The sequence below is a fragment of the Lysinibacillus piscis genome, assembly GCF_026012395.1.
GTDB classification, from domain to species: Bacteria; Bacillota; Bacilli; order Bacillales_A; family Planococcaceae; genus Lysinibacillus; species Lysinibacillus piscis.
Genome location: NZ_BRZA01000001.1, coordinates 1,153,431 through 1,211,101 on the forward strand (window position 1 = coordinate 1,153,431; position 57,671 = coordinate 1,211,101).

General features: G+C 38.5%; 53 protein-coding genes and 1 riboswitch (2 of these 54 cut by a window edge). Of the genes, 14 read left to right on the forward strand and 39 right to left on the reverse strand.

Annotated features, from left to right (window positions below):
- Window positions 1-877, forward strand: partial view of a threonine ammonia-lyase IlvA gene (gene ilvA / locus OPF91_RS05615; protein ID WP_264987709.1) — the 3' portion only. The gene continues 386 nt to the left of window position 1, outside the view; 877 of the gene's 1,263 nt are visible here — the last part of the coding sequence; its start codon lies beyond the left edge, outside the window; its stop codon occupies window positions 875-877.
- An 87-nt stretch (window positions 878-964) separates the two neighbouring features.
- Here the strand turns inward: ilvA and OPF91_RS05620 are convergent, their stop codons facing one another.
- The 3 genes from OPF91_RS05620 to OPF91_RS05630 all read right to left on the reverse strand — a co-directional run bounded on the left by OPF91_RS05620 (window position 965) and on the right by OPF91_RS05630 (window position 3,823).
- On the reverse strand, window positions 965-1,759 hold the full coding sequence (locus OPF91_RS05620; RefSeq protein ID WP_264987710.1) for an ABC transporter ATP-binding protein: 795 nt from the start codon (window positions 1,757-1,759) through the stop codon (window positions 965-967).
- On the reverse strand, window positions 1,752-2,756 hold the full coding sequence (locus tag OPF91_RS05625; RefSeq protein ID WP_264987711.1) for an ABC transporter permease: 1,005 nt from the start codon (window positions 2,754-2,756) through the stop codon (window positions 1,752-1,754). Before OPF91_RS05625 ends, OPF91_RS05620 begins: the two co-directional genes overlap by 8 nt.
- Before the next feature lie 68 nt (window positions 2,757-2,824).
- Entirely contained in the window at window positions 2,825-3,823 is a 999-nt protein-coding gene (locus OPF91_RS05630; RefSeq protein WP_264987712.1) for an ABC transporter substrate-binding protein, read from the reverse strand.
- Between the two features lie 266 nt (window positions 3,824-4,089).
- Window positions 4,090-4,134: riboswitch (PreQ1 riboswitch) on the forward strand.
- Between the two features lie 6 nt (window positions 4,135-4,140).
- On the opposite strand from OPF91_RS05630, the gene OPF91_RS05635 reads away from it, so the two are divergent.
- Complete coding sequence (locus OPF91_RS05635; protein WP_264987713.1) at window positions 4,141-4,623, forward strand: QueT transporter family protein; 483 nt, start codon at window positions 4,141-4,143, stop codon at window positions 4,621-4,623.
- A 54-nt stretch (window positions 4,624-4,677) separates the two neighbouring features.
- Here OPF91_RS05635 and OPF91_RS05640 read toward each other — a convergent pair whose 3' ends face one another.
- From OPF91_RS05640 to OPF91_RS05655, 4 genes are all read right to left on the reverse strand, one after another.
- Window positions 4,678-5,631 (reverse strand): L-threonine 3-dehydrogenase, encoded by a 954-nt coding sequence (locus OPF91_RS05640; protein ID WP_264987714.1) that lies wholly within the window; start codon window positions 5,629-5,631, stop codon window positions 4,678-4,680.
- A gap of 318 nt (window positions 5,632-5,949) precedes the next feature.
- Window positions 5,950-7,560 (reverse strand): methyl-accepting chemotaxis protein, encoded by a 1,611-nt coding sequence (locus OPF91_RS05645; protein WP_264987715.1) that lies wholly within the window; start codon window positions 7,558-7,560, stop codon window positions 5,950-5,952.
- A gap of 91 nt (window positions 7,561-7,651) precedes the next feature.
- A complete protein-coding gene (locus tag OPF91_RS05650; RefSeq protein ID WP_264987716.1) occupies window positions 7,652-8,443 on the reverse strand; it encodes a carbon-nitrogen family hydrolase in 792 nt (263 codons plus the stop codon).
- Window positions 8,444-8,572: 129 nt separating this feature from the next.
- Window positions 8,573-11,998 (reverse strand): S-layer homology domain-containing protein, encoded by a 3,426-nt coding sequence (locus OPF91_RS05655; RefSeq protein WP_264987717.1) that lies wholly within the window; start codon window positions 11,996-11,998, stop codon window positions 8,573-8,575.
- 248 nt (window positions 11,999-12,246) lie between these two features.
- Here OPF91_RS05655 and OPF91_RS05660 point away from each other — a divergent pair, with 248 nt between their 5' ends.
- Window positions 12,247-13,410, forward strand: a complete 1,164-nt coding sequence (locus tag OPF91_RS05660) for a pyridoxal phosphate-dependent aminotransferase (RefSeq protein WP_264987718.1) — start codon at window positions 12,247-12,249, stop codon at window positions 13,408-13,410.
- A gap of 313 nt (window positions 13,411-13,723) precedes the next feature.
- On the opposite strand, the gene OPF91_RS05665 is transcribed toward OPF91_RS05660, so the two are convergent.
- The 19 genes from OPF91_RS05665 to OPF91_RS05755 form a co-directional block, all read right to left on the reverse strand.
- Window positions 13,724-14,923 carry a glycine C-acetyltransferase gene (locus OPF91_RS05665; RefSeq protein WP_264987719.1) on the reverse strand — a complete coding sequence of 400 codons (1,200 nt, stop codon included), beginning with the start codon at window positions 14,921-14,923 and terminating at the stop codon, window positions 13,724-13,726.
- Between the two features lie 48 nt (window positions 14,924-14,971).
- Complete coding sequence (locus tag OPF91_RS05670; protein WP_264987720.1) at window positions 14,972-16,048, reverse strand: nucleotide kinase; 1,077 nt, start codon at window positions 16,046-16,048, stop codon at window positions 14,972-14,974.
- 60 nt (window positions 16,049-16,108) lie between these two features.
- Window positions 16,109-16,741 (reverse strand): YczE/YyaS/YitT family protein, encoded by a 633-nt coding sequence (locus tag OPF91_RS05675; protein WP_264987721.1) that lies wholly within the window; start codon window positions 16,739-16,741, stop codon window positions 16,109-16,111.
- Window positions 16,742-16,824: 83 nt separating this feature from the next.
- Window positions 16,825-17,319, reverse strand: a complete 495-nt coding sequence (ybaK, locus tag OPF91_RS05680) for a Cys-tRNA(Pro) deacylase (protein ID WP_264987722.1) — start codon at window positions 17,317-17,319, stop codon at window positions 16,825-16,827.
- Between the two features lie 26 nt (window positions 17,320-17,345).
- The gene (locus OPF91_RS05685; RefSeq protein WP_264987723.1) at window positions 17,346-18,029 is read right to left on the reverse strand and encodes a hypothetical protein; all 684 of its coding nucleotides are present in this window, start codon (window positions 18,027-18,029) and stop codon (window positions 17,346-17,348) included.
- Window positions 18,030-18,224: 195 nt separating this feature from the next.
- Window positions 18,225-19,727: an acyl-CoA carboxylase subunit beta gene (locus tag OPF91_RS05690; protein WP_264987724.1), complete on the reverse strand. Its 1,503-nt coding sequence runs from the start codon at window positions 19,725-19,727 to the stop codon at window positions 18,225-18,227.
- A 21-nt stretch (window positions 19,728-19,748) separates the two neighbouring features.
- Window positions 19,749-20,531 (reverse strand): enoyl-CoA hydratase, encoded by a 783-nt coding sequence (locus tag OPF91_RS05695; RefSeq protein WP_264987725.1) that lies wholly within the window; start codon window positions 20,529-20,531, stop codon window positions 19,749-19,751.
- Window positions 20,528-21,445: a hydroxymethylglutaryl-CoA lyase gene (locus OPF91_RS05700; protein ID WP_264987726.1), complete on the reverse strand. Its 918-nt coding sequence runs from the start codon at window positions 21,443-21,445 to the stop codon at window positions 20,528-20,530. Before OPF91_RS05700 ends, OPF91_RS05695 begins: the two co-directional genes overlap by 4 nt.
- A gap of 13 nt (window positions 21,446-21,458) precedes the next feature.
- Window positions 21,459-21,671 carry an acetyl-CoA carboxylase biotin carboxyl carrier protein subunit gene (locus OPF91_RS05705; protein WP_264987727.1) on the reverse strand — a complete coding sequence of 71 codons (213 nt, stop codon included), beginning with the start codon at window positions 21,669-21,671 and terminating at the stop codon, window positions 21,459-21,461.
- A 12-nt stretch (window positions 21,672-21,683) separates the two neighbouring features.
- Complete coding sequence (locus tag OPF91_RS05710; RefSeq protein WP_264987728.1) at window positions 21,684-23,033, reverse strand: acetyl-CoA carboxylase biotin carboxylase subunit; 1,350 nt, start codon at window positions 23,031-23,033, stop codon at window positions 21,684-21,686.
- Window positions 23,034-23,046: 13 nt separating this feature from the next.
- Entirely contained in the window at window positions 23,047-24,189 is a 1,143-nt protein-coding gene (locus OPF91_RS05715) for an acyl-CoA dehydrogenase family protein (RefSeq protein ID WP_264987729.1), read from the reverse strand.
- A 78-nt stretch (window positions 24,190-24,267) separates the two neighbouring features.
- Window positions 24,268-24,897 carry a TetR/AcrR family transcriptional regulator gene (locus OPF91_RS05720; RefSeq protein WP_264987882.1) on the reverse strand — a complete coding sequence of 210 codons (630 nt, stop codon included), beginning with the start codon at window positions 24,895-24,897 and terminating at the stop codon, window positions 24,268-24,270.
- A 123-nt stretch (window positions 24,898-25,020) separates the two neighbouring features.
- Complete coding sequence (locus tag OPF91_RS05725; protein ID WP_264987730.1) at window positions 25,021-25,860, reverse strand: alpha/beta fold hydrolase; 840 nt, start codon at window positions 25,858-25,860, stop codon at window positions 25,021-25,023.
- Window positions 25,861-25,943: 83 nt separating this feature from the next.
- On the reverse strand, window positions 25,944-28,136 hold the full coding sequence (locus OPF91_RS05730; RefSeq protein WP_264987731.1) for a DNA topoisomerase III: 2,193 nt from the start codon (window positions 28,134-28,136) through the stop codon (window positions 25,944-25,946).
- A 153-nt stretch (window positions 28,137-28,289) separates the two neighbouring features.
- Window positions 28,290-29,366, reverse strand: a complete 1,077-nt coding sequence (locus OPF91_RS19135) for a CAP domain-containing protein (protein ID WP_264987732.1) — start codon at window positions 29,364-29,366, stop codon at window positions 28,290-28,292.
- 131 nt (window positions 29,367-29,497) lie between these two features.
- On the reverse strand, window positions 29,498-30,241 hold the full coding sequence (locus OPF91_RS05740; RefSeq protein ID WP_264987733.1) for a hypothetical protein: 744 nt from the start codon (window positions 30,239-30,241) through the stop codon (window positions 29,498-29,500).
- Window positions 30,210-34,022 carry a DEAD/DEAH box helicase gene (locus OPF91_RS05745; protein WP_264987734.1) on the reverse strand — a complete coding sequence of 1,271 codons (3,813 nt, stop codon included), beginning with the start codon at window positions 34,020-34,022 and terminating at the stop codon, window positions 30,210-30,212. The genes OPF91_RS05740 and OPF91_RS05745 overlap by 32 nt, the downstream gene beginning before the upstream one ends.
- A gap of 127 nt (window positions 34,023-34,149) precedes the next feature.
- Entirely contained in the window at window positions 34,150-34,704 is a 555-nt protein-coding gene (locus OPF91_RS05750) for an NADPH-dependent FMN reductase (protein WP_264987735.1), read from the reverse strand.
- A gap of 79 nt (window positions 34,705-34,783) precedes the next feature.
- Entirely contained in the window at window positions 34,784-35,605 is an 822-nt protein-coding gene (locus tag OPF91_RS05755) for an NAD-dependent epimerase/dehydratase family protein (RefSeq protein WP_264987736.1), read from the reverse strand.
- 172 nt (window positions 35,606-35,777) lie between these two features.
- Here OPF91_RS05755 and OPF91_RS05760 point away from each other — a divergent pair, with 172 nt between their 5' ends.
- From OPF91_RS05760 to OPF91_RS05780, 5 genes are all read left to right on the forward strand, one after another.
- Window positions 35,778-36,839, forward strand: coding sequence for a PseG/SpsG family protein (locus OPF91_RS05760; protein ID WP_264987737.1), 1,062 nt, complete (start codon window positions 35,778-35,780; stop codon window positions 36,837-36,839).
- Between the two features lie 92 nt (window positions 36,840-36,931).
- The gene (locus OPF91_RS05765; protein WP_264987738.1) at window positions 36,932-37,117 is read left to right on the forward strand and encodes an SE1832 family protein; all 186 of its coding nucleotides are present in this window, start codon (window positions 36,932-36,934) and stop codon (window positions 37,115-37,117) included.
- Between the two features lie 44 nt (window positions 37,118-37,161).
- Window positions 37,162-38,727: an ABC-F family ATP-binding cassette domain-containing protein gene (locus tag OPF91_RS05770; protein WP_264987739.1), complete on the forward strand. Its 1,566-nt coding sequence runs from the start codon at window positions 37,162-37,164 to the stop codon at window positions 38,725-38,727.
- A gap of 317 nt (window positions 38,728-39,044) precedes the next feature.
- Window positions 39,045-39,449, forward strand: a complete 405-nt coding sequence (gene spx, locus OPF91_RS05775; protein WP_264987740.1) for a transcriptional regulator Spx — start codon at window positions 39,045-39,047, stop codon at window positions 39,447-39,449.
- Between the two features lie 23 nt (window positions 39,450-39,472).
- Window positions 39,473-39,910 carry a MarR family winged helix-turn-helix transcriptional regulator gene (locus OPF91_RS05780; protein WP_264987741.1) on the forward strand — a complete coding sequence of 146 codons (438 nt, stop codon included), beginning with the start codon at window positions 39,473-39,475 and terminating at the stop codon, window positions 39,908-39,910.
- Window positions 39,911-40,000: 90 nt separating this feature from the next.
- Here the strand turns inward: OPF91_RS05780 and OPF91_RS05785 are convergent, their stop codons facing one another.
- From OPF91_RS05785 to OPF91_RS05795, 3 genes are all read right to left on the reverse strand, one after another.
- Window positions 40,001-40,180: a hypothetical protein gene (locus OPF91_RS05785; RefSeq protein WP_264987742.1), complete on the reverse strand. Its 180-nt coding sequence runs from the start codon at window positions 40,178-40,180 to the stop codon at window positions 40,001-40,003.
- 233 nt (window positions 40,181-40,413) lie between these two features.
- Window positions 40,414-40,962, reverse strand: a complete 549-nt coding sequence (locus OPF91_RS05790; protein WP_264987743.1) for an RNA polymerase sigma factor — start codon at window positions 40,960-40,962, stop codon at window positions 40,414-40,416.
- A 138-nt stretch (window positions 40,963-41,100) separates the two neighbouring features.
- On the reverse strand, window positions 41,101-42,201 hold the full coding sequence (locus OPF91_RS05795; protein ID WP_264987744.1) for a LuxR C-terminal-related transcriptional regulator: 1,101 nt from the start codon (window positions 42,199-42,201) through the stop codon (window positions 41,101-41,103).
- Window positions 42,202-42,399: 198 nt separating this feature from the next.
- Between OPF91_RS05795 and OPF91_RS05800 the strand changes: the two genes are divergently transcribed.
- Window positions 42,400-43,143: an SDR family NAD(P)-dependent oxidoreductase gene (locus tag OPF91_RS05800; protein WP_264987745.1), complete on the forward strand. Its 744-nt coding sequence runs from the start codon at window positions 42,400-42,402 to the stop codon at window positions 43,141-43,143.
- A 46-nt stretch (window positions 43,144-43,189) separates the two neighbouring features.
- On the opposite strand, the gene OPF91_RS05805 is transcribed toward OPF91_RS05800, so the two are convergent.
- Window positions 43,190-43,816: a nitroreductase family protein gene (locus OPF91_RS05805; protein ID WP_264987746.1), complete on the reverse strand. Its 627-nt coding sequence runs from the start codon at window positions 43,814-43,816 to the stop codon at window positions 43,190-43,192.
- Window positions 43,817-43,971: 155 nt separating this feature from the next.
- Here OPF91_RS05805 and OPF91_RS05810 point away from each other — a divergent pair, with 155 nt between their 5' ends.
- Window positions 43,972-44,547 (forward strand): TetR/AcrR family transcriptional regulator, encoded by a 576-nt coding sequence (locus tag OPF91_RS05810; RefSeq protein WP_264987747.1) that lies wholly within the window; start codon window positions 43,972-43,974, stop codon window positions 44,545-44,547.
- A gap of 15 nt (window positions 44,548-44,562) precedes the next feature.
- The gene (locus OPF91_RS05815) at window positions 44,563-45,393 is read left to right on the forward strand and encodes a CPBP family intramembrane glutamic endopeptidase (RefSeq protein ID WP_264987748.1); all 831 of its coding nucleotides are present in this window, start codon (window positions 44,563-44,565) and stop codon (window positions 45,391-45,393) included.
- Window positions 45,394-45,652: 259 nt separating this feature from the next.
- On the opposite strand, the gene OPF91_RS05820 is transcribed toward OPF91_RS05815, so the two are convergent.
- The gene (locus OPF91_RS05820) at window positions 45,653-46,342 is read right to left on the reverse strand and encodes a hypothetical protein (protein ID WP_264987749.1); all 690 of its coding nucleotides are present in this window, start codon (window positions 46,340-46,342) and stop codon (window positions 45,653-45,655) included.
- 133 nt (window positions 46,343-46,475) lie between these two features.
- Between OPF91_RS05820 and OPF91_RS05825 the strand changes: the two genes are divergently transcribed.
- On the forward strand, window positions 46,476-46,775 hold the full coding sequence (locus tag OPF91_RS05825) for a hypothetical protein (protein ID WP_264987750.1): 300 nt from the start codon (window positions 46,476-46,478) through the stop codon (window positions 46,773-46,775).
- A 210-nt stretch (window positions 46,776-46,985) separates the two neighbouring features.
- Here the strand turns inward: OPF91_RS05825 and OPF91_RS05830 are convergent, their stop codons facing one another.
- Together OPF91_RS05830 and OPF91_RS05835 are read right to left on the reverse strand one after the other, a co-directional pair.
- Window positions 46,986-47,753, reverse strand: coding sequence for a hypothetical protein (locus OPF91_RS05830; RefSeq protein WP_264987751.1), 768 nt, complete (start codon window positions 47,751-47,753; stop codon window positions 46,986-46,988).
- Window positions 47,746-48,285 (reverse strand): sigma-70 family RNA polymerase sigma factor, encoded by a 540-nt coding sequence (locus tag OPF91_RS05835; protein ID WP_264987752.1) that lies wholly within the window; start codon window positions 48,283-48,285, stop codon window positions 47,746-47,748. Before OPF91_RS05835 ends, OPF91_RS05830 begins: the two co-directional genes overlap by 8 nt.
- 184 nt (window positions 48,286-48,469) lie before the next feature.
- Here OPF91_RS05835 and OPF91_RS05840 point away from each other — a divergent pair, with 184 nt between their 5' ends.
- Window positions 48,470-49,849 (forward strand): dipeptidase, encoded by a 1,380-nt coding sequence (locus OPF91_RS05840; protein WP_264987753.1) that lies wholly within the window; start codon window positions 48,470-48,472, stop codon window positions 49,847-49,849.
- Between the two features lie 40 nt (window positions 49,850-49,889).
- On the opposite strand, the gene OPF91_RS05845 is transcribed toward OPF91_RS05840, so the two are convergent.
- Together OPF91_RS05845 and OPF91_RS05850 are read right to left on the reverse strand one after the other, a co-directional pair.
- Window positions 49,890-50,462: a nitroreductase family protein gene (locus OPF91_RS05845; protein WP_264987754.1), complete on the reverse strand. Its 573-nt coding sequence runs from the start codon at window positions 50,460-50,462 to the stop codon at window positions 49,890-49,892.
- 68 nt (window positions 50,463-50,530) lie between these two features.
- A complete protein-coding gene (locus OPF91_RS05850; RefSeq protein ID WP_264987755.1) occupies window positions 50,531-51,040 on the reverse strand; it encodes an amidase domain-containing protein in 510 nt (169 codons plus the stop codon).
- Between the two features lie 111 nt (window positions 51,041-51,151).
- Between OPF91_RS05850 and helD the strand changes: the two genes are divergently transcribed.
- Window positions 51,152-53,401, forward strand: a complete 2,250-nt coding sequence (helD, locus tag OPF91_RS05855; RefSeq protein WP_264987756.1) for an RNA polymerase recycling motor HelD — start codon at window positions 51,152-51,154, stop codon at window positions 53,399-53,401.
- 26 nt (window positions 53,402-53,427) lie between these two features.
- Here helD and OPF91_RS05860 read toward each other — a convergent pair whose 3' ends face one another.
- The 4 genes from OPF91_RS05860 to OPF91_RS05875 form a co-directional block, all read right to left on the reverse strand.
- Window positions 53,428-53,550 (reverse strand): hypothetical protein, encoded by a 123-nt coding sequence (locus tag OPF91_RS05860; protein WP_264987757.1) that lies wholly within the window; start codon window positions 53,548-53,550, stop codon window positions 53,428-53,430.
- 104 nt (window positions 53,551-53,654) lie between these two features.
- The gene (locus OPF91_RS05865) at window positions 53,655-54,518 is read right to left on the reverse strand and encodes a GNAT family N-acetyltransferase (protein WP_264987758.1); all 864 of its coding nucleotides are present in this window, start codon (window positions 54,516-54,518) and stop codon (window positions 53,655-53,657) included.
- A 9-nt stretch (window positions 54,519-54,527) separates the two neighbouring features.
- Complete coding sequence (locus OPF91_RS05870) at window positions 54,528-56,360, reverse strand: ABC transporter ATP-binding protein (RefSeq protein WP_264987759.1); 1,833 nt, start codon at window positions 56,358-56,360, stop codon at window positions 54,528-54,530.
- Window positions 56,360-57,671 carry the 3' portion of an ABC transporter ATP-binding protein gene (locus OPF91_RS05875; RefSeq protein ID WP_264987760.1) on the reverse strand. Its footprint extends 410 nt past the window's final position, so only the last 1,312 of its 1,722 coding nucleotides appear in the window; its start codon lies off the right edge, out of view — the gene reads right to left on this strand; it ends in the stop codon at window positions 56,360-56,362. The genes OPF91_RS05870 and OPF91_RS05875 overlap by 1 nt, the downstream gene beginning before the upstream one ends.

Genomic DNA, 57,671 nt, shown 5'->3' on the forward strand with positions numbered 1-57,671 from the left:
ATCAGGTGATACATTTGATGATGCTGCGGAAAGTGCCTTCACTTATTGCGAAGAGCATGGCAATATTTTCATCCATCCATTTGATGATTTTGATGTCATCGCTGGACAGGGCACTGTTGCTGTCGAAATCATGAATGATATTGAAGAACCGATTGACTATGTATTCGGTAGCATCGGTGGTGGCGGACTAATGTCAGGCGTTTCGGCTTATGTGAAAAATCTTTCCCCTTCTACCCAACTCATCGGTGTAGAGCCTGCTGGTGCTGGAAGCATGAAAGCAGCCTTTGCGGAGGGTAATGTCGTAGCACTTGATTGGATTGATAAATTCGTGGATGGTGCAGCAGTAAAGTGTGTTGGCAACCATACGTATGATGTATGCCGTCGCTATTTAGATGATATTGTACTTGTACCAGAAGGCAAAGTATGTACAACCATTTTAGATTTATACAATAAACATGCGATAATCGCAGAACCTGCTGGCGCATTACCTGTAGCAGCACTTGATTTTTATCAGGATGAAATTAAAGGGAAATCAGTCGTTGTTATTATTAGTGGCGGCAATAATGATATCGGACGTATGCAGGAAATTAAGGAGAAATCTTTAATCCATGAAGGTTTACTGTACTATTTCATTGTTAGTTTCCCACAGCGTGCAGGTGCATTACGTTCATTCCTAACAAATGTACTTGGTCCAGATGACGATATTACGACATTTGAATACACAAAGAAAAATAATAAAGAAAGTGGTCCTGCTCTTGTCGGTATTGAGCTTGGCAATCGTGAAGATTATGAAGGACTATTAGCTCGTATGAGTGAATTCGGCTTCAAATATAAAGAAGTAAATAATGATTTGCAACTATTTGGCTTACTTGTTTAATGAGACAGTCACACTTTGCCCTAGCGAAGTGTGGCTTTTTTGCTATTTATCTACATACAAAAAAACACCCATACAAATGTATGAGTGTCACCCTAGTAGTGCACGGTCTGAATTCATTTTCTCGCCACGAATTCGCTCAAATTCTGCCATTAAATCTGGAATCGTCAATGTATGCTTACGATCCTCGCCTACCTCTAAAATGATTTGTCCTTTATCCATCATAATTAAGCGATTTCCTAAATCTAAGGCTTGTTGCATATTATGTGTCACCATTAATGTCGTTAAATTGTCTTTCTCTACTAAATATTTCGTAATGCGTGTAATTAGCTCTGCACGTGACGGATCAAGTGCAGCTGTATGCTCATCTAACAATAAAATCGATGGCTGAGTAAACGTCGCCATTAATAAAGATAATGCCTGACGTTCTCCACCAGATAATAAACCCACTTTTGCGGAGAGGCGACTTTCTAAATTCAAGCCTAGCATTTCCAATGATTCCTTAAAAAAGGCACGTCGTTTTTTATCAACACCGATACGCAAGCCGCGACTTTTATTGCGAGAATAAGCTAATGCTAAATTTTCTTCAATGGTCATTGCTGGCGCTGTACCCGCCATCGGATCTTGGAATACTCGCCCAATATAATGAGAACGCTTATATTCAGGTAAGCCCGTGACATCAGTACCATCGATTCTTACGGCACCAAAATCAGGTGTTAACGCACCCGAAATCATGTTCATCATCGTTGATTTCCCTGCCCCATTACTACCAATAATCGTCACAAAATCGCCCTGCTTTAAATGTAAATCAATATGTGAAAGTGCTATCTTTTCATCAGGTGTACCTTCATTAAAAATTTTATTAATGCTATCTAGTTTAAGCAATGCCTTTCCCTCCCTGCAATTGCGCACGTTTCTGCTTACGTTTACGCTCCTTATTTTTGCTTACGATTTGAGGGAGTATCAATGCTAAAATCACGATAATGGCTGTAATTAATTTCATATCTCCTGGATCTAAGAAATCTACACGTAACGCCAACGCTAAAATAATTCGATAAATAATAGCTCCTGCAATAACCGCCAGCGTTGTGCGCATAATTGTTTTTGTGCCAAAAATAGCTTCTCCGATAATCACAGATGCTAAACCAATAACAATCATCCCAATTCCCATACTAACATCCGCAAATTTTGAATACTGAGCAATTAAAGCTCCTGAAAATGCAACAAGTGCATTAGAAAGCCCTAGCCCTAAAATAATCAATGTATCTGTGTTGGCAGAAAAGCTACGAATCATGCGCTTGTTATCACCTGTCGCACGAATCGCAAGGCCAACCTCTGTTTTTAAAAACCAGTCTGTCACAATTTTAATCAGCACGGTCATCATGAGCACGACCATTAATGTTCCCCAAGTAGCTGGTACCTGTGCAACACCTATACTCTGTAACATATTATTTAATGCGCCATCAATGCCTAAATTGCTCCATACTTCTTGGAATTTTGTAAACATTGTCTCAGAGTTTAATAACGGGATATTTGGACGGCTAATTGCACTATCCGATGTTAGCCCCATAATACGCAAATTAATTGAATATAAAGCAATCATCATTAAAATACCTGATAATAAAGGGTTAATTTTCCCTTTCGTATGAAGAAATCCTGTCATACAACCCGCTACAAAGCCTGCTAAAATAGCAATCACTGTTGCTAAAACCGGTGAATAGCCAAGTAAAATCATTGTTGAGGCTGTCGCTGCTCCTGTCACAAAGCTCCCATCAACCGTTAAATCAGGAAAATCTAATACACGGAATGTTAAATAAACACCTAACGCCATAATGGCATAAATAACACCTTGCTCCACTGCTCCAAATATTGATAAAAACATGCTTCTATCCTCTCCTACTCTAAATGAAGATAAAGCGGGGGATTATGCTCCTCCCGCTTTACATTCAACTATTGTTCAAATAACTCTGCACCCCAAGAATCTTTAATATCGATTCCTAAGTCATCCGCTACTTTTTTATTAATTAGTAATTTTAAATTTTGAGGATATTGTGCAGGTGTATCAGCAGGTGTCGCTTCACCTTTCAAGATTTTCACAGCCATTTGCCCAGCCTCATAGCCTATATCGAAATATTCAAAGCCATATGCTGCTAAACCACCTCGTGCTACTGAATCTAGCTCCCCTACAATAAGAGGTAATTTATTATCATTCGCTACACCAATGACAGATTCTAAAGCGGAAACAACTGTATTATCCGTAATGATATAGAAAGCCTCTACTTTACCAAGTAGTGATTCTGTCGCTTGCTTCACATCCGCTGAAGTAGCTGCAGAAGCCTCTACCACTGATAATCCTTGCTCACTCATAATTTTTTTCACTTCTGCCACTTGTGCTACCGAATTTTGTTCGCCTGCATTGTACACCATACCTACTTTTTTCGCACCTAAGTCATTTAAAAATGCTACTGTTTTTGAAATCGTCTCAGGATGCAGGTCGATTGTGCCTGTAATATTCTTACCTGGTTTGTCCATTGAGTCGATTAACTGTGCACCAACAGCATCTGTGACAGATGTAAAGATAATTGGAATCTCACCTGTTGCTGTCGCTGCTGCCTGTGCAGACGGTGTAGAGTTTGCAAAAATTAAATCAACATTTGCACTAACAAAATTATTAGCAATCGTTGTATTCAAGCTATTGTCGCCCTGTGCAATTTGTGTATCATATTCTACGTTTAAGCCTGATTCTTCAATGGCTTTTTTGAAGCCCTCTGTTGCAGCATTTAATGATGGATGCTCAACAATTTGTGTAATACCAATTTTGTAGGATTTACCTACTGACTCACTACTCTCATTCTCTTTTGGTTCAGACGAGCTTTTGCCACCACAAGCGGCTAATAATAGCAATAATCCTACTAATAGAAATGACAGCTTTGTTACCTTGTTTTTCACTATGAATCCCCCCGACTATTGCACTTCGCTCAGGCAAAGTATAAATGTATCGCTATCTTATCGTCATTAAAATAGTTCGTCAATAACATTATGAATGTTCTGATTCTTTAACACGCTGTGTTTCAATCGATTTCGCGCTTTAAACCGCTAAACTAAGCGCTTTTTCTCAGCACACAAATAATGTGACAATTTTATGACATTTCAATTTTTTAGTTTTATTATTTGATTTTCTAGATTCCATACATTAGAATATTATCTTGTGCAAAATCACCGTGGTTCGTAACCATCCCACGCAAAAAAACTAAGGAGAAATAAATATGAAGTTAAAATTTTTGACAACTAGTAGCATTTTGGCGGCACTCTATGTTGCTGTCACACTATTAGTTACACCCTTTGGCTTTACTGAGGTACAATTCCGTATATCAGAAATGTTCAATCATCTTGTAGTCTTTAACCCACGCTTTGCTGTCGGAATTATTATTGGTGTGTTCATCTCCAATTTATTTTCACCTCTTGGCGCTTACGATTTACTATTCGGGGTTGGACACTCCATCATTACACTGGGATTATTCATCCTTATTTGTAAATTTATCAAAAACATATGGCTACGTTTAGTTATCAACACATTACTATTTACGTGTACAATGTTTATTATCGCCTTTGAATTGAATTTAGCACTAGAGCTACCATTCTTCTGGACATGGCTCACTGTAGCAGCAGGTGAATTTGTTGTATTAGCTATTGGTGCACCTATTATGTGGTTATTAAATAAACGCTTAAATTTTGAGAAGTTAATATAATCTCATATAAACGAAAGGCTACTCGAAAAATAAAATTTCGAGTAGCCTTTTATATTAAGAAATTGCCTTTGGTTGTAATTGCTTAGATAGCTTCTCTAGCATATCCACTGTCATTTTCGCTAAGTCGTACTGTGCCGTAAAGCCCCATTCTTGCTGTGCTGCCTCTATATTAATAGAATTTGGCCAGCTATCCGCAATCGCTTGGCGCACAGGATCTACCTGATATTTCATATTAAAATGCGGTAAATGCTTTTGAATTTCTGCTGCAATTTCTGCTGGTCCAAAACTCATCGCTGTAATATTAAACGCATTACGATGGACTAATTTCTGTGCATCTGCTTCCATTAAATCAATAATAGCCTGCAATGCATCTGGCATATACATCATATCCATATAAGTACCTTCCTGAATATATGATATATAGCTTCCTTGTTTAATCGCTTCATAATAAATTTCCACTGCATAATCTGTCGTCCCACCACCAGGAGGTGTCACATACGAAATCAGCCCTGGGAAACGCACACCACGTGTATCTACACCAAAACGGTTAAAATAATAATCACATAATAATTCCCCTGCTACTTTATTCACGCCATACATCGTTGTTGGGCGTTGCAAAGTATCTTGCGGTGTATTTTCTTTTGGTGTTGATGGACCAAATGCACCGATTGAGCTTGGCGTGAAAAATTGCAAATCCAATTCTCTTGAAACTTCTAAAGCATTCATCAAACCGCCCATATTTAAATTCCATGCTAATAGTGGATTTTTTTCTGCTGTCGCTGATAGTAATGCAGCCAAGTGCATCATCGTATCTGCTCCAAAATCCTTTGCTAATGCGTGCATTCTTTGTCCATCTGTCACATCTAATAATTCAAAAGGTCCACTTGTTTGTTCACTTTTGCGTATATCTGTCGCTAAAATATTGTCCTCTCCATAAACACTACGAAGTTTTTCTACAAGCTCCGAACCAATTTGGCCAAGTGCCCCTGTTACCATAATTTTTTTCATTTCTCCAAACCTCCACCTATGAACAATTGTACGTGTAGAAAACACAAAAATACACTTATAAATACCGTTATATCAATACTTTATACCGAATTCAATTATAGTTTGTTCACATAAAAAACACAATAGTTATCTTTAAAGCCAAAAATGAAAACCTTTTCATTATTAGTATATGACAACTGTATTTTATTGTACTGAAAAAATATATAAAATACATTTGTACATCTATAAAACACAAAAATCCTTATCAACATGGACAAGGATTTCATAGTAAGTGTGAGAAAATGAGTGAAAAATCATCATTGTTATAGACTCTTTTTATTATATTGAAAAACGTTTCACAGCAATTTGTAATACATTCGATACTTTGCGTAATTCCTGCATATAATGATGGAATTGCTGTTGGGTTGTTAATTGTGCTTCGACAGATGCAGCGACTTGTTTAGTAGATGTCGCATTTGTATTAGAAAGCGTGGTTAATATCATTGCATCAGCATTCACCTGTTCTGTGTAGTTCGCAATTTCCTGTACAGTTGATGATACTTCCATCATATGAGGCTTCATTGTATGTACCTTTTCTAAAATTTGTTCAAAGCTAGTAGCTGTTGTTTCTGTGACAACAACTCCTTTTTCTGTTGCAGCCAATACTTCGTTCATCATATGCACGGCATCATTAGAATCGTGATGAATATTTTGTACAATGGTTGTAATCATCTTTGTGGAATTGACCGTTTGCTCTGCCAATTTACGCACTTCATTCGCCACTACCGCAAAGCCTTTTCCATGTTCACCTGCACGTGCAGCTTCAATAGAGGCATTTAAAGCAAGTAGGTTGGTTTGTGCCGTAATTCTTTCAATTTCTTCTACCATTTGGTCAATAGAAGATGCTCGTTCTACGAGATGAGCAATCGCCACATTCGATTTTTCAGCAGTTTGTTTAATATGCTGCATTTGTAGCAAGTTTGCCTGTACGATTTCTGTACCGCTTTCTGCCTCAGTGGTCGTCTGATAAGTTAAGTTTTCCACGACCTGTACTTTTTCTAAAATCACTTGTACGTCATTCAACACTTCCTCTAAAGAAGCTGTATTTGAGGCTAATTTTTCAGTAGAAGCTGTTGTTGAATGTGAAATATCCTGAATATCCTTAGTGATTTTTTTCGTAGCCTCTGAGGATTGCATGGAAGAGATTTGTAAATTCTCTGTCATTCTCTCTACCTCATGTGCACTCGTTGTCACAGTCGTCAACAATCTCTTCACTTCTGTTACCATCTGATTGTAGGAAAGCATTACTTCCCCAAGCTCATCCTTCGCTATATAATGAGCACTTGCTGTAAAGTCGCCTTGTTCTGCACGTTTTAATAAAGATTTTAATTGCTTTGTTGGTTTATTGACAGCCTTCGTTGCAACAGTTCCCACGATTCCAATCAATATCACAACCATTAAACAGACACTACCTAGTAGCCAATAGCCAAAATGTACATCTTCCTGATAGTGTGCTTGCTTATCATGTGCTCTTTGCACTAAATAATTTTGCATACCTTCTAATAAGGTATAGCTTTGTTCACTTAATTGTTGATAAGCTGTTGGCGATTTTTGAATTTGCGCTAGCAACGCTTTGTACTTTTTCATCTCATGTGTCATTTTAGAATCCATTGTGACATTCGCTAATTCATTCATCGGCTGCTCCATCTTTTTAACGATGGCATCCACTTCCCCTATCGTTGTGGATTCATCTAATTGCCTTTGTAGCATAATAAGCTCTGTCAGTTGACCAGTTGGTACAAGTCCTTCCGTATAACTTGCATCTGCATACCATGACATTTTCCGTAAATAATCTATACTAAATATACCTAATAATACATTGGATAAAATACAGACAAGCATTAACACTGCCAATTTATCCCTCACCATAACATAACGAAAAAAACGCATTATCCTAGCTCCTTCTTCAACTTTCTTTCATCATCATAGTGCATAGGTATAAAGCCTGTGTTATGTTTTTGTAAAGATTTATTGAAGATGATTATTGATTCAGCAAACCACTGTATAAATTAGGTCTACGGTCATCGTACACAGGAATTCTCTCTCTTATTTCATCGACTACTGAAAAATCCACATCAATCACAGCTACTTCCTCATCCTTCGCACCAATCCATAGCACCTCACCCCATGGCTGGATAATCATTGACTGTCCATTGAACTCTTCTTCCTTATCTGCAATGCGATTCACTGCAATCACAAAGCATTGATTTTCAATAGCACGTGCTTGGAGCAATGTTTTCCAATGATCAATACGTGGTGTTGGCCATTGCGCAGGCACAAATAAGACCTTTGCACCAGCTAATGCATGTGCACGTAGCCATTCAGGAAAACGAATATCATAACAAATGACTCCCGCTGCCTCAATATCACCAAATGCAAAACGATTCATAGCATCTCCTGCCTCTAAATACAAATGCTCATCCATCAAACGGAAAAGATGTGCCTTACTATATTCACCAGCAAGCTCCCCTTCGTTTGTCACTGTGTACATCGTATTGTAAAATTGATTGCCTTTTTTTGTTGCCACGGAGCCACCCACAATATGTACATGAAGCTCTTTTGCTAAACCTTGTAAAAATGCTTTAGTACGTTCTCCTTCAGCATCTGCAAGTGCCGATAATTGCTCTAAAGCATAACCTGTGTTCCACATTTCAGGAAGCACAATGATTTCTGCACCTAGCTTTGCTGTCTCACGAATTTTTGTTTCTGCATGTGCAAAATTCGCTTCTACTGTACCTAAACCTATATTTAATTGAATACAACCAATTTTCATCATGATTCCTCCTTAGATAATTGTTCTATATTAATTTCATTATATTCTGAAAAGAGTGATTGTATATAATTTCTCTCAAAAATACAAAAGCAGACGTAGAGAATTCTCCACGCCTGTTGTATTTATTATTTATTTTACTAATTGTTCATCCCCATTTGTGTCTACCACATAAATATGAGTACTTGCTGCTTCTTCAATTTCTTTAAATGCCCAATGTGTTGTTTTCACATCTACAAAGCTTGGTACCGTGACACCCTGCAATGGGCCACGCTCAAACATACGATTCATCATGACAACGGCTTGTGCTCTTGTTAAAGGAGCATCTGGTGCAAAGCTGCCATCTTGACGGCCATTAATGATTCCTGCTATACGATTCGCTTCAATAATCCACTGTGCCCAATGTCCTTTTGTATCATTAAAGGTAATCGCTACATTTTCTTCAACGTACAGCTCTTTAAAGTTCGCAACTACTGTAGCCATTTGTGCACGTGTAATATTTTCCTCTGCTCGGAAGTTGCCATTCATATCACCATTCATTATGCCTTGTTCTTTCACAAAGGCAATCGCTCCTGCTGCATAATGCGTACTCGCTATGTCTTTAAATGGTGCTATGTCTTCCATCGAACCATCTGTGTACCCTAAAATACGAGCAATCATTGTCGCTATTTGTGCACGTGTTACATTTTGCTCTGGAGCAAATGTACCATCTTGGAAGCCTTTAATATAGGCTGTATGTGTATCTTGTGTGACTCCTTCTGATTTAACCTCTTCTTGGATTTGAATAATTGTAAAGGTACTGAATTTGTCTACTACAAAGCTTAAACCGACTAAGCCATTTCCTAGTGTCGTCACTTCTGGTTGCACAATTTTATTTTCGCCATCAGAGTGTTCAATAAATATACATTCTGCTCCATTATTAGAAAGTAATGCACTTTGCATTGGCAATGTTACTGTCACTGGATTTTGTGACATAGTCGTTTCAATCACTACTGGTCGACCTACTACAGAGACAGTGCTAGTAGGTAATGTTTCATGTACAAAAGCCTGTGCACGTGTTTCTATCATTTGCTGCTCTAATGTCGTTCTTAAAGGTTTTAATTGGAAATTAAACCCTTGTTGCATCCCATTTAATGACGTACTTGGTATCATAACTTGTGCATTGTTCGATATAATTTCTAAGGATGTACTATTATTACGCAATAATTGTAATGATGGCAATGGCACATCTACTGTTGCTCTTGTCACTTCATCCTTATCATCTGGCAAAAACATACGAATAGTATTGATACCACTTGTATTTGCTTCTACTAATGCTTCTCTCGTCCGTTCCTCAGTTAGTGATACAGTATCTGTAATATCACCATTCGTTTGTTTTGTACGCAAAAGCTCTAGTAATTTATTTTTCGCTGAATTTTTATCATCTACTCCAATTGGTATAGGTATCCTCTGTGTTGGTGGTAGTAATGATGGTAAGGTTGGTCGTGGTAAAGTCGGCCCTAAATCTGGATAAACCACTGGCGCTATCACCAATGCATTTTGTGCCAATGTCAGCTGTGTTAATGCTTCATTGACAACGAACTGCGTTGCATCTGGATTATTCATGACATTTTTAGCCTCTGCTAACTTAGCTTGATATGTCAACCAACTTGCTGGTGTATATACACTTGCAGTGAAATTTCTTTCCTCTGCTATTTTTTGTTGCAATAATGTTTTGTCCGCTACCAATACAGTAAATGCCTTTATTTTTGTTGCTGTTTGGCTATTATTTACCGCTTGAACTGTTAATGTATATGCACCATCTGCCAACACATTCATCGGTGTAAATGTCCATTCTCCTGCCACTGAATTAACCATTGCTTGCCCTTGAATTGGTGTATTTTCTGCATCAGTTAATACCACTGTCATTGCATCTGGTGTCGTATTCAGAGCAACAGTACCACCGAATATGGGTGTAGCTGTCGAAATTCTTGGTGTGCCTTGTTGTAATAACTCAGTTGGCTTCGTAATTTGTAATGCTAGGCTAAAGGGATTTTCCATTACGACAGTAAAATTGCCAACAGCTTTGCTATGTGGACCAATTAAATTTGCTAGCAGTGGAGCTGTATATTCTACTGTGATTTGACTATCCGATGACAAGTCAAGAGTAGATGCTAGCTCCAATTCTAATTGCTTAGAACTTGCTCCAACCGTGATGTTAACAATATCATTTAAATCGATAGCCAGATTATTATGTTTTACTGTAAAACCGTTTTTTCCAACATTTGTGATAGCGTAATTAAATGGAATCATGACCGTACGAGTAGCTAAATTGAATATACCTGTTGTTGGTACATTTAACACTAAGTTTGCTTCATTTGTTTGTAAAGCTAGCAGTGCATCATTTATTTCTTGCTGTGTAGCTACTGGATTTGCTAATACTAATTGTGCCATATCTAAAGCTGTCTTATATGGTCCCCAAGTTGTTGCTGTATAATCTGCCTCTTGTAAAGCAGGGATACTTGGCATTTGTCCTGTCACTGTTTTCACTTTATTGTTTAACGCCGTTTTATCCATAAAGACAATCGTTTTGGATGCACTTAATGTAAATGTGGCATCACCTGACATGCCACCATATTCGATAGCATAACCTGCTACTGTGCCATTACCAGTTTCATTAAAATCATTCCATTGTCCATTTGTTCCATCTATGAACCCTAAATATTCAGTGCCACCACTACTATTATTTGGCTCGCTCCATTTCCAGTTAGTATACATACCTAATACAGGTGAACCACTTAAATGATAATAATTATCGTAAAATTTTAATCCTTTTCCCCCATCGACTAACCCTTCTGGTCCTGTTACCCAACGCCAATCACCAGGAGGATTTAGAGGAATATTTATAGGTGAACGTTTAATATCCTGCGCGCCAATCCATGTACGATTGCCTGCTCTCCTAGCTACAATGCTATTTTCATCTGCATCAGTAATTGTAGCTAAATATCCTTTACGACCAAAGTAAGTTTTTCCCTCTGCTTCCGTTTTCGCAGCAGACCAATTTAAATTGCTATTTACATAATCATAAAAATGTCCATTATAAGGTAATGCCTTCCCTAAATTGAACGTAATCGTACGCGGTGTCCAATCTGTTGCAGTGGTTGAAAATTTCACATTACGCAATGCTGTTTGATAGTTTGCAATAGTCGTTGTACCACTTAATGTTAATTCCCCTCTAGTGGCATCGAAAGTTCCTGTAATACCATTTGCATTCGTAAATTCCAATTTATCGCCTGTTTGGAAATTATCAATTGTAATAATCGCACCATTCACATCATTTTCATAGCCCGTTAAAACAGTTGCGTCAAGCGTTACATCTGCATCCACCATAACCGAATTAGCTGTCTCAATTACTGTAGCTATTGTAGCATTTGAAGATGTTGTCAATGCTGGTGTTGTAGGTGGTGCTGCTTGTACTTGCTGTGTTGTGCCTACAAAAGACAAGCTACTTACTATTAATAATGTGGCAGCTATTGCACTAAATGAACGTTTCCACTTGGATTGCTTTGTATTCTGCACAAATTCTCCTCCAATCACTTCGATACTTTAAAATCCATATTAATACATAATAAAACAATAATATACACTTTAAAATTAATACTAGCCAAATTAACCTTTTTACAGCAAAACTAGCCATATTATGTACATAAAGTTCTCTACAACTAAATTAATGAAAATTACTGCTCGTTTTCCTCTCCTCCTCACTAGACAAATATACCAAAAAATAATACATTAATTTCATTATATTCTGAAAAAGGTGATTGTATATGAAATTCTCAAAAAAACTACAGCAACTTCCCCCGCAATTTTTTGCGACACTTGTCCAAAAGGTAAATGCCGCACTTGCAGAAGGGCGCGATATCATTAATCTGGGACAAGGTAATCCAGACCAACCAACACCCTCTCATATTGTGACAGCATTACAAGAGGCAGCTACAAATCCACAGCATCATAAATATCCGCCATTTCGTGGTATTCCAGAGCTACGACAAGCGGCGGCTGATTTTTATAAACGTGAGTATAATGTAGAGATTGATCCACAGACAGAGGTCGCTGTACTTGGTGGCACTAAAATCGGACTGGTCGAATTACCTTTAGCTGTCTTAAGTGCTGGTGACACAATACTCCTGCCTGACCCTGGCTATCCTGACTATTTATCAGGTGTTGCCTTAGCAGATGTTCATTTGGAAACAATGCCATTGCTAGCTGAAAATGATTTCCTGCCCAATTATTCTGCGTTGACAGAGGATGTGAAAGAGCGAGCAAAGCTTTTATATTTAAACTATCCAAACAATCCAACAGGTGGCACAGCAACACTCGAATTTTTTGAAGAAACTGTACGATTTGCAAAGGAGCATCAAATTATCGTTGCCCATGACTTCGCCTATGGTGCCATTGGCTTTGATGGTCAGAAGCCTGTGAGCTTTTTACAGGCAGAAGGAGCTAAAGATGTTGGGATTGAAATGTATACATTATCTAAAACCTATAATATGGCTGGGTGGCGTATTGGTTTTGCAGTGGGGAATGCACAAATCATCGAAGCTATTAATCTAATACAGGATCATCTATTTTGCAGTCAATTTCCTGCTGTTCAACAAGCTGCTGCTGTCGCACTGACATCCTCTCAGCAATGTACAGAGGAATTACGTGAAACCTATGAACGTCGTCGCAATGTACTAATTGAAGAAGCTAAACGGATTGGCTGGCAGGTGACAGCTCCAAAAGGTTCATTTTTTGCATGGCTTCCTGTTCCAATAGGTTATACAAGCGAGCAATTTACTGCCTTATTATTAGAGAAAGCCGATATTGCGGTTGCGTCGGGCAATGGCTTTGGACAACATGGAGAGGGTTATATTCGTGTTGGTTTACTTGTTAGTGAAGAACGCTTACGTGAAGCCATTCAACGGATTGAAAAGCTACAATTATTTTAAATAATGAAAAAAGAGCTTGTTTTGATTCATCTTTGTCAAAACAAGCTCTTCTATTAGTTTTGTACAAAAAATTGCGAGTCTATTTGGTTTAGAACAGATGTCGCTGGATAAAAATAACCCAATTCACTTTTGTCTTTTGTTGTGAGTTCAGGCTGATTATGCTGAATAAATACCATCCACTACACTTTTTCCGTAGACATCTTCTATTTTTCGAGCTAACTTCCGTTCATTATATATTAGCCCGAATTTACCCAATCTATATGTATAAATAAAAGCAGAGGATGGTTTTATATACCAATTCCTCTGCTTCATCTTATTGAATAACGCCTAATTCACGACCAACCTTTTCGTAAATAGCTAATGCATCATCCAACATTTCCTTCGTATGTGCCGCTGTTGGCATATTACGTACACGCCCTGTTCCCTTTGGCACAGTTGGGAAGACGATTGATTTTGCATACACGCCTTCTTCAAATAGACGACGTGAAAATTCCTGTGTCAGCTTTTCATCGCCAATAATACATGGCGTAATTGGTGTTTCAGATGCACCAATATTAAAGCCTAATTTCGCAAGACCAGCTTTTAAATAATCACCATTTTCCCACAGCTTATCGTGTAGCTCTGTAGAATCAATTAACATTTGGACTGCTGCTGTAATCGCTGCTACATCACCTGGTGGTAATGCTGTAGAGAATAAGAATGGCCGAGAGCGAACCTTCAACCAATCAATTAAATTTTTCTTCCCTGCGACATAACCACCGACAACACCGATAGCCTTTGATAGCGTACCAATTTGGAAGTCGATTTCATTCTCTAAGCTAAATTGTTTCACTGTGCCTTTGCCTTTACCTGTTACACCAGAACCATGTGCATCATCGACATAGGTGATTAAATCAAATTCTTTCGCAATCTCTACAATTTCAGGTAATTTGGCAATATCACCATCCATAGAGAACACACCATCTGTAATAACCATAATTTTATTGTATAACCCTGACTCTTGTGCCGCTTTTGCTTTAACACGTAAATCATCCATATCAGAGTGATTATATGCAATAATTTTCGCTCTTGATAAACGACAGCCATCAATAATAGAGGCATGGTTTAATTGATCTGAAAGAATTGCATCATTTTTATCCATAACAGCGGAAATCGCCGCCATATTACAGTTAAAGCCCGATTGGTACGAAATCGCCGCTTCTGTTCCTTTAAACTCTGCCAATTTTTCTTCTAATTTTACATGCAAATCGAGTGTACCGTTAATTGTACGCACAGCACCTGCGCCCACACCATATTTTTCAATCGTATCCTTAGCAATTTGTTTTAATTTGTCATTTGTTGCTAAGCCAAGATAATTGTTTGATGATAAATTGATTAAATTTTTGCCACGTACCTGAATGATCGGTCCGTTTGCGCCTTCTACTGGATCAATTTCATTGTATAAGCCTTGTTCATGTAAGGCTTGTAGGTTTTCATCTAAAAATGCATTCAATACTTTAGACAACTGTATCATCCTCTCCTAAGAACACTATTCCATCCTCTAGTGTAGCATATGCACGAATTACTTTGTTAATCTTTCAAATAGAGGCGCTGTTTTTTCTCGCCATTGTGCTATAGAAATACATGAATCTATTAATTGGCGTATTTCATATTCGGCTTCTGCGTAATTTTTAGCATAATTGAGTGCCTCTTGTATGGCTGCCTTATAGTTTGCTTGAATGACCACGAGCTGCGTTTCTGCCTCAGGCGTTAATACACAGTGTTTCTCCATATCAAAAATACAGTCACCTTGTCGATTTTCTTGTGGATAAAAAATATGTGGATCTGTACTATCAAAAATACAGAATTTAAGCTCTGGGATAATGACCATATCCACAGACTTTGCATCCAAGCCACACCAAATAAGCTGGGCATCTAACCCTCTAGCATTCGCTTCCTCTGCTAATTTTTTCATCAATGAGGATTTTCCAGTACCTGGCTTCCCTTTAATCATATATCTGTGCACAATATCCTTTGTAATGCTATCCACTGTATTGTCTGCGCCCTTTGGTGTGAGTGTGCCTAATAAACGATGTGTGAGTGAGCCCTCTTTATTTAAAGAAATTGATTGAAAAACATCTTCCTTGAACTTTTCCACCTGCTCATTCAAGCCCTGCCAATTCATACAGCTTTGCGTCACAACTTCCCATTCATCATGAATATGAATGGCATGACGAAGTGCTCCAATACACTTTTCCTGCCATACTGCCCGCTCTTTTGTGGCATTCGTCAGTGCTGTACCTATCTTTTCAAGCTGCTGTGTCTCCAAACAATCATAAAAAGAAAGAACATGATGCTTTGTGCCAAGCAATGTCGGTTCAATACCCCATTCCGATGACCATATAAAGAGTCGATTGCAACCACGAATATAAACAGCCTCTACTACATCCTCCAGCAAAGCATGCTTATACCATTCGACCTCAAAACCTTGCTTGACATAAAAATAACCAAGTTCCTTTAAAAGCTCTGAATTTTGCCAAGCTGCTGCCCCTTGTAACAAATAGACCTGTTCAGCTTCCTCCATCATTTCACTGTACAAATGCTTTACACCTTGCCCTGTTAATGCATGCCCAAAGTAATAGGTTACTTGCCCATTCACTAGCACTCCTCCTTCGCCATGCATTATATGTATAGAACATTAAAAAAATGAAGCCCTTTTTCAAAAAAATGGCTTCATCCCCTCTATTTGACCAATACACTTCATCAATATTTTACGACAATATGGCAAAGAATATTGCACAATATAGCCTGATAAAAGCGCAATAGCAATTGTCCCGACACCAACAGGTCCACCAAGGAGCCAGCCAATAATCGTTACACCTACCTCAATACCCATTCGAGCTGTCTTAATCGTCCCACCAAAGCGCTCAACAATGAGCATCATTAAAGTATCACGTGGTCCCGCCCCCATATTAGGCGCAATATACATGCCACAGCCAAAGCTTAAAACAAATAGACCGACAATGAAGTAAATGACTTGTAACCCTTCATTCATTGTAGTTGGTAAAAGCCAGTTAAAAATGTCAATAAAGGAACCAATCAATAGCATATTCAGCCATGTGCCGATTTTTGGTCGCTCTCGTACAATAATCGATGTTGTCACAACAATCAATAACCCCGTTAAAATCGACCATGTACCAATCGTTAAACCTAAATTTTGAAATAAACCAATATGTAATACATCCCATGGGCTTGTCCCTAAAATTTTCCCTTTAATCGACATACTAATCCCTAAGGACATCACGATTAAACCACTAATAAAAAATAACCACCGCCAATACATCACCTTCATCTACATTTCTCCTCTTCTACTTCAAACTCACAAGGCACTATCTAGCTTTATAATGCATTAATAAAATGAAAAAAACTACCCACCTATTCATGGATAGTTGTAATTTGCGCTAATTGTGCCTTTGTTACCTGCATTAAATCCTCTACTTGTACATGTATTTGCATGCCAATTTTCCCAGCGCTGACAATGATACTTTGCTGTTGCTGTGCAGATATATCTATTACTGTTGGATAAAGCTTTTTCATCCCTACAGGTGAACAGCCTCCACGTATATAGCCTGTATAGCCAAGTAAATCCTTCACTGCCAACATGTCGATTTTCTTTTCACCTACAACTTTTGCAGCCGCTTTTAAATCAAGCTCTTGTGTAACAGGAATCACAAATACGAATAATTTTGTTGTACCCGCTGTTGCTACTAATGTTTTATAAACACGTTCAACAGGATGGCCAATTTTCGTGGCAACTGACACACCATCTACTTGGCCATCCTCTGTTGTATATTCAATGACATCAAATTGGATTTTTTGCTGCTCCAATAAACGGATTGCATTCGTTTTTGTATGCTTTGCTTTTGCCACTCTTTAATCCTCCGTCTATCTATTGTTTAGGCTGTCCAAGAGAATACTGGCTCTGTTCCCATGCGATAACCATTCTGTGCCATTTGAATATGTGTCATATATTTACTAGAAGCATACTGAAATAACTGCCCTTTCATTGCCTCTCCATAGCTTTTCGTAAAAATTGTCTCTGCTAATGGATCTAATTTCAGTTCTTTGGAGAAACGCTCTGGAATTTTGACATCAATCGTTTCATTCACGAATGGTGGTTCTTCCTCAATATCTTGCCCTTGTATTCTTTGAATTTGTGCATTCACACTTGCTGCAACACGCAAATCTTGTGCAGATGGTTCTGCTGATGCTAATGCGGCATGACGTACTTGCTCTAAAATTTGTAATGTATCCAGCTCTTCTTCTGGTAATATCTCCATAGCATCACTAGCCGATACTTTATGTGCACGCATTGTTTGCTCGGTCTGCTGCAGATTTTGCATCATCGATTGTTGTTCATGCGAGACATCTCTGGATTCTTCTTTATGTTGCGCATATAAACTATGCTCTTTTCGACCTAGCAGTAAATTTTCTAACTCTTGCAAAACAGGGCTTTTCTTTGGCTGAAAATATTGCGCATTTTTACGATAAGCATCGCCTGCTTCTTTTCTTTGTAAAAGTTTCTTACGGCTCTGCTCGGTTATTAGCCTCTCCTGCTCCATCACATTAGATATTCTCATACTAACTCACCTCAGCTCTCTCTATAATAATATCGTTCAAAATGTAAACAATGTCTTTATATTAATTATCGAGATTTTTTGATGAATTACAAGAGTAATTTCCTAATTAAAATTTTTTTAACAAAAAAAATATCTATAAGATAGGTCTAAAGAACGTAAAAAGGCTGCTCAGAAACTCTGACAGCCTTTAAAATCTTATACAGGATTGACCCCATGCTTACGCTCTGAAAATAATAAATACTTCGACATATAGAGCTCTAATCGTGCCTCAAGCACTTTACGTAAATCATTCGGCTCAATCACATCGTCAATAATTAATTCTGATGCGAGACGATAAACATCAATTTCTTCCTGATATTCCTTACGCTTCTCGGCAATAAACGCTGCCTGCTCCTCTTTTGGTAGCTCTGCAATTTTATTGGCATAAACAGCATTGACCGCTGCCTCTGGTCCCATTACTGCAATTTGTGCATTCGATAAGGCAATGCAGCAATCTGGCTCAAATGCAGGACCTGCCATCGCATATAAGCCTGCACCATATGCCTTACGTACAATAACCGTTAGCTTTGGCACTGTCGCTTCGCTCATGGCAAAAATCATTTTTGCTCCGTGACGAATAATACCTGCCTTTTCCACCTGCGTGCCAATCATAAAACCAGGCACATCCGCTAAGAAAAGAAGTGGAATGTTAAAGGCATCACATAAAGAAATAAATTTCGCCGCTTTATCCGCCGAATCATGGAACAGCACGCCACCTTTCACACGCGGCTGATTGGCAATAATACCAACAGCCTGCCCATTAATACGTGCAAGCCCTGTAATTAACTCTGCGGCAAATAATTTTTTCACTTCACAAAATGAATCCTCATCAATTAAACGGTCAATTAATTGATACATATCAAATGGTACATTTTGATTTTTCGGTATTAATTCTTCAATTGATTTTTCAAATGAAGCAGGTGGCTTTGGTGCTTCTGCCTGACTGCGCTCTGCATAGTTGTTTGGGAAATAGCTTAAATACTTACGTGCATACGCAATGGCCTCCTGCTCTGTCTTAGCCAATACATCTCCACAGCCTGACACAGAACAATGCATTTTTGCTCCACCCATTGTTTCTAAATCCACTTTCTCACCAATGACCATTTCAGCCATACGTGGTGAACCTAAATACATGGAAGCATTGCCCTCTACCATGACCACAATATCACAGAAAGCAGGAATATAAGCACCACCTGCCGCTGAAGGTCCAAACAGCAAGCAAATTTGTGGTACTTTGCCCGACAGCTTCACTTGATTGTAGAAAATGCGCCCTGCCCCTCTGCGCCCTGGGAACATTTCTAATTGGTCTGTAATACGAGCACCTGCTGAATCAACTAAATATAGTAGTGGGCAATTTAACTTCTCTGCCGTTTCTTGAATACGAATCATTTTTTCGACCGTTCGCTTGCCCCATGAGCCTGCTTTAATTGTCGAATCATTCGCTAAGACACATACTGTACGACCATGAATTTTGCCGATACCCGTTATAACACCATCTGCTGGTAAATCACCCGCTAAGCAATTGGCATATAAACCGTCTTCCGATTGTAGCCCATCATCTAATAGCAATGCTAAACGTTCACGTACAAATAGCTTGCCTTGCTGTGCATTTTTTTCATGATACTTTGGTAGACCACCTGCTAAAATTTTTTCTTTCATTACTCCATCCCCTTTAACCCACTATTTCCCCGAATATTGTGGTGCACGTTTTTCCTGAAAAGCGAGTAAGCCCTCCAAACGGTCCTCTGTTGGAATCAGTGCATTATATGCTAATGATTCAATTTTCAAGCCTGTTGCTAAATCTGTTTCAATACCTTGATTGATTGCTACCTTTGCCTGTATTAAAGAAAGTGGTGCATTTTTAGCTATTGCTAATGCAAGCTGCTGCGCTTTGTCTAATAGCTCATGTCCTTCATAAACATATTCGACAATACCATAGTCCTTTGCTTGCTCTGCATTTAAACGGCGTGCTGTATAAATTAATTCCTTCGCTCTCCCGATGCCAATTAATCGTGGCAAACGCTGTGTACCGCCTGCCCCTGGAATAATGCCAAGAGATGTTTCGGTTAAACCTACTTTGCTATGTGAGGCAGCCATTCGTAAATCACAAGCTAAAGCTAACTCCAAGCCTCCACCGAACGCTACACCGTTTAATACAGCAATAACAGGCTGTGCAAGTGCCTCCACTTTTGCCACAGTTGCACCAATCAGTTGTACGACCTGTTTCACCTGTTGCTCCGACATACCTTTACGCTCTTTCAAATCTGCCCCTGCGCAAAAGGCTTTATCTCCTGCACCTGTCAGTAAAACAACTCGCACCGCTGGATCACCATGAATACGATCAAGTATTATTGCAAGCTCCTGTAATAGTTGAACAGACATCGCATTCGCTGCTTCTGGTCTAGTCAATGTAATCAGTCCAATATGCCCCTCTAACAATTCGAAATGAACAAGCTGTGTCATGAAGTGGTTTCCTCCTTTTCATTACGCAAAATCGCCATTTGTTTAGAAGGAAGTGCTTTCCCAACTATTTGCTCAATAAATTGTGCTGCTTCAAGCATCTTTTGTAAATCAATGCCTGTGTGAATGTCCATGCCATCTAATAAATACAATAAATCCTCTGTTGCGACATTACCTGACGCACCCTTTGCATAAGGACAGCCACCAAGCCCGCCAAGTGCACTATCAAATTTCGTTATGCCCATCTCCATAGATTGCATAATATTCGCTAATGCTGTGCCTCTTGTGTCGTGGAAATGCATGGCAAAGTGCTCTGCTGGATATCTTTTTAGTAGTGTCTCTAGCAGCCGCTCTACCTGTGTTGGCACAGCAACCCCAATTGTGTCACCCAATGAAATTTCATCGACACCCATTGCCAATAGTTTATCCGTGACATAAAGCACCTTCTCTGGCTCTATATAGCCTTCATACGGACAGCCAATAACCGTGGAAATATAGCCACGTACCGTTTTATTTGCTGCTTTTGCCCCAATCACAACTTCCTCCAAAATCGGAAATGTCGCATCAATCGTTTTATTAATATTATTTTGGTTATGACTCTCACTTGCAGACATAAAGACATTGACCTCATCCACATCAGCCTGTAAAGCTCGCTCTAAGCCATGCATATTCGGCACAAGTGCTGCATATGTGATATCCTTATGCCGCTTAATTTCCTGTAATACCTCCACTGCATCGGCTAGCTGTGGAATCCATTTCGGGTGCACAAATGAAGTTACTTCAATATAAGACAAGCCCGTTTGACTCAATAAATTAACAAGCTGTACTTTATCAGCCGTGGCAATATGTGTTGCTTCATTTTGCAACCCATCACGAGGTCCTACTTCTTTTAACGTTACATGCGTTGGCAATCGCATTGAAGTAGCCCCCTTATTCGATTTCTAATAAATCATCATCTAAATTAATGAAGTCACCTTCGTTGGCAATAATTTTTGTCACAACGCCATCTTGCTCTGCCGCAATCGGAATCTCCATTTTCATCGATTCCAAAATAACGACATCTTGCCCTGCTGTTACCGCTTCACCTTCTGCTACGACGATTTTCCATACTGTTCCTGCCATGCTCGCTTTTACTGTTGCCATTGTTTATTCCTCCTAAGTTAGCTGAGGTAAATAATAATCCTCAACGAATTTTGTTGTTGTATAACCTTTTAAAAATTGCTCATGTATCACCGTTTTTAATAGCATTGGGATATTCGTTTGAATACCTTCAATTTTATATTCTTGTAACGCTTGAATTAATCGCTCACAGGCAATTTCTCGTGTTGCACCCCATACAACTAGCTTACTAATCATTGGATCATAAAAAGGTGTTACTACTGTCCCTGTCTCAACACCACATTCATGTCGTACCCCTTCACCTGTTGGTAATACTAATTCAGTAATCGTGCCTGGTGACGGGAAAAACGTTGTTGGATTTTCCGCATAAATACGCACCTCAATCGCATGCCCCTGTCGCTGTATGCTGTCACGAGTAAATGTTAATGGTTGCTGTGCAGCTATTTTCAATTGCTCCTCCACAAGGTCAAGCTTCGTAATTTCCTCTGTCACTGGATGCTCCACCTGTAAGCGTGTATTCATCTCTAAAAAATAGAAATTTTGCTGATCATCCACTAAATATTCAATCGTTCCTGCATTAACATAGCCGATATGCTGTACTGCCTTCACTGAAGCATCTAACATACGCTGTCTCGTTTCCTCTGAAATAAATGGAGATGGCGCTTCCTCTACTACTTTTTGATTCCTACGCTGAATTGAGCATTCACGTTCAAATAATGGAACAATATTGCCATCAGTATCTGCGATGATTTGTACTTCTACATGGTGTGGATTGGCAATAAAGCGTTCCATATACATTGTACCGTCCCCGAAAAATGACTGTGCACGCTTTTGATTGCCCTCAAAGGCCTTTACTAGCTCCTCATCATTTTCCACAAGCTGCATACCAATGCCACCACCGCCAGCAGAAGCCTTTAGCATAATTGGATAACCTAAGCGACTCGCAATATCAATGGCCTCTGCGACATCCTGCACAGGTGTTTCCACGCCCTCCACAATTGGTACACCTGCTGCCTTCATCGTTTTACGTGCCTCTAGCTTGCTCCCCATTGAGGCAATAACCTCTGCGCTCGGTCCAATAAATGTGAAACCAGCCTCTGTACAACGCTTAGCAAATGTGGCGTTCTCCGACAATAAACCATAGCCAGGATGAATGGCTTCAGCTCCACTTTGCGCTGCTACCTCTAAAATACTATCTATATTTAAGTAGCTTTGTGCAACAGGTGGCTTACCAATGCAATACGCCTCATCTGCATCCCTCACATGCAAGCTATTGGCATCTGCCTCCGAATAGACAGCCACCGTTTGGATATTCAGTCGTTTACATGTTCTAATAATGCGTCTAGCAATCTCTCCACGATTTGCAATTAATACTTTTTTAAACATCTTTACACACCCCCTAACAGCCGATATGTCTTGAAATAACTAAACGTTGAATTTCAGATGTTCCTTCACCAATTTCCATTAATTTAATATCACGTAAATGGCGCTCCACATCATATTCCTTCATATAGCCTGAGCCACCATGAATTTGAATTGCCTGATTACAAGTACGGAAGCCCATTTCAGAAGCAAATAGCTTTGCCATTGCTGCCTCCTTGCCAAATGGTTTTTTATGGTCCTTCAACCATGCCGCTTTATGCACTAATGTACGTGCTAACTCAATTTCCATCGCCATATCTGCTAATTTGAATTGAATTGCCTGTAATTTAGAAATTGGTGCACCAAATTGTTCACGTTCCTTCGCAAATTTCAGCGCTTTTTCATAAGCAGCCTGTGCAATCCCTATTGATAATGCTGCAATCGAAATACGTCCACCATCTAATGTATACAAAAATTGACTAAAGCCACGTTTTTCATCACCTAATAAATTACTTCTTGGCACACGTACATTTTGTAGCACAATTTCACATGTATTAGATCCACGTACACCCATTTTGTCGTAGTTGCTATTGATTGTGACACCTGGTGCATCTGTTGGTACAATAATCGCAGAAATAATTTTTTTGCCATCCTCACGCTTCCCTGTCACAGCTGTTACAATAATCTGACGTGCATAGCTTGCATTTGTAATCCAGCATTTTTCACCATTAATGATAAAATCATCACCATCAACAACAGCCGTTGTACGTGTACCACCAGCATCTGAGCCTGCATTTGGTTCTGTTAAACCAAATGAGCCTAATGTTTCTCCCTTCGCCAATGGAACAAGCCATTCACGCTTTTGCTCCTCCGTACCAAACGTATAAATTGGTGAAGCACCTAAGCTCACAGCTGCGGCATAACTTAATCCTGTGCCCCCACATGCACGACCTATTTCTTCAACAGCTAGTGCATAAGAAATTGTATCTCCACCAGAGCCCCCATACTCCTCTGGAAACGGTATCCCCATTAAGCCTAACTCAGCCATTTTCTGAAAGCTTTCGATGCGCATAGTAGATGTTTCATCCACCTCACGCGCATACGGCTTGATTTCCTTTTCTGCAAAATCACGTACCATATCTCTAATCATCGCTTGCTCTTTCGTCAATTCAAAATTCATATGAATGCCCCCTTGTTTGAATATGTTCTCCCCTAATAACCGACTGGTCGGTTTGCATTTACGATAAATAAAACCAGTCTAGATTGCTGGCTTATCTTTTATCATAAATTGAATGGCTTCTTCCATCGCTTGCTCTGTAACAATCGCATGTAACACCATGTCTGAAAATACCTTTGTGATTTCTTCCATCGTCAGAGGCCCTGACTGTTTAAACCATTTATATGTCCAGTTAATCATCCCGACAATAGCCATGGTTACAATGGTAGCAGGTAGCTCTGCACGAAAATCCCCCGTTTGCTGTCCCTCTTCAATGACTGTTTGTAAAATTTTTCGATAGTGGCTACGTTTGTCATGAATAATAGCACTATATTCTGCTGACAATGAACGACTTTCCTCATAAAATACCGTAATATGCTCCTGATACAAATCAAACACATGTGTAAGCGTTTGCATCAATGCGCATAAACGACTAATCGGTGTGTCGTATTTGTCATATGCTTCCTGTGATTGCCGAATAACATATGAAATAAAGACATCATGAATCTCATATAACAACGCATCTTTCGATTTGAAATTATGATAAAATCCACCCTTTGACGCCCCAATATGCTCAACAATTCGGTCAACCGTTACATTGTGATAGCCATCTTGTTGAAACAGCACAACAGATGCATCCACAATACGCTGCTTTAATGTTTTTTTCTCCATAGGCATCTATAATCCTTCTTTCATTACACTATGACCTCTTAAATATAGCACTCTCAAAAATTTCCGTCTAGCTAAAAAATTTAGATTTTACAAAAAAATTAAAGTATATGTAGTAATTACTTATTACACTGTTTCTCTAACAAACACTTTAAACTTTTCCTCTTCCTCTTCCTCAATATATGGATTATGATTTGATTGCTCAAAAATTGTCAGTTGTGACTGTGGGATTAACTCAGCTATTTCATAACTAAATTCAACAGGACATTGTGCGTCATATCGCCCTGCATAAACGTATGTTGGTACATCTACATTTGTTAATGCTGTACGAAGGTCAAAATTTCTCACATCGATTTTTCTGAAATGATGCAGATTTTCTCCAACAGTACGCCCACTATTGGGTCTTCTTATTGCCTCTTGTAATTTTTCCTCAGAATAATAGGACATCAATGCCCATTCATAGCTTAATTGTTGTCGTTCTTCTTGAGGTGTCTCCACGCTGTTCAATAAATCCATAATTTCTACGATACGTGTGAAATGCTTATTTTCAGCACAATAAATGCTATCAGGATGACCTGCATATGCCTTACTAGCCGCTGTACAGCCTGCGATTATTTTGGTTAGCGATGTCGGTGCTGTCACAGCATATTGCAATGCCATCATCCCACCTGTAGAATGACCAGCAAATGCCCAGCGTTCGATTTGTAATGCCTCGCGTATTGCTTCTACATCTTTCACAAATTCTTTCATCCCTAGTTGGTCATCACTATCCGATTTTATAGAGCCTCCAGCATTACGAATATTAATCAAGTACACTTGATAATGCTCGGCAAAAGGAGTAGCCATCAAATTTCCACGTGTATCAAATGCCATATACATATGGGTAATCGCCATCGGTTCACCTTGACCAGCTAGAAAATATTCAAAACGACCTCGTTCTGTATCGATAAAATGCTGTGTCCACATTGGTATCTCTCCTTAAGGATAAACCCTATGACCGCAAATTGTCATAGGGCTTAAAAATCATTTACTATTTCCAATGTTAGATATTATTCATCCAACTTCAATCCTTTTAATAAATCTGCAAAAGCATTATTCAACGGCTCCGCTTCTTTTTCCTGCTGTTTCAAATATTTCTGAACGCTACGTTTATCTACCTTGCCGCCACCTTCTTTTTTACGACGTGCTTCAAAAGCAGATAATTTTTCACGATAGCCACATTGGCAAACAAAAATTTGTCCATCGCCTTCACCGCGTAGCTCTAGCTTTTTCTTACATTGTGGACAGCGTGCATTGGTCACACGGGATACATTTTTGCGATGACCACACTCTCTATCCTGACAAACAAGCATTTTTCCTTTTTTACCGTTGACCTCAAGCATTGGCTTGCCACAGTCTGGACATGACTTTGTGGAAATATTGTCATGCTTATATTTTTTATCACTGCCTTTAATTTCAGCAACAATTGCCTTTGTATGCTCCTTCATTTCATTAATGAAGACATCCTTTTTCAACTTGCCCTTTGCAATTAGCTCTAGCTTTTGCTCCCATTGTGCTGTCGTGGCAGGTGAACGTAATTCCTCTGGTACTAAATCTAATAGCTGACGACCTTTAGAAGTGATATAGATGTCCTTACCTCCACGCTTTTCAATTAAAAATGAATTAAAGAGCTTATCAATAATATCTGCACGTGTGGCTACTGTCCCTAAGCCACCTGTCGATTTCAATGTATCGGCTAGTTGCTTATCACCTGCCTCCAAATATTTCGTTGGGTTTTCCATTGCAGATAATAATGTTGCCTCTGTAAAGCGTGCTGGTGGCTTTGTTTGCCCTGATGTTTGCGCAATTAGCTTCGTTTTTAGTGTTTGCCCTTGCTCTAAACGAGGTAATAACTGCTCCTTCACATCTTCTCCTTGCTCCTCATCATCGAATTGATTTGAGTAGGCTTCCTTCCAGCCTGCTTGTAAAACGGTTTTACCTTTTGCAATAAATGTTTCATTGCCGATTTTCGCCTGTACTATTAATTGCTCATATTCATGTGCTGGCAATAGTACCGCTAAAAAACGCTTCACCACTAAATCATAAATTTTACGTTCTTTATCACTAAAAGCAGATAAATTCACATAGCCCTCTGTTGGAATGATGGCATGGTGGTCCGATACTTTGCTATCATCGACAAAAGATTTATTGGCTTTAATTGGCTTCGTTAAAATTTTATTTGTCAATGTACGGTATTCACCTACACCACAGGCCTTTAAACGCTCTGGCAATGTGCCAACAATATCGGATGATAAATAGCGTGAATCTGTACGTGGATATGTCAGTACCTTATGTGATTCATACAGTTTCTGCATAATATTCAATGTTTCCTTTGCAGAATAGCCGAATGATTTATTGGCATCGCGCTGTAATTCGGTTAAATCATATAAACCAGGTGCAAAGGCTTTTTTCGCTTTGCGGTCAATAGCGGCAACTTTTGCATCCTGTTTGCCTAATGCTCTTACAATTGCATCCACTTTTTCTTTATTGAAGCTGCGTGACTGCCCATTTGCATCTTGCCATGTTAATTTTAAGCCATCTGTTTGTGCCTCAATACCATAATACGTTTGTGGCTTGAAGTTTTTAATTTCATCCTCACGTGCTGCAATAATCGCTACGGTTGGCGTTTGTACACGTCCACAATTCAACTGCGCATTAAAACGTGTTGTTAATGCACGTGTGGCATTCAGCCCGATATACCAATCCGCCTCTGAACGAGCTACAGCCGCTGCATATAGATTTTCATAATTTTTTCCTGGCTTTAAATTCGCAAAGCCTTCTTTAATTGCCTTATCTGTTACTGAGGAAATCCATAGGCGCTTAATTGGCTTTTTGACATTTACTTTATCAATAATCCAACGTGCGACCAATTCGCCCTCACGTCCAGCATCTGTCGCAATAATAATTTCTTGCACATCATTACGTGTTAGCTGAGATTTCACAGCATTAAATTGCTTACCAGTTTGCTTCATCACCACAAGCTTCATACGCTCTGGCAGCATCGGTAAATCTTCTAAATTCCATGTTTTATATTTATTATCATAAGCTTCCGGATCAGCCAATGTTACTAAATGTCCTAATGCCCATGTGACAATATATTTATCGCCCTCTAAAAAACCATTTCCTTTTTTATTACACTTCAACACATTTGCTATATCACGTGCAACAGAAGGTTTCTCTGCAATGACTACACTTTTTGCCATAATCGTTCGTACTCCTTTATTTATCTTAGTTCAGTAGAAGCCTTCCTCTACAGGGAGGAATACAAGCCCCATGGTAATTGATTGTTACCTTACTATACCACAAAAGAAAAAATCGACGCTGTTTTCTAACATAGCGCCGATTCTAGTATTTTATTATTTTTTAATAAACTGCTGTGTCCAATAATGACCTTGTGCCTCATAGCCAACACCAATATGTGAGAAATTAGCATTCAGGATATTTTTTCGATGTCCCTCTGAATTCATCCATGCTTCCACAACTTCCTGTGGTGTTTTTTGACCTTGTGCAATATTTTCACCAGCATACGTGTATGTAATACCAGCTGCCTTTATTTGATCAAATGCTGTGCCTAATGTTGGGCTTGTATGATCAAAATAATTTTCAGCTTGCATATTTTTTGATTTTGCACGGGCAGTAGCCATTAATTTATCATCTATTTGTAGAGCTGTTAAACCCGCTTTCTTACGTTCAGCATTTACTAATGTGACAACTTCCTGTTCATAGGCAGAGACTGCATCAACCTGTTGTACATCTTTGGCTATCTGTCCTGCTTTTTGGTCGTAACGGCTTAAAAATGTCACAATATGCGCCCTTGTCAGCTTCGTATCCGCACCAAAGTTTTCAAATGTATGTCCTTTTGCTGGATTTACACCTGTTGATAAACCATTGTCATACATAAAATTCACTGCTTGCTGTAACGTAACTGCTCGTCCATAATACATGGATGCCAGTGCTTGTGCCATTTGCCCACGTGTCACTGTTTCAGAGGCAGGCTTTGTATTTGTCACAGAGCCCTTTGTCATAATGCCATATTGCTTTGCCAAATAATATTCAATATACGCATAATTAGAAGCTGTTTCATGCTGCAATGCTAGCTTTTCTTTATCATAGCTTGCTTTATCTTTATAACGTAATAGAATTGCCAATAGTTGATATTCTGTTAAATTACCATAGGGATTAATCCAATTACCAATGCCTAATGACGGTGTGGTAGGATGCTTTTGATTTGCATAACCACTAATTAATCCATGGTTGATCGCCCATTTCATATCCTGTGCCCAATGCGCTGTTGTATCAAAATCATTATAATTCCCAATGACTGTAGCAGCCTCAACTTTCATGATTTCAGGTGTATATACTAATGGAGCAAATAACATTGAACCAATAAGCATGCTCTTTGCTGCTAACTTTAATGTACGATGTTGTAACATATTCATCCCTCCATAGTCATTTATAGCTAATCATAACATAGCTACCTACACAGGACATCAACAGAACGAACCATTCTATTTTTAATAGAAAAGGCACAGTTTAGATGTTCATGCCTACACTGTGCCCTACCTTATTTATAGCGTTCACGCCATTGTAATTGTTCTTTTGCTGTTAACTGTTGTTCCAATACATGATCCCATTGATGTAACAGCACATTCCAAATACGTGCATACAAAATATCCTGCTCCTTGTCATAAAGAACAAATTCTAGACAAGGGCTGTCATTAATTTGCTTCGCCTCAGCTTGTACAATTTGGGCTATCACTTTTTGAGAGCTCGCTGTAGCTTCTTCATCCTGTTGTAATGCTTCTATTAATTGGCTATCCTCGAACTGCTGCTCTGCCTCTTTATCCAAGTATCTGTACAGCTCTGGCAATTCATCATAATCTTCCGTTCGTCCCTCGTCCACCTTCAAAAATGCATGATGACATGGGCTAAAAAATAAAGTAGCCACTTCTTCATCCAGCTCTTCTTCAAAAACACCTTGTGCTAGCTGCTGTTGTCCTTTCACTGTTAGCTGATAAACGCTCTCTTGTTGGTCAATCAAGCCAGCCCTTTTCATAATGGTGATTAAATCTTCTATAAATAGTACATCAACAAGCAATAGTTCGCTAAATTCCTGTGGTGTACTAAAATCTATTTCCTGCATACTCACTAACAGCATTGTCATCAACACATCCATCGTTGAACGTTGGACAGGCTTATATGTTACATCCACAGTACGAATAGGAATAGACCATTCATCTGTATGGACAATTTGAATGGCACGATTTTGTTGCAACTCACGCATTAATCGTTGCTGTAGCTTTGACATCATCTATCACCTGTCCTTCATGGTTTCGTAGACCATTATACGATTTTACTGTTGCTAATAATTGACTATACATATCTCGTGTATCGGCATGTTTAGCACGCTGTGTAAACATCTCTGCACTACCAATCAACATCAGCAACTCCCTTGCACGTGATAGAGCCACATTGAGGCGGCGGTAATCTCTTGCAAAGCCAATATCCCCGCCTTTAGGTGTATTCCGCACCATACTGACTAAAATCACGTCCATTTCCATTCCCTGAAACTTATCAACAGTCCCTGTTCTAAACTGTAAATGTGGTAATTGCAATTCTTGCTGAAGCAGTCGATTAATACGCTTTACTTGTTCCCCATAAAAGCTAATAACACCTACGCTTTTTTGTGCATCTTGTGGCATATGCCCAGCCGCTTTTGCTGCCATCACACTAGCATTTAAATCCACTAAAATACGACGAATCGTTTGAAGTTCACCCTCATTATAACGGCTCGTCCCACCTTTTACTTGCTCCTCTAAATAAGGCTTCTCACTCGGAATATCAATCCACATTAAATGATCATCACGGTTGACAAATTGTCCTTCTAAACGATGGTCACGCACTGTATCGGAGTCTATTAAGCCACATTGTAAGCCGTTTTCCTCTTGTGCATAAAATGGTGTAATACTGTTCATAATCTTTTCATGCATTCGATATTGCAATGCTAGCATTTGTTTATGTGTAGCAGGCAAATTATTAAAGAGGCGCTCAAACAGCGACTCCCGCAATAAATTTTTCAACTCTTGTGCCCCATCAAAATTTGGATTTTCGTCAAGCATCGCCTTTAACGTTTCTTCCAATGTATCATCACCAAGTAATGGCGGTAATTGATGATGATCCCCTACTAAAATAATTTTCTTCCCCTTCAGCATTGGCAACAATAACTCTGGCGGTGTCGCCTTGGATACCTCATCAATAATGACAACATCAAATGTCGGGTAGTTTTCCATAAATTCCTTGCTTGCTGAAGCCACGCAAGTTGTCCCAATCACATTGGCATGACGGACATATAATTTACGAATTTCATCTAAATCATATTCAGTTGCTCCAAGCAATTTATCTCGCCATTGCTCCTGCAATTTTTGACGTAAGGGCAATTGTCGCTCTTTCCGTGTCAATTCCTCCACTGCCATTTTTGTACTTTGAATACTCTCTGCTACTTCCTCAAATGTACGCTCTGGTGTAGATTGTAACAGCTTTGTATAAATAGCAAGCTGTTTTTCCTTCTTTAACCCTGCAACATTAATATCCTTCAAACGCTCCTCCAGTTGTAAAAGCTGTTGCTCTAGCTCCTGCAAACTACTTTGTACAGCTTGCAGCGCTATTTTTTTCGGTTGAAGCTGAATATTCGCTTGCTTGACAGCCTCCATTTGCTGCTGTGCTGACTGTTTAGCAACCTGACTTTCTCCTACTAACATTTTCAAGCGCTCTACAGATTCTTCTGGTACAGTAGCTAATGCAAAAGTATCTGCTAATTGCTGTAAACGCTCAGTATGCTGGAAATATGGCTGTAATTGATTGTGTAGACGTTGTACCTCAAAGCTCGTAATAGCACATTCTTGATTGACAAAATGGCTCATATTTTGCTGCAAAGCCTGAAATTCTTGTTCTTTATATGCTTGTTGCTGCTGTAATGTAGCGCCTTTTTGCCAGACAAAATCACGTCGCATATAAAGCCCTAGTAAATAACTGACTACCTGTGTAGTAGATGGCTGACCATCTTGAAAGGCTGCATTCAGCTCCGCAAAAACACCTGTTAAGTTTTGTAAGGAAAATAATTGGACAGGCTGTAGCTTACTTTTAGCCAAAGCCTGTGCAGCTTCCTCCTGTGAAACGAGCGTCTCTAATTTCGTAATTGCTTGTTGGAGACGTGTATTAATCGTCGCCCATGCTTCTAAATCTTTCGCATCCTCTAAATGTTGAAGACGATTTATTTGTTGGAGTAGCACATGTGTGGGACGAATGCCATAATGCTGTAAAAAGCGTTGGAGGCGGTCATAGGACGTTAACGTTTTGATATATATTTGAGCATCTTTTAATAGTTGGAGACGTTGATTTTCTTCCTCATATTGAGTTTGAATGCTTTGAAAGCTTAATGCCAGCCCTTGCTTTTGCTCTGCTAGCTCCTTATATTGAACAGCCGCTTCTAAATGAGCTATTCGTTGTTCTTCATGCTCGATAGTTTGCTGCAATTGCTCAATAGGTGGATTTGTAGCTAGAATATGCTCTAGCTCTTGCACGACAGGTTCAAGCTGTGTCAACTGCTTTTCATCCTGCTCCCTTTGTATCTCCAATACTTGCTGTTCCGCTTTTGTTGCCTTAAGCTCTTTTTTCAACGCTTGAATTTCCTGTTGTAGGATGGGCTCATCAATAGCAGCCTGCTCTTTTGCCGCTATTTCTTCAGCTAGCTCACTTAACCATGCCTCTAATTTTTGAAGCTCGTCCTGCTTTTGACGAATACTTGCTTTAACCTCTTGCTCTCGTTCATGGAAGGCTGCTCGTTCTGTTTCAACTGCTGCTAATGTTTGCTCACGCCAATGCAATGCTACATTTTCTTCAATAAATTTTTTGCCCTCTTCCTCAATGCTTTCCGTTCGACCATAGCGTAAAATACGAATTTCTTGATTGGATAGCAGTCGCCCTAAAGCATTATCAACAGCTAAATTTGATTGAGAAGCAACAAGTGTTTTTAAGCCTGCTTTTACGTTTTGTTGACAAATTTCAGAGATGACTGTTGTTTTTCCTGTGCCAGGTGGACCTTGAATGACATATAAATCCTCAACAGACATCGCTCCTAGCACCGCACGTCGTTGATAGTCATTCAACGGGTTATGAAATTCTATATCTGTTGGTAGCTTTGTCGCTTTGACGGTCGGGCGTTTTTCAAAAAGAATCGTTTCTAATTGCGGATTAACTGCCTCACCTTTTTCTAATTTCGTAAAGCCATTGCGCAAGCGTCGAATTTGACTTAATGTAGCAAAATTACTAAAGCTCACTTGCTTTGAACGTAAATGAAGCTGGTCTTTACGTGCCATATCTTGAATAAATGGCTTGACGTCAATTTCCACTGTTTGCTTATTGGCACTCGCCTTTAATACTTGCCCAACTTCACCACGAATGCCTTGTATGCTAGCGCTAAGCCCTTCAAGCTGTTTCCATTCTTTCGACTTAATATAAGGGCAAACGAGTGTTAGACGTGTAAAATCCTCATTCCAATAGCTTTGCTTGAACTCACTCTGAATATCATCAATCGTCGCATCACGCTCTTGGATTTTTAAATAGCCTTCCCAACTAGCGATACGCTTTTTCACATACTCCGTGCGTTCTTCGGCAATCGGCAGCTCTCGAATTTTCGTATGTAAATCCAGTGGGATGCCTGCCCCATTATTTGGTCTTGTAATAAATTGCAGCGCTGCGGGTAAACGCCGATTAGTTTGAATTGAGCTGTGCATATGGACAAAGCGAATATTTGTTGCCAATAAACCTTCCAGCTTTAGAACGCAATCTATGATGACTGTTTTTCCAGCAAGCACATCTGTTAATTTCTTATTGTGCTCTGCATTAAAATAAATGGATAAAAAGGTCTCACCAACCGTTTTGGCCTTACGCTTTTCGATGTAAACCATAAATGCATTTTGTAACGCAAAAAAGGCATGCTCATTCGCCGAGCATTCCTCTACTGCTTCCTTTGCTTTATTCGTTAAAATAAGGCTACAGCGCTGTTTTTCTAGTAAGGTAACGTCTCGCATGAACATCCCTCCTTCTCTTTTGCTAAAGTATTATTTTATCATATTGCATTTGAAAGCTCTATCAGTTGTCACAACATAGTAAAAGGAGCTGCCCCATTGAGACATCTCCCCCTTTGTAAATATATTATTAGTGCTGATCAAGCGTTTCTTTTGGTAATGTTTTGCTCATTTCACAGTATTGTTCGAAAACACGGGCTAATTCACGCAAACGTTGATGTACATCTTCATCCACAATATTGTTGTTGTCATCAAAATGAGACGTATGTGTATAGACGTAGTTTGGTGTGACAAGGGCACGGAAATAATCTAAAATTGGCTTTAATTGATTCTCCACTACTAAATGATGCTGATATGTTCCACCATTTGCCACAATCGATACTGGTTTATAGCGCATCGTTTTAGGATGTAGGAAATCAAAGGCGTTTTTCAAAACACCTGGAATGGATGCTTGAAAAATAGGCGTTGCAATAATATATGCATCTGCTTCCTCAAATTGCTGAATCATCTTCTTCATATCTTCGTTTAATGGTGAACCATCTACAATTTGGTGCTGATAATCTTTAAAGCACATCAATTCTATATCATAGCTTGCATTAAGCTCTTGAATGTATTGCGCTACTTGTTTTAGAATAGCACCTGTTTTCAAGCCAAACATCGTGCCATCTACTAGTAAAATTTTCATCATTTTTGCCTCCAACATTTATCTTCTACCACCGATTGTAGCAAATACAATGCTGGGCGAAAAGAACTGTCCCGATAATTCAGTCTTTAGGCGGAACATTCTCTTGCTCTATTTTAAATTTATCACGATTAATAACTACGTCTCGATTTACTCGCCCTTCTTCATCTATGGCATCTGACAATTTGTGCTTCTCCCAATTAAATACTTGTTCACGTGAAATTGCTTCTGCTTGTATCTCTGGATAATCCAATTTCGCTAATTGCTGTGAAGAATAAATATAAACAGGTTGCGATTTTTCATATAAGGCGATAACAATCATTGCCTTTGCTACCTGTGAAGCCTCGATAGCACGTGCACGCTTTAAAGGCCCTACAAATAAAGGCTTTAATATCCCGAAAATCTTTTCACCCACTTTTTCACCTAATCGAAATTCATCTCGCTCGCCTAGTAACAAAGATGGACGTATAATGGATAACCGTGGTAAACCCAGCTCGATTAAATCATGCTCTAATTTGCCTTTCACTCGATTGTAGTAAAAGGATGAACCTTCATTAGCCCCCATCGCTGTGATGACTAGTAGATGTGGAATTCCTCGTTTTTTCGCTAATGAGGCTATTGTTAATGGATATTCAAAATCTACTTTCTCAAAAATCTCTCGTGAGCCTGCTTTTTTCATTGTTGTACCTAAGCAACAATATAACTCATGGGCAAACTCAAAATCCCTTTCCTCTAACATATCGAATGCTCGAATTTTTACGATTAGTTTAGGATTTGTATAAGCTAGCTTTCTTCTTGTAATCACTGTCACAGACACATATTCCTCATTTTCACACAGTTGTTTCACAAGTGAAGTACCTACTAATCCTGTAGCACCTACAACAATGGCAGCACGCATTCCCATAATGACTCACTCTCTTCCCTCAAAATCTATGATAGTATGGCTCACTCTTTATTCATTGCATCGGCTCATTTCTTAGTCTTCTACACATTCGATTCGTCACTTTCTTCTTTTTATACATACTTCCAATACTCACACCATAATGTAAAGAGACAGATGAAAGGATGGGATATACTTGCAAAATGAAATTCAAACAGGACAAATGAAAAAAAAGATTGTCTTTATAGTAGAAGACTGCATCAATAAAGGACTCTATCCTTTTGAAAGAGTTGCTACATTGGCACAATTATTGATGAACGAGGAAATTTTTATTTTCGTTAAAACACACACAAACGATCATCTTGCTGTTTTCATGCAGGACAAACTGTCGCCAATTATATTCGATCATTTTGATGAACTACCAAAACATATAAAAAAAATACAGCCTGACTTAATCATTCGAGATGGTCATAATTCAGAGAGTTGGCAAGTTGAGCTACTACGACCATTTTGCCAAACGATTGTCCATTTTGATGATTTTGGTGATGGTGGACAAGTTTGCGACTATGTATTACTAGCACTTCATCAAGAGGTGACAGAGTATTTGCCAGCTCATTATATGGGTGGCAACTTCGCCTTTGCACTTCCAACAGCCTATCAACAGCTCACATATGAAGAAAAGACAAACGAAAATCCACCACATATTGTCGTTGCCTTTGAAGATGGTGACGAACACAATTTAACCTACCGTACACTACGTCATCTAACACAGCTACAAATCCCGCTACAAATTACGCTTGTCATTGACGACCAGTATCAGCATGCGATTGACGATTTGCAAATTATGGTGTTAAGTCGTCGACATACAGCGATTGTGCGCAAACCAAATGCCCTTTTAACACTATTACCAAAGGCAGATATTATTATTTGTAATGCCAATTATACACCATATAAAATTGCCTCCTATGGTGTACCTTGTATTACACTTGCCCAAACAGAGGCAGAGTTACTACATGCTTTCCCTCGTGAACATAATGGCTTTATTCATCTTGGACTTGGTCGTAAAATGAAACAATCACAAATTCAAAATGCAGTAATGGAATTATTATTACATGAAGCTCGCAGTGAACGCGCGATAAAAAAACAACGTCAACTACAACTTGCTTCTAATAATGAGGCACTCGTTGAAATGCTATTAGATTTTGCCAATGGCAGACATAATATCGCTTCTATCTCCTCATTCTGTGATACAATATAAACGATTCAACTTTCATTTTAACTATGTAGCGGTGAGGTACTCAAAGCCTCATCGCTTTTACACGTCATAAAACGAAGAAAGGAGTGACTGAGGTGTCAACGAAAAGCGATATTGAATATCAAATTAAAGAGCTAAAAATGGACTATATCAACTTACAGGGTGATATTGAAAAATTAGAATCGACAGGACATAACGATCAAGTAGCAAAGGCGGAACAACGTCTAGCCAACATGGAGGCACAGCTAGCTGCATTAAATAAACAATTAGCCAAGCTGTAAAAATGTTCATAGGCTAATGCTACTATCTATTTGGAGGAACAATTATGGCAATTTTAACAGTTGAAAATTTAGGTCATTCCTTTGGGGATCGCACCCTTTTTAAAGACGTATCTTTTCGTTTAGTAGAAGGCGACCATATCGGCTTAGTTGGCGCAAACGGTGTGGGAAAATCCACATTAATGAGCATTCTTACAGGTCAAGCCATTCATGATACAGGTAAAGTGGAATGGTTACCTAATACACATTATGGCTATTTAGATCAACATACTGTGCTAACAGCTGGGCGCACCATGCGTGATGTGTTACGTGATGCTTTTCTACCTTTGTATCAAAAAGAAGCCGAATTAAATGACATTACAGGTAAAATGGCGGACGCTACACCTGAGGAGCTTGAGGTGTTATTAGAGCAAATGGCGGAAGTGCAGGATGCATTAGATGCTGGCGATTTTTATTCACTTGATATGAAAATTGAAGAAGTTGGACGAGGACTTGGCTTGGATGCAATTGGCTTAGACCGTGATGTGGCAGCACTTTCTGGTGGACAACGTACAAAGGTTTTATTGGCGAAGCTACTATTAGAAAAACCAAAAGTGCTATTGCTGGACGAGCCAACAAACTATCTCGATGAAGAGCATATAACATGGCTGAAAAACTATTTAAAAAATTATCCATATGCCTTTTTATTAATTTCACATGATACAGAATTTATGAATAATACTGTTGATGTGATTTTCCACTTGGAATTTTCAAAACTAACACGTTATACAGCAACTTATGAGAAGTTTATTGAGCTTGCTGAAATTAACAAACGCCAGCATATTGATGCATATGAAAAACAGCAAGAATTTATAAAAAAACAAGAGGACTTTATCGCTAAAAATAAAGCCCGTTATTCAACAACTGGTCGTGCAAAATCACGTGCCAAGCAGCTTGATCGTTTAGAGCGTATCGATCGCCCTGAAACGGCTGTAAAACCTGAATTCGGCTTTAAAGAAGCTCGTTCTTCCAGCCGCTATGTTGTAGAAGCTGAAAATCTTGTCATTGGCTATGATAAAGAGAAGCCTTTACTACCCCCACTGACATTTGCTATTGAACGTGGTGAAAAAATCGCTTTAGTTGGCATGAATGGTATTGGGAAATCGACATTATTAAAAACGATGCTTGGCAAAATTAATCCGTTAGCTGGTGATGTAATACGTGGTGACTACCTTTACCCTTCTTACTTTGAACAAGAGGTCAAGGCTGATAAAATTACACCAATCGATGACGTATGGAATGCCTTCCCTTCTATGGAGCAAGCGCAAGTTCGTGCAGCATTAGCACGTGCTGGTTTAAAAACAGAGCATATTACACGCCCATTAAATTCACTATCAGGTGGTGAGCAGGCGAAGGTTCGTCTATGTAAATTAATGATGGAAGAAGCAAATTGGCTTGTTTTTGACGAGCCGACAAACCATTTAGATATCGATGCGAAAGAAGAACTAAAACGTGCAATGAAAGAATTCAAAGGCACAATCGTACTCGTTAGCCATGAACCTGATTTCTATGAAGGTCTAGCAACAAAAGTTTGGAATGTCCAAGATTGGTTCACATCTGGACAACAAAATTAACTGATAAAGCAGCTTTGCCTATAGGCAGAGCTGTTTTTTATGTATAAATGTAGACTCTCCTTCATACAATAGTCATTAGGCTATGTTTCTTCTACTAACAAAAGGTTCGCTTTATTACATCATTGTAAGCTAGATTATTGAAACTTTCTGCTCTTTTTTGCGTATATTTTAATGTACAAGAAAATATCATAGTAATATTGAATATTTTTCAATTAACTATTGATTTATTTATATCTTACTAGTAAGATATAAATATAAACAAATTAACTTACTAATAAGCTATTTATAAAATATAAACAGAAAGCGGGGAATGAAGAATGACAGTTACAATTTACTCACAAGCGAGCTGTTCTTCATCCAGAAAAGCATTAAAATGGTTAAAAGACCACAGTATTGATTACAAAGAAAAACGTATTACATCACAGCCATTAACATTAGCTGAATTTAAAGAAATCCTCAGCATGACAGAAGATGGCACAGATGAAATTATCGCAACAAACTCAAATGATTTTAAAAACTTAAATGTAGATATTGAGCAACTGTCCATTCAGGAATTATTTAATATCATCCAAGCACATCCAAGAATGTTACGTAGCCCTATTTTGGTCGATGAAAAACGTATTCAAGTCGGCTACAATGAAATGGACATTCGCCGTTTTATTCCTCGTAAAGTACGAGCTTACGAGCTAAATGCTATGACAAAATTGGCACAAGAAAGCTAAAACAGCGTTGGAGATGACTTGCTATGGAGAACGAAAAAGAACAAGCCATTCGCTCTTTATTTGAAGTTGTATCTTCTATTGAGCGTAAATGGGCAAATGAGTGGAATAATCAGAATGCACTCGGTTTTTCTAAATCCCACATTTTAATATTAGACTTTTTATCGCAGGAGGGTCCAAAGCGCCCTTCTGCCATTGCTGACCGCCTAAAAGTTACAACTGGTGGTGTCACTGTCCTAACAAGCAAACTGATTAATGGTGGCTTTATTGAAAAGACACAGCATGCTACTGATAAACGAGCTTCACAACTCATTATTACCGAAGAAGGCGAACGTGCATTAAAGCAATCTCATCAACAGGTTAATGATATTATTAATACATTATTTGGTATGCTAAGTGCTGAAGAGGTACAAATGCTACGTGATATTTTTGCTAAATGTCTACTCGACCCAAACCAAACATAAAAAGACTACATCGCCTATTCCAAAGCGATGTAGTCTTTTTTCTTCTACAATGAATGTGGGATGTGCGAAAACGAATCCACCTTTCTTCTTTTAAGAATTCGCTGCTGCAATAACCCAGATGGTAATGTTAACAGAAATAATAATTAGAAGCATTGTGTAAATTACATACTTATCATCTTTTTTCTTCTCTGCTTTAAAAAATAAAATTTTGATTAACATCAATACAAATCCAAGGCTGCCAAGTATTTTTGCAAGTAGGAACATAGACACCTTTGTTTGTCACTCCTTTAATTACTAGCTTATTAGCATTGGGAACCTGTCCAGTATGGCTACTCTGCACTAGCAACTGTTAATGCGCGCCTATATCAAGTAAGCTAAAAATCCCTCACCTATAATAAAAATGAGAGATTTCAGACTGTAGACAAGCGTGATATAGTTTTTTTCTATTGAACCGCTGAATTACCTCTGTCTAGGTAATGATGCTAGCGACCAATTATTGACGCTTATGCTGGTAACACAGCATCTACCACAGATTTATCAGACAATAAAATTTCTTTTAAACGCGCTTTTGCACGGAATAAACGGGACTTCACCGTACCAATCGACACTTTCATCAACGTTGAAATTTCAGCTAGTGAATATTGGTCTATGTAGAAATACCATAATGTTTTACGATAAATAGCATCTAATTGTGCCATTTTATCTTGCACTAATTTAGTCATCAATTCTTTTTCAATTTTTTCTTCTGTTGAAATCTCATTATTGGGAACCAAATCTAAAATTGGTACGTCTAATGTTTCAGGTTGGTGCATCATATATTTACTGCGTCGTACAGTTTTACGGTACCGATCTCTAAATGTATTCATTGTAATCGTTGTTAACCATGCTTTAATGTGTTCAACTTCCGCCACATTGTCTTCATAGCGTACAACTTTTACCCAAACTTCTTGCATTAAATCTTCTGCCTCTGCTGTATTACGTGTTAATTTTAAACATAAGTGATAAATATAACGATTGTATTCCTCGTATACGCCTTCTAATTTTACATCCATGTGTATTCCTCCGCTTCTTGTTCTTGCTTCTATACACATTTTCGCAAAATATTAGATTACACTCCATCGTATTGGCTTTCAAATTTATTACAATCGTGTAAGTTTAGATGTGATTGCTTGTAATATTCGTTATGTTTGTTACGAAAGCAGGCCTAGCCGAAAAGCAGCAGCTACCACTTGTGTACGATTTTTCGCTCGTAGCTTTGTCATTAAGCTACTGATATAGTCCCTCACCGTATGTTCACTTAAAAACAGCAAGCTCCCTATTTTTTTATTATCATAGCCCTCCGCTAATAAATTCAAAATCATGGATTCTCTTTCTGTTAAATGTAGCGTAGACTTTTCCTCTGTCGATTCATCTTTCCTTGCCAAGAATAAGCCTATTCGCTGCCCTACTTGCTCAAGCACAAGTAACTCATCTTTTGCGTAGTCAAACACCTCACCCATTTGATCAAATGTTAACCAACCAAATAATTGATCCTCATAAACAACAGGAATAAAAATAACAGAGGATAAATTGAATAAAATAATATGCTCCTCTTTAATGTAGTTTTTTGGATTTTTTAAATACACTGGTTGCCTCGAGTTTAAAATAAAGCTTCGAGAGGTTAACTCCCCCTTCATGCTCTGTACCTTGGATAACTCAGCACCAACCACGCCATAAAAATGATTTGACCATGGTATGTATGCATAAAAAACACATCTTTTATAATGAAAATAGGCTTCACATTCTTTCAAAATATAAGCTAAATCCTTGTGACCTGATGAACGGATTAATAATTGATTCAATTGGTCTAACCTTTGCATATCCTGCGAGAATGTCTTCTGTGGTATTTCCTCATATTTTTCATAAATTTGTACAAGGTATGTGAAAATCATAAACATAAAGGACATCATCATATTTAAGTGCTTGTTTTTTTGCTGTACCATTAAACAGAATAAAGCTTTTTCAAACACAAGTTGAAATAAATGTAATGTCTTATGATCCATGACCGCCAATTGTGACTGTAACCATATTTCCAAATACTCCTTATATTCCTTTTGGAGTGTGTCAATATCTGTCTGATGCATCAAGGCTATAAAGGAATCCAGTAATATCACTATCTTTACTCTATCAAGCTCAGAAACTGATAGCTCTAAATTCAAATAAATGCTACTATTTTCCTTCAATTGCTTATGATACACTTTCACAAATAATACAAACTCACGGAATGTTACTTCCTCATATGGCTGGCTCATCAACACACCTCCTCTTTCAACTCCCCTACAAGTAAAGGAATCTTTCTATATTATTATACATTAGCTTGTAGGATAGTATTTAAAAACCCAAGTAGTAAAATATCAGTAATAAGCTTGAATATAATTGATTTTTCAAGTCAATTATACAACTAGTAAAGGGTTTAACAGCTCAATCATTATAAAAGGTGGTTATTCAAGATGAAACTTCAAGACAAAGTGGCCATTGTCACAGGTGGCGCAAGTGGTATTGGTGAGGCAACAGTTCGTTTATTTGCGGAGGAAGGCGCGAAAGTCGTGATTGCGGATTTCTCAGAACGTGGTCAAGCATTAGCAGAGGAATTAAACAGCAATGGCTTTGATGCACTTTTTGTCAAAGTAGATGTAACAAGTGATGAAGGTACAAAAAACCTTATTGCAGAAACTGTTGCTAAATATGGCAAATTAGATATTATGTATGCTAATGCAGGTGTCGGTGATGCTACTCCTGCACATGAATTAACATATGAAGGCTGGAAAAAGGTGATTGATATCAATTTATCAGGTGTATTCCTTTCTGATAAATATGCTATTGAGCAATTCCTTAAACAAGGTACAGGTGGCACAATCGTCAACGCTGGCTCCATTCATAGCTTCGTGGCATTGCCATATACAACGTCTTATGCTGCGGCAAAAGGTGGCGTGAAGCTGTTAACACAAACATTGTGCACAACATATGCAAAACAAGGTATCCGTGTGAATGCTGTATGCCCTGGCTATATTGACACACCTCTACTTAGTGGATCTGATCCTGCTATGAAAGAGCAATTAGCTTCCCTACATCCACAAGGTCGTTTAGGTAAACCAGAAGAAGTAGCAAAAGCTGTCTTATTCCTAGCAAGTGATGATGCAAGCTTTGTTAACGGTACAACATTATTAATCGACGGTGGCTATACAGCTCAATAATAAAAAGGTCTAGGTTCGTATGTTGTCGAACCTAGACCTTTTTTCATTAAATGTAACGTACAATATGCTCTAATGGTAAACGTGATGAACCATATGCAGGTGTAGCTGCTTCACCAATAGCAATCAGCAAAATTGGTACTTCGTTTTTTGGTAAATTAAATTTCTCCGCAAACTTCGCTTTATCGAAGCCACCCATTGGCACTGTATCATAGCCCATCTCTTTTGCTAATAGCATAATTTGCATTGATACAAGACCTGCATCAAAATGAACGATGTTTTTAATTACTTCTTCGGGTAAATTGCCATACAAAGCATGTGAATTTTTAATCATAGCATCCGCTACTTCTCGTGTCATTAACCCTTGTTCCGCATTAGCATCATAAATTTCCTGTGCACGTTGATACATTTTCATATCCCCAAGAATGGCAATAATCGCTGAAGATGTTTCCACCTGCTCTTGATTATTCGCAATTGGACGTAATTCCTTTTTCACTTCTTGATCTGTAATCACAATAAAGCGCCAAGGCTGCATATTGCTTGATGATGGCGCAGTAATCGCCTGTTGCAATAATGTCTGTAATTGCTCCTGTGGAATTGTGATACCTTCTTTATATTTACGAACAGACTTTCTAGCCTGCATAACTTGTGAAACCACTGTTTGTGTAGCTGACATCTGGAATCCTTCTTTCCTATTTTTAAAATATAACACTTACTTATTATAAGCAACACACAAAATTATACAACTTTTTTGCTTATCTAGAAGGAATATCCCTATTTACGTTGAATATTATTTCAATGAATATTTTTTTAATGAAAGGCGTGCACAATATGGTAAGCAGACAAGAGCAAAAGGAACAACGCAGATTGTTGATTTTACAATCCGCTTTAGATTTATTTATACGAAAAGGCTATGGGGAAACAAAGATTGCAGATATTGCGAAGGCAGCCAATATGAGCATGGGGCTGCTTTTCCACTACTTTGAATCAAAGGAGGCTTTGTATAAAGTACTTATTCAAATTGGCAGTGAAAAGCTAAAAATGGAGATGAGCTTCCCTGATACCTCACCATTAACAGCTTTTGAAATACTAGCACAAGATATCTTTCAGCTAATTAGCACAAATCCCTTCGCTGCTAAAATGTTTGTGCTAATGGAAAATGCCCATCATTTAGAGGCTATGTCCACAGATATTAAAGAAATGCTGTCAGAGGCAGATAAATTAATGGAAAAAAGCATTCCATTAATTGAAGAAGGACAGCAGATAGGTGAAATAAGACAAGGAAACCCAGAGGCATTAGCCATAGCATTTTGGAACGCACTTCAAGGTATCGCTCAGTATATTGCGCTACACCCTGAAGCCCCTCGCCCAGATGCACAATGGATTATTGCCATATTAAAAAAATAAGGAGGTAGATGAACATTGCGAACAACTCAAAATATCATCATTTTTATTGTGATTGTCTTACTATGTGGGTGGCTAGGCGTACTCGTTGATCAATTCATACCCAATCAACCTAAAGGCAATACACTTGGTATGGGGCTATGGTTAGTGCTCCCTTTATTAGCCACTATCCTTTTACGAACATTTGCAGGAGATGGATGGCATGACACAGGGTTAGCCTTTCATTTAAAAGGCAATGGGAAATGGTATATTGTAGCATTCCTTATATACCCTATTACAACAGCTATTCTTCTTTTATTTAGTTATCTAACAGGCTGGATGGATTTTTCACATTTTAATATGTATGCTGTTGCATCTGCTTTTGCTAGTAGCTTCTTTCTACAATTCATTAAAAATATTTTTGAAGAATCTGTTTGGCGGGGTTATTTGACAAGTAAATTGCTTCAGTTAAAATTGAATGATTTTTGGCTGTATATGACAGTCGGTGGTGTATGGGGAGCATGGCATCTTCCTTATTTTTTAGTATTTTTGCCTGCTACTGATATTGCCAATGTGCTACCTGTCAATCGGTTGAGCTTCGCTATCATTGGTATAATGACAATGATTATTTGGACGATTATGTATACAGAAATTTATTTACTGACGAAAAGCATTTGGCCACTCGTCATTATGCATGCAACAGAGGATGCCCTGATCAATCCTTTAATGCTAGAGGGCTATATTCAAATTGCACAGGGCAAAGAATTTTTCGTTTCCCCGACAGCAGGTATTGTTACGACGTTGTTATATTTAGGGATTGGGCTTCTTTTACGGGCATACAGAAAAAAGAGAGACTTAGTGCTGGAATAAATCTCCCCTATCAAAAATGAGAAACCTAGTGTATAAACGTCATTTCGACGATGCTAGGTTTCTTTGGATTAACCCTTTTTTATAGAAAATAAATCATTTCCTTAGCACGTATTCGTTTAGATAAGTTCAAAATATCATCATAGTCTGGATGTGTTTTATAAAAAAAGACTCCGCAGATTTCTTCATTAATGCAGCTGAATATTTCCTTGGATGTACATAACCTGTAAAAATTGATTGGGTAATTAGATTTTCTCTCTAATTATTCTAAATAGTATGTTCTTGTAATAGTTCCTGGAAGTTTTGCTCCAATAGTGAATCCATTTATAGATACACCAAGTGTGTAAAAGCCATCTGCTTCTATTTCAACAGAAGCTTGGTTAAGCGTTCCACCAATTGTTCCTTTAGCTTTTGTTTGTGACCATGACCAAGCACTTACTCCATAAATATCAGAGCTAATATTAGTTATACTTCCTGCTTTAAAACGCTTCACTTTACCTAAGTAATAATATTTGTAATCAAAAGTTATTTGTTTAAATTGTACCAAAGACGTCATGCCCCATCCTGTGAAGGGAGAATACCAATCCATCTTCGCAGAATCGCTATAATAATCTGTTGTGGCAAAAGGCTGAACTTGAGATTGTTGCACAAAATGAGACGGTATTACCACTTCTTCATCTTCCACCATTTGTAGTTCTTTAACAAACTCTTCAAAGTCTTCTATAGAATCAAACTTCAAAATTTGTTGTTCTTTAGGAATCCTATTTATATCTACTTCTTCAATACTATACTTTTGTTGAATTTCTCTAAATTCTCTTTCAACATTCGATACTACATCTTGTTTAACAGGCTCTTGTGCATTAGCGCTAGATGAAAAAGCGCAACTAAATACTGAAAATGATGTTAATACTACTAATAATGGTTTTTTTATTTTCCAATCCACTTCCTTCACTTGATTTAAATTCCATTTAAAATATTACAGTAAATCAAATAATTACACAATATTATTTTATAAAAAAAGGAAATATTTTATCTTTTATGTTATTATAATCAATATATACTAAATTTTAAATTGGAGGTTAAAAATGAAAAACAAAAGTAAGAAAGGGTTATTGTGGGGAAGTATTGTTATAACTATATTATCCATCTTTCTAGTATCATATGAATCTAATAATTTTGGTGCACCTTTTCAATTTGTGAGATACATAGGCGATAAGGAGTTACAAACAGGCTTTTCTTTATTTAGTCAAAAAAATTTTACTCAAATACATTTTAATATACTTTACTTTTTTATAGACGTAGCAATATTTTACTTTATATTATTATACGGCAATAAAAAAATTACCTTATTGAAGTCAAATAAAAAAGACCAAAATGGAAATTAAGCTATGAGATGCTTCTCTTTAAATAAATAACATGTTACTTAAAGGGATTTTCGTATACCGATTAAAATCTAGCCTCTTTGGAATTACTTACATGATTAGTTCACAAATGCTGTGAAAGCACATAAAAAACACCTCCAATTGTTAGATGGTGTGTCTAACTATTGCGGTGTTCTAAACTTTTAGGAGACATTCAGTAATAAAAAAACTCGCCTACAACATGGTGTCTTTCGCTAATAACGCCTTTACTGCTAATTCTGGCTGTAAAGATTCTATAAACTCTAAAAGCTCTGTTTTCGAATAAGGATTGGCATAAAAATCATCATGAATGTCATACGTTTGAACGATAATTGTATATTTTTTTTGATTTACTAATAGTTCTAAAGCAGCGATGACATAGTTATTTTCATCGCTAGGTTTTTGTGTTTCAGGTATCAACTGCCAATCACCCACTTTTTCTAGTACCTTAAACTGACTCTCAAGTTCAATGTCCCCTTCAAACACTTGGGTGAAGTAAGAATTTTTTTGACTTTGAAAACTTAAGGATAAGGTAATTTCCTTTGAAGAATAGGTATCTTTGTCATCACCACTTTTTGACCAGTAATTCAAACTAGCCTTCTGTAGCTTATATTTTTCTGGGTGATTAATAATCGATTGCTGTAATTCGTTTATTACTTTAGTTGAAAGCATTTCTTGACCTTTTTCTAAGTGTTTTCCATTAATCGAATTTTCCCCAATAGCAAAGTAAGCTGTGTCGGAGTTGTTATCAAAGTTCAACGTTTTAAAAACAGGTATGCTTAGAACGGTAAACAAAACAACTGCTGAAACTAAAACAGTGTAATAAACACCTTGAAACTTTTTTCTTGAGCGTGTATTTGCTGTTTTGCTCCGAATTTGCTCACTTTCTTCATGAGAAAAGTATACATGTTTATGTAAGTATCCTTGTACCTCTTCCTTTACATGTTGATCGAACTTATCCACTAGCATTACTCCTTTCTAATTTATTTTGAAGGATTTTCTTGCCACGAAGTAATCTTGATTTAATCGTATTCATATTTACATCGAGAATTTCACTTATTTCGGCCATAGTCAATTGCTGATAATAATAAAGAATAAGTACATCTTTATATTTGGTTGGTAGTTTGGCTATTTGTTCTATCATAATTTGTGAAGTCTGTTTATCAATAAATTGTTCTTCTGCAGATGGTGCTGTGAAAATGGATGAAATAATGGGGGTATAAATTAGCTTTTTTATACTCCAACGTTTCTTATAATCCTTACATTTATTGATAGTAATACGAATTAACCACGTTTTATAGCTACATTCATGTCGGAAGCTAGATAACTTTTGGTAACAGGATATATAGACTTCTTGAATAATGTCCTCGCATTCGGACAGATCATTTATATATAAGAAAGCTATTCTTTTTAAATCAGTTGCATAGTCCACCATCAGTTGATTTAGTAGTACATCTACCGAAACTTCTGAATAATCTGCTTCAAGATTTCTCACTCATTGCCCCTCCTTTCATAAATTAGACGAGCCTCAAATCGATATTGACTCATAAAATTTTCATTAATTCATTTCTTAATTGAAGCTGTAAAAGGTTAAAATTGCCTCTTTATTTTAGGTTTCTCCTAGTGGGTTGTGCTATACTATTTCTATTATCGAAATAATCCGAAAGAGGGCTTCTATTATGACAAACTTACAGCAATTAGATGCGTATTTCACTGAACACCGTGAGCAACATTTAAACGAATTAAACGAATTTTTGCGTATTCCAAGTATTAGTGCATTATCTGAGCACAAAGAAGACATCCAAAATGCTGCTAAATGGCTAGCGAATGCCTTTGAAAAGCTAAATTTAGAAAATATCTCAATTACACAAACAGCAGGACATCCTGTCGTTTATGCGGATTGGTTACACGCAGAAGGTAAGCCAACGATTTTATTCTATGGTCACTATGATGTACAACCTGTTGACCCGCTAAATTTATGGGAAAGCGAGCCGTTCAATCCAACGATTCGTGATAATAAATTATTTGCTCGTGGTGCAAGTGATGATAAAGGGCAAGTATTTATGCACTTAAAAATGATTGAGGCATTATTCGCTACAACGGGTACACTTCCTGTTAACGTGAAATTTATTTATGAGGGTGAAGAGGAAATTGGTAGTCCACATCTTCCTGCCTATGTAGAAGAAAATAAAGAAAAATTAGCCGCTGATTTAATCTTAATTTCAGATACAGGTCTTTATGCTCCAGGTAAACCTGCTGTATGCTATGGCTTGCGTGGTTTAACAGGTGTGCAAATTGATGTACGTGGAGCGAAGGGTGACTTACACTCTGGTCTTTATGGTGGTGGTGTACAAAACGCTATCCATGCGTTAACAGAAATTTTGGCTTCTTTCCGTGATGAGCATGGTACGATTCAAGTAGAGGGCTTTTATGATAAAGTATTACCTTTATCTGAGGAGGAGCGTGCAGCCTATCAAGCACTTGGCTTTGACGAAGACTCTATTAAAGAAGAAGTTGGCGTGAAAGAGCTATTCGGTGAAGCAGGCTATTCTTATCTAGAGCAAACATGGGCACGTCCAACATTAGAAATTAATGGCGTTTTTGGTGGCTTCTCAGGTGAAGGCATTAAAACGGTGCTACCTGCTGAGGCTGGCGCTAAAATTACATGTCGCCTTGTACCAAATCAAGACCCACATGAAATTGTTGCACTATTAAAAGCTCATATTGAAAAACATAAGCCAGTTGGCGTTGAGGTGACTGTCTCTGAATTCGATAAAGGACGTCCATTCTTAACACCGTTTGACCATCCATTTATTCAAGCTGCTGGACGCTCTTATGAAAAAGTGTATGAAGTACCAACTGCTTATACACGTGGTGGCGGTTCTATTCCAATCGTTGCGGCATTCGACGAAATTTTAGAGTTACCTGTTGTGTTAATGGGCTTCGGCTTATCTAGCGAAAACTTCCATGCACCAAACGAACATTTCCACTTGGAAAACTTCGATAAAGGCTTACGTGTATTAGGTGACTATCTGTATGAGGTTGCTGAACTGCGCTAAAAAATGCAAATCCCCTCGCTACCAAACGAGGGGATTTTTATTATTCACCAAATCCAGTCACAATTTGCGCTGCTGTTTTACGTTCTTTCCCTTTTGGTGTTTCATCAAAATGTCCTAGTTGTAGCATAGCAATCACACGCTCGCCTGCCTGCACCTTTAATGCTTCTCGGAATTTTGGATTATCTAAAAATGCTGGTGTTTTCCAGCATGAGCCAATCCCTTTTTCCCACGCAAGCAATTGAATGTTTTGAATAAAAATACTAGCTGCAGCATAGTCCTCTAAACGCTCTTTTTGACGCACATCCTCTGGCACAATGACAAAAGCGTAAGCACCTGCTAATGTGAATTTCTCCATTTGCTTTGCTAATGCTTCGCTTGATAGCTCCTGCCATTTAGGAATCGCTAAATCACGCAATAATTCATGTAATGCTGGTAGCTGTTCTTCACATGCTACCACTAAACGCCAAGGTTCACGGTTACCATGATTCGGAGCCCAAACAGCATCATCAATAATCGCCATAAACTCCTGACGTGCCACTGGTTGACCATTAAATTGTTTAATTGAACGACGCTCACGTATCGCATCACGAATAGACATTATTTGTTCACTCATACCCAAAATCTCCTTCAATTGCATTTACTTTCACCATATCATAAAATAATATGCTTTGAAACTATCTTCTAAGCAAAGCTATCATCAATATGATAGAAAAAATAGGTCATATTCGGTGTGTAAGCTGTGGAATCTTCGTATAAATAAGAGCGATTAATACTGTCAGAGGTATGTGCATTCACATAAGGGATACCGTTTTGAATACTCGTCACAATCACAGAATGATCAATACGCCCATCCCCTTGAAAATCATAAAAAATAACATCACCAAGCTCTAATTGCTCAGCATATTGAACACGTCGTCCCTTCAAGCCTGTTGTGGAACCCTCCAAATACCAGCGCAATGAATGAGCTACAGACCAGCTAAAGCTCCAATTGCCTCGCTGTAGCCACCAGCCCTTTTCTCGATTCGGTGCTCCACGCATTGGTGCTCCCCCTGCTAATAAGCATTGAGAAATATAATTGGTGCAATCCACTTGAAAGCTCGGAAATGCTGGATTACGCCGATTCCACCATAAATTTGCATATTGCACAGCAGCCTGTCGATTATAAATCGAACCACCTCCTTCTAGTATCAACGTATTCTTGTTTACTAGCCGATTATACCTGTAGTATCTCTATCTTTTACTTGCTGACAGCTACCTTATATAGTAAGATGAATATCCATTTAATACATAGGGGGTGCAAGCATGACGACCACACATCCTGATTTTCAGGCTGAAGAGCAAAGATTAGTTTATACCAAAAGCTATATGCAGCAAATTCTACAAGAATCCCAACGAGATCTACAATCTGCCCAAGAGAATATTCGTCACTCTATGGCCGACCTTGATTACTTAGACTCCAGTTTAAGTTATTTGAACATTCTCGCAAATGCTCGTTTTTTTGAAATGGCACGCAATCAAAAAGAAGGCTTAGAAGCTGTGCAAAAAAAGCCTTATTTTGCACGTATTGACTTTCAAAAAACAGGTGAAGCCAAAGAGCTCCTTTATATTGGAAAAACCTCTTTATTCCATCGTGAAACACATGAACCAATTATTGTTGATTGGCGTTCACCTGTTGCCAATGTCTATTATGATGGGCGTCTCGGTGATATGGAATATGATGTCCGTGGAGAAATTCATCAAGGCCATCTCTTTGCAAAACGGCAGTATAAAATCGAGGATGGTCAGCTATTGGCTATTCGGGACATTGATTTAACGACAAATGATGAATTGTTACAGGAGGCATTGGCGGGTAAAGCTGATGTTCGTTTAACTGAAATTGTCTCGACCATTCAGCAAGAGCAAAATGAGATTATTCGTGCCCATCTCCGTCAGCCGATTATTGTACAAGGTGCTGCTGGTAGTGGTAAAACAACGATTGCGCTACACCGTATCTCCTACTTCCTTTATACGATGGGTGAGCATTTCAACCCTGAGCAACTGATGATTTTAGCTCCGAATAAATTATTTATCGACTATATTGGAGACGTTTTACCCGAGCTAGGTGTCGACAAAATTTGCCAAACCACATTTGCAGACTATGTATTAGCTGCTACTAAATTAAAAATAAAGCTACAAAGCCCTTCAGACCAGCTAGAAGATTTTATGACTGGCAAATCTACATGGATAGCAGAGATGAAAGGCTCTCTTGACTATCGTGATATCATTGAACGCTACATTCAAAAAATTGAACACAATATTGCTGCTCAATTTGAAGATGTCTATATTGAAAAATACTGCATTATGCGTGCCTCCCATTTAAAAAAATTATTTTTACATGAATTTTCCTATATGCCCATCGAAAAACGACTAGCCCATATTAAAAAAGTGCTAGCTAGCCATGTACGCCAAAAAAAGCAAGCCATTTTAAACAAACTGCATCAAAAATACGATGATGCACTTGGTAAAGCATTGAATGGTATTCGAGATGATGTTAATCGTCGGCGTCTTGTGACAAAAGTTATTGATGAACGTGATGAACGTATTCCTGCTATCGATAAAGAAGCAAAAGCCACTGTCACTACCTATATGCGTCGCTTCACTAAACACAATATAAAAACACTATATCGTTCATTTTTGACAAACCCTGACTTACTAGCTGAGTTTGCACCCGACTGGCATTATATCGAGCAGCAGCAATTTATACAGGCACATGTGAAAGAACAATGGACACTTGAGGATTTAGCTGCACTCTATTATTTGCAGGCTCGGTTAAAGGGGATTGATGATGCATGGAAAATGCGTGTTGTTTTTATTGATGAAGTACAGGATTACAGCCTATTTCAATTGGCTGCCTTAAAAGCAGGCTTAGAGACAGATATGTTCACGATGGTTGGTGATTTAGCACAAGGAATTCATAGCTACCGTTCTTTAACTGCATGGGAGCCTGTGCAACAGCTTTTCCCACGAGCTAGCTTCCGTACATTACAAAAAAGCTATCGTACAACGATTGAAATTATGGAGGTCGCTAATCAAATTTTAATGCGAATGGACGAAACATTGCCATTAGTGGAGCCTGTTGTACGACATGGCCCTACGCCAACATTTGTGAAGACACCCTCACTTCACGCTCAGCAAATGCAGGATATTGTGCAAGCCATTCGCGCTAACGGTCATCAATCAATCGCTGTGATTTGTAAAACAAATGCTGACGCAATGACACTCTATCAAACTTTGCAAAACAATGACGTTGCTTGCCAGCTTCTAACAGAGCAAGAGTCCATTAACCAAGCCATGCTACTTATTGTGCCAAGCCATTTAGCAAAAGGGCTTGAATTTGATGCAGTAATTGTAGCTGCCTTTGATACGCCTTATTTTGATACAAAAATTGACCGTAAGCTCCTTTACGTTGCTTTAACACGCGCCATGCATGAGCTTTATTTAATTGGTCCATCCATTGAAGCTTTTTTATTAGCCAATGCCACCGTGCCTATCCAGTTAAGTGAGCTCAACTAAAAAAGCCGCTATCCTCATAGCGACTTTCACTTGCGTGGTGGTAAACGATAAAATTTATCTTTAAATAAATAGGTCTTCACAGCTCGCCACCATGAATTAGGAGCTTCTTTTGGAGGACTTTTTCTAGTAGGTAATGCAGGCATACGCATAATTATGGCTCCTTTCTTCAAACCTATTCTTATTCTATGCAGGCCGTATATACGGTATGACAAAAAGGACGAATAGTGGTGCTTTACCCTATTCGTCCCTCCTATTATTTTGTGTAATAATCGATTTTTTGTACTTTTGTAAAGCCAGCCTTCTCATAAACAGATAATGCTTTACTATTATCGAGCTCAACATCTAGCATCACCGCTCTCGCTCCAACAGTGCCTGCATAATTTTTCGCAAACGATAATAATGCCGTACCAATGCCTTGCCGTTCATAGTGCGGGTGTACTGCCAATGCTGTTATCCATTGTACATCATCTTCCTCAGCTGTTGTCACAGTTCCCACAATAACACCCTCACGGCGAATTAACCACAGCTTACGCCCTGTAGTTGATGTATTAAAGACAATGAGCTCCGCTGCTTCCTCTGGTAAATCGCCAAAGGCTGCACTATAAATGCTCACCAGCTCCTGCTGCTCCCCTGCATATGCCATTACTGTTAGCCCATTCTGTAAAGTGGTTTCTACTATTGGTGCTTCCAATGTTGCCTCCGAAAAGCTATAGCTATAGCCTATTTTTTCAATAAAGCTACTACCAAAGGGCGCTCCTTCTAATGCCACTGCAAGCTGTCCCTCTGCACCACGCTCTGCCAAGCCATGCTGCACAATCTCCTCCAATGCTGTACCAATACCAAGTTGACGATAAGTAGGCGCAACAACTAATGACCATTCATACGTATGTAGACCGATTAAATCAATAGCACTTGCTACACCTACCAATGTATCGCTCTCGTCCTCATAGGCAAGCACCATAAAGCCTTTCGATTCAAAAGAGCTTGCCATAGATAAACTCAGTACTGTATCATACACGAATTGATCTTGCTGTGTCGCTATTTCACATAATGATTGAACCTCTTGTAATGTCTCCCCATCCAATGGGAAAGACACTGTTATGATAGAAATATTCATAAATCTCCTCTATTCCTCTAAATGATAGGAGGATGATTGTAGCATTTCCGCATACATCCCACCAGCTTCTAACAATTGCTGTTGAGAGCCTGCCTCCACTAATTCACCCTTATGCATGACAAGCACCATATCTGCATTGTGCACCGTATTCAAACGATGCGCAATAACAAAGCTCGTACGTCCCTGCATTAAAGTATCCAGTGCTTCTTGAATCGCTAGCTCTGTCACTGTATCAATACTACTTGTCGCTTCATCAAGCAATAAAATTTTGGGATCTGCAATCAATGCTCTTGCAATCGATAATAATTGCTTTTGTCCCTGCGATATTTCACCACCATCCGCCGCAAGAATCGTATCATAGCCATCCTTTAATTTCATAATAAAGTCATGAGCATTGGCACGCTTTGCTGCTTCCTCTATTTCTATATCACTCGCATCTAATCGACCATAGCGAATATTTTCTCGAACTGAGGCTTCAAATAAAAACGGGTCCTGCAAGACAAATGCCATTTGAGAGCGTAAAGACTGTCGTTCAATTTGCTGTACATTGACGCCATCAAACAATACTTCACCCTTCGTTGCCTCATAAAAACGGGCAATAAGCTGTAGAATGGTTGTTTTCCCTGCACCCGTTGCCCCAACTAGTGCCACCGTTTGTCCAGGCTCCACTCGGAAATGAACATCCCTCAATATATACTGTTCTTCTGCTACATCATATTTAAAGTAAACATGCTGAAATGCTACTTGCCCTAATAACTTATGGTGCTTAGCTGTAGCATATTCTACCTCTGTTTCTTCATCCAATAAAGCAAAAACACGCTCTGCACCAGCAATCGCTGATAATACCGTATTGAATTGGTTGGCTAAATCATTTAATGGACGTGTAAACTGGCGTGCATATTCAGTGAAAATGACAATAACGCCTATCGTCACATGACCATAAAGAGCTAATAGTCCGCCAATACCTGCAACGATTGTAAAGCTCGTATTATTTAAAAAGTTCATGACCTTTGGAATATAGCCTGAATAAGTTTGCGCCCAAAAGCCTGTATGACGCAAACGCAAGCTCTTTTCACGAAATTCATACTTCATACGCTCTTCCTGTGAAAAAGCCTTCACAATGCGTTGACCTGAAATCGTTTCTTCAATCATTCCGTTTAACGCACCAATAGCAGCCTGTTGTTCTTTAAATAATGGTGCTGTACGCCTTGTAATCCAGCGCATTGCCCAAAACATAATTGGAATAATCGTCATCGTTAGTACCGTTAATAATGGACTTAAACTCAGCATAATAATAATGGTCCCACTCAGTGTCAGCACACTCGAAAACACTTGAATAAAGGAGCTATTTAATGTAGAGCTAACGGCTTCAATATCATTTGTCATACGGCTCATTAATTCGCCATGCTGACGACGATCAAAAAAGGTTACTGGTAGCCGTTGAAAATGCGTAAAAACACTTGTCCGTAAACGATAAATCGTCTGTTGTGCAATACCAATCATCCAATAGTTTTGCAAAAAGAGCGCAATCGCTAACACAAAATAAATAGCTATTAATAAGACAATCCCTTGCCCTAATCCTTTCAATTGCCCATGCATCACATACATATCAATCATCTTGCCGATAATGTATGGACCTAACAACGCTAGTAATGAGCTAACTAAAACAAGCACTAGCACAACAATCAATAACAAACGTTGCTCATCAACAATTTTCCATAAACGCCATAAGGTACTCTTCCAATTGGTTGCACGAGGCCCTTTTTTCTTTTTTACGGTTTGCGTCATATGCTCTTTTGTCAAAATCGGTTCATAGCCAAACGGTTTTTGAAAAAATCCCATTACATCTCCACCTCCTGCTGAGAGATGGCAATTTTTTTGTATAGTGCGGATGTTTGTAAAAGCTCCTCATGTGTACCATAGCCCACTATTTTACCTTCATCAATCAACAAAATAGCATCTGCACCTTTTGCTGTACGAATTTTTTGTGTCACTACAAGCATTGTCGCCTGCCCAGCTCGCAGTGCATCCCATAATGCCCGCTCTGTTTGGACATCCAATGCACTTGTACTATCATCCAATAATAAAATACGCCCTTTTCGTAATAATGCCCTTGCAATGGATAGACGTTGCTTTTGTCCACCAGATAAATTAACACCCTTTTGTCCAACCTTTGTTTCATAGCCATGTGGGAAATCCTCTACAGACGCATGAATTTGTGCCTGCATCGTCGCTCGCAATACAGCATCCATTTCTGCCTCTGCATCTCCCCAGCGTACGTTATCTGCAATGCTACCTGTAAACAATAGTGATTGCTGTGGGACATAGCCAATAATCTCACGTAGCTTTTGCAAATCCCATGTTCGTACATCTTGCCCTTCCACGAAAATCTTACCTGCTGTCACCTCATAAAAGCGAGGGATGAGTTGCAATAATGTAGATTTTCCTGCACCTGTTGCCCCCATGATGGCTAGCTTTTCACCTGATTTTACGCGGAAACTGACATCTGATAATATTGCATTTTCTCCACTAGGATAGGTAAAATAAACATGTTCAAAAGCCAGCTCACCCTCATATTGATTTGCTGGCAATTCCTGCGATGTCGTCATTATTTCCACATCATTTTCTGTGGATAATACCTCTGCCATACGCTCTGCCGATGCTTTTGCTCGAGCATAAAAAATAATGATAAAGGCAAACATAGAGAATGCACCTGTCATACGCATCGCATAATTGACAATGGCCACAATATCACCAAGTGGCGCTGTTCCTGTAGCAATTTGCTTTGTCCCAAACCAAAGGACAGCTAATAATCCCATATTCATAACAAACAATAATACGGGCATAATATATTCCATCATGCGTAAAGCCTTCATTGTATCTATTTTTAAACATGAGGCTACTTCCTCAAAACGAGAAGCTTCATATGTACCACGTAAATAAGCCTTTACTAAACGAATCGCTTGCAAATTTTCCTGTAATACACGATTCAAACGATCTACTCGTTTTTGGACACGACCGAAATAAGCAACACCTTTTGTCACCATTACTAGTAAAAACACAGCAATAATCGGTGCACCTATAACTAAAAACATGGCTAATTTGGCATTCACCACAAAAGCCATCACAATACTACCAATCACAGCCAGTGGT

What these genes read in the sequence shown, in the direction of transcription:
- OPF91_RS05800 (WP_264987745.1), top strand. Translation starts at nt 42,400, where the DNA reads ATGAAACTTCAAGACAAAGTGGCCATTGTCACAGGTGGCGCAAGTGGT.
- OPF91_RS05805 (WP_264987746.1), bottom strand. Translation starts at nt 43,816, where the DNA reads ATGTCAGCTACACAAACAGTGGTTTCACAAGTTATGCAGGCTAGAAAG.
- OPF91_RS05780 (WP_264987741.1), top strand. Translation starts at nt 39,473, where the DNA reads ATGGAGAACGAAAAAGAACAAGCCATTCGCTCTTTATTTGAAGTTGTA.
- helD (WP_264987756.1), top strand. Translation starts at nt 51,152, where the DNA reads ATGACGACCACACATCCTGATTTTCAGGCTGAAGAGCAAAGATTAGTT.
- OPF91_RS05770 (WP_264987739.1), top strand. Translation starts at nt 37,162, where the DNA reads ATGGCAATTTTAACAGTTGAAAATTTAGGTCATTCCTTTGGGGATCGC.
- OPF91_RS05700 (WP_264987726.1), bottom strand. Translation starts at nt 21,445, where the DNA reads ATGCGATTGCCAACGCATGTAACGTTAAAAGAAGTAGGACCTCGTGAT.
- OPF91_RS05685 (WP_264987723.1), bottom strand. Translation starts at nt 18,029, where the DNA reads ATGAGAATATCTAATGTGATGGAGCAGGAGAGGCTAATAACCGAGCAG.
- OPF91_RS05870 (WP_264987759.1), bottom strand. Translation starts at nt 56,360, where the DNA reads ATGGGATTTTTTCAAAAACCGTTTGGCTATGAACCGATTTTGACAAAA.
- OPF91_RS05660 (WP_264987718.1), top strand. Translation starts at nt 12,247, where the DNA reads ATGAAATTCTCAAAAAAACTACAGCAACTTCCCCCGCAATTTTTTGCG.
- OPF91_RS05665 (WP_264987719.1), bottom strand. Translation starts at nt 14,923, where the DNA reads ATGATACAGTTGTCTAAAGTATTGAATGCATTTTTAGATGAAAACCTA.
- OPF91_RS05705 (WP_264987727.1), bottom strand. Translation starts at nt 21,671, where the DNA reads ATGGCAACAGTAAAAGCGAGCATGGCAGGAACAGTATGGAAAATCGTC.
- OPF91_RS05845 (WP_264987754.1), bottom strand. Translation starts at nt 50,462, where the DNA reads ATGAGTGAACAAATAATGTCTATTCGTGATGCGATACGTGAGCGTCGT.
- OPF91_RS05695 (WP_264987725.1), bottom strand. Translation starts at nt 20,531, where the DNA reads ATGACACAGCTTGTTCATTTCGAATTGTTAGAGGGGCATATTGGACTG.
- OPF91_RS05715 (WP_264987729.1), bottom strand. Translation starts at nt 24,189, where the DNA reads ATGAATTTTGAATTGACGAAAGAGCAAGCGATGATTAGAGATATGGTA.
- OPF91_RS05650 (WP_264987716.1), bottom strand. Translation starts at nt 8,443, where the DNA reads ATGAAAATTGGTTGTATTCAATTAAATATAGGTTTAGGTACAGTAGAA.
- OPF91_RS05690 (WP_264987724.1), bottom strand. Translation starts at nt 19,727, where the DNA reads ATGAAAGAAAAAATTTTAGCAGGTGGTCTACCAAAGTATCATGAAAAA.
- OPF91_RS05755 (WP_264987736.1), bottom strand. Translation starts at nt 35,605, where the DNA reads ATGGGAATGCGTGCTGCCATTGTTGTAGGTGCTACAGGATTAGTAGGT.
- OPF91_RS05865 (WP_264987758.1), bottom strand. Translation starts at nt 54,518, where the DNA reads ATGAATATTTCTATCATAACAGTGTCTTTCCCATTGGATGGGGAGACA.
- OPF91_RS05790 (WP_264987743.1), bottom strand. Translation starts at nt 40,962, where the DNA reads ATGGATGTAAAATTAGAAGGCGTATACGAGGAATACAATCGTTATATT.
- OPF91_RS05810 (WP_264987747.1), top strand. Translation starts at nt 43,972, where the DNA reads ATGGTAAGCAGACAAGAGCAAAAGGAACAACGCAGATTGTTGATTTTA.
- OPF91_RS05720 (WP_264987882.1), bottom strand. Translation starts at nt 24,897, where the DNA reads ATGGAGAAAAAAACATTAAAGCAGCGTATTGTGGATGCATCTGTTGTG.
- OPF91_RS05640 (WP_264987714.1), bottom strand. Translation starts at nt 5,631, where the DNA reads ATGAAAAAAATTATGGTAACAGGGGCACTTGGCCAAATTGGTTCGGAG.
- OPF91_RS05710 (WP_264987728.1), bottom strand. Translation starts at nt 23,033, where the DNA reads ATGTTTAAAAAAGTATTAATTGCAAATCGTGGAGAGATTGCTAGACGC.
- OPF91_RS05740 (WP_264987733.1), bottom strand. Translation starts at nt 30,241, where the DNA reads ATGTCAAAGCTACAGCAACGATTAATGCGTGAGTTGCAACAAAATCGT.
- OPF91_RS05625 (WP_264987711.1), bottom strand. Translation starts at nt 2,756, where the DNA reads ATGTTTTTATCAATATTTGGAGCAGTGGAGCAAGGTGTTATTTATGCC.
- OPF91_RS19135 (WP_264987732.1), bottom strand. Translation starts at nt 29,366, where the DNA reads ATGTTACAACATCGTACATTAAAGTTAGCAGCAAAGAGCATGCTTATT.
- OPF91_RS05750 (WP_264987735.1), bottom strand. Translation starts at nt 34,704, where the DNA reads ATGAAAATTTTACTAGTAGATGGCACGATGTTTGGCTTGAAAACAGGT.
- OPF91_RS05795 (WP_264987744.1), bottom strand. Translation starts at nt 42,201, where the DNA reads ATGAGCCAGCCATATGAGGAAGTAACATTCCGTGAGTTTGTATTATTT.
- OPF91_RS05645 (WP_264987715.1), bottom strand. Translation starts at nt 7,560, where the DNA reads ATGCGTTTTTTTCGTTATGTTATGGTGAGGGATAAATTGGCAGTGTTA.
- OPF91_RS05745 (WP_264987734.1), bottom strand. Translation starts at nt 34,022, where the DNA reads ATGCGAGACGTTACCTTACTAGAAAAACAGCGCTGTAGCCTTATTTTA.
- OPF91_RS05725 (WP_264987730.1), bottom strand. Translation starts at nt 25,860, where the DNA reads ATGTGGACACAGCATTTTATCGATACAGAACGAGGTCGTTTTGAATAT.
- OPF91_RS05860 (WP_264987757.1), bottom strand. Translation starts at nt 53,550, where the DNA reads ATGCGTATGCCTGCATTACCTACTAGAAAAAGTCCTCCAAAAGAAGCT.
- spx (WP_264987740.1), top strand. Translation starts at nt 39,045, where the DNA reads ATGACAGTTACAATTTACTCACAAGCGAGCTGTTCTTCATCCAGAAAA.
- OPF91_RS05840 (WP_264987753.1), top strand. Translation starts at nt 48,470, where the DNA reads ATGACAAACTTACAGCAATTAGATGCGTATTTCACTGAACACCGTGAG.
- OPF91_RS05730 (WP_264987731.1), bottom strand. Translation starts at nt 28,136, where the DNA reads ATGGCAAAAAGTGTAGTCATTGCAGAGAAACCTTCTGTTGCACGTGAT.
- OPF91_RS05675 (WP_264987721.1), bottom strand. Translation starts at nt 16,741, where the DNA reads ATGAAGGTGATGTATTGGCGGTGGTTATTTTTTATTAGTGGTTTAATC.
- OPF91_RS05825 (WP_264987750.1), top strand. Translation starts at nt 46,476, where the DNA reads ATGAAAAACAAAAGTAAGAAAGGGTTATTGTGGGGAAGTATTGTTATA.
- OPF91_RS05635 (WP_264987713.1), top strand. Translation starts at nt 4,141, where the DNA reads ATGAAGTTAAAATTTTTGACAACTAGTAGCATTTTGGCGGCACTCTAT.